Source organism: Janthinobacterium sp. GW823-FHT03B06, from assembly GCF_058796955.1.
The window spans coordinates 283,051-339,164 of the sequence record NZ_JBXAJE010000003.1 but is presented as its reverse complement, the minus strand read 5'-3'; the positions used below and the strand labels follow the sequence as shown (position 1 = coordinate 339,164).

53 protein-coding genes and 1 riboswitch (2 of these 54 only partly in view) are annotated in these 56,114 nt (G+C 62.0%); of the genes, 37 read left to right on the top strand and 16 right to left on the bottom strand.

Annotated elements, in window-relative coordinates:
- Nucleotides 1-531: the 5' portion of a methyl-accepting chemotaxis protein gene (locus AC1RBA_RS12570; RefSeq protein WP_492418457.1), read on the bottom strand. 1,455 nt of this gene lie to the left of the window's left edge; only the first 531 of its 1,986 coding nucleotides appear in the window; its start codon is at nucleotides 529-531; its stop codon lies off the left edge, out of view.
- A 197-nt stretch (nucleotides 532-728) separates the two neighbouring features.
- On the bottom strand, nucleotides 729-1,226 hold the full coding sequence (locus tag AC1RBA_RS12565; protein WP_070223410.1) for an Lrp/AsnC family transcriptional regulator: 498 nt from the start codon (nucleotides 1,224-1,226) through the stop codon (nucleotides 729-731).
- 167 nt (nucleotides 1,227-1,393) lie between these two features.
- Here AC1RBA_RS12565 and AC1RBA_RS12560 point away from each other — a divergent pair, with 167 nt between their 5' ends.
- On the top strand, nucleotides 1,394-3,421 hold the full coding sequence (locus AC1RBA_RS12560; RefSeq protein WP_492405461.1) for an aminotransferase class V-fold PLP-dependent enzyme: 2,028 nt from the start codon (nucleotides 1,394-1,396) through the stop codon (nucleotides 3,419-3,421).
- Nucleotides 3,422-3,828: 407 nt separating this feature from the next.
- Nucleotides 3,829-12,456, top strand: coding sequence for a glycoside hydrolase family 94 protein (locus AC1RBA_RS12555; RefSeq protein ID WP_492418793.1), 8,628 nt, complete (start codon nucleotides 3,829-3,831; stop codon nucleotides 12,454-12,456).
- Here AC1RBA_RS12555 and AC1RBA_RS12550 read toward each other — a convergent pair.
- Both AC1RBA_RS12550 and AC1RBA_RS12545 read right to left on the bottom strand, forming a co-directional pair.
- Nucleotides 12,453-12,659 (bottom strand): hypothetical protein, encoded by a 207-nt coding sequence (locus tag AC1RBA_RS12550; protein WP_070223414.1) that lies wholly within the window; start codon nucleotides 12,657-12,659, stop codon nucleotides 12,453-12,455. The two genes, AC1RBA_RS12555 and AC1RBA_RS12550, sit on opposite strands and share 4 nt — an antisense overlap.
- Nucleotides 12,660-12,772: 113 nt before the next feature.
- Nucleotides 12,773-13,348 carry a TMEM165/GDT1 family protein gene (locus AC1RBA_RS12545; RefSeq protein WP_070223416.1) on the bottom strand — a complete coding sequence of 192 codons (576 nt, stop codon included), beginning with the start codon at nucleotides 13,346-13,348 and terminating at the stop codon, nucleotides 12,773-12,775.
- A gap of 21 nt (nucleotides 13,349-13,369) precedes the next feature.
- Nucleotides 13,370-13,539: riboswitch (yybP-ykoY riboswitch) on the bottom strand.
- A 145-nt stretch (nucleotides 13,540-13,684) separates the two neighbouring features.
- Here AC1RBA_RS12545 and AC1RBA_RS12540 point away from each other — a divergent pair.
- The 4 genes from AC1RBA_RS12540 to AC1RBA_RS12525 all read left to right on the top strand — a co-directional run bounded on the left by AC1RBA_RS12540 (nucleotide 13,685) and on the right by AC1RBA_RS12525 (nucleotide 20,178).
- Nucleotides 13,685-16,078: a M1 family metallopeptidase gene (locus AC1RBA_RS12540; RefSeq protein ID WP_492418454.1), complete on the top strand. Its 2,394-nt coding sequence runs from the start codon at nucleotides 13,685-13,687 to the stop codon at nucleotides 16,076-16,078.
- A 118-nt stretch (nucleotides 16,079-16,196) separates the two neighbouring features.
- Nucleotides 16,197-18,056 (top strand): M1 family metallopeptidase, encoded by a 1,860-nt coding sequence (locus tag AC1RBA_RS12535; RefSeq protein WP_492418452.1) that lies wholly within the window; start codon nucleotides 16,197-16,199, stop codon nucleotides 18,054-18,056.
- 22 nt (nucleotides 18,057-18,078) lie between these two features.
- On the top strand, nucleotides 18,079-19,716 hold the full coding sequence (locus AC1RBA_RS12530) for a serine hydrolase (protein WP_492418451.1): 1,638 nt from the start codon (nucleotides 18,079-18,081) through the stop codon (nucleotides 19,714-19,716).
- Nucleotides 19,717-19,983: 267 nt separating this feature from the next.
- Nucleotides 19,984-20,178, top strand: coding sequence for a hypothetical protein (locus AC1RBA_RS12525; protein ID WP_099409316.1), 195 nt, complete (start codon nucleotides 19,984-19,986; stop codon nucleotides 20,176-20,178).
- A 59-nt stretch (nucleotides 20,179-20,237) separates the two neighbouring features.
- Here AC1RBA_RS12525 and AC1RBA_RS12520 read toward each other — a convergent pair whose 3' ends face one another.
- Nucleotides 20,238-21,065: a class I SAM-dependent methyltransferase gene (locus AC1RBA_RS12520; RefSeq protein ID WP_492418449.1), complete on the bottom strand. Its 828-nt coding sequence runs from the start codon at nucleotides 21,063-21,065 to the stop codon at nucleotides 20,238-20,240.
- Nucleotides 21,066-21,153: 88 nt separating this feature from the next.
- A complete protein-coding gene (locus AC1RBA_RS12515; protein ID WP_492418447.1) occupies nucleotides 21,154-21,810 on the bottom strand; it encodes a pyridoxamine 5'-phosphate oxidase family protein in 657 nt (218 codons plus the stop codon).
- Between the two features lie 108 nt (nucleotides 21,811-21,918).
- On the opposite strand from AC1RBA_RS12515, the gene pdxR reads away from it, so the two are divergent.
- On the top strand, nucleotides 21,919-23,391 hold the full coding sequence (pdxR, locus tag AC1RBA_RS12510; RefSeq protein WP_492418445.1) for a MocR-like pyridoxine biosynthesis transcription factor PdxR: 1,473 nt from the start codon (nucleotides 21,919-21,921) through the stop codon (nucleotides 23,389-23,391).
- A gap of 15 nt (nucleotides 23,392-23,406) precedes the next feature.
- On the opposite strand, the gene AC1RBA_RS12505 is transcribed toward pdxR, so the two are convergent.
- From AC1RBA_RS12505 to AC1RBA_RS12470, 8 genes are all read right to left on the bottom strand, one after another.
- Nucleotides 23,407-24,186 carry a spermine/spermidine synthase domain-containing protein gene (locus tag AC1RBA_RS12505; protein WP_070223429.1) on the bottom strand — a complete coding sequence of 260 codons (780 nt, stop codon included), beginning with the start codon at nucleotides 24,184-24,186 and terminating at the stop codon, nucleotides 23,407-23,409.
- Nucleotides 24,187-24,245: 59 nt separating this feature from the next.
- Nucleotides 24,246-24,770: an FxDxF family PEP-CTERM protein gene (locus AC1RBA_RS12500; protein ID WP_070291741.1), complete on the bottom strand. Its 525-nt coding sequence runs from the start codon at nucleotides 24,768-24,770 to the stop codon at nucleotides 24,246-24,248.
- A gap of 238 nt (nucleotides 24,771-25,008) precedes the next feature.
- Nucleotides 25,009-26,325: a sensor histidine kinase gene (locus AC1RBA_RS12495; RefSeq protein ID WP_492418443.1), complete on the bottom strand. Its 1,317-nt coding sequence runs from the start codon at nucleotides 26,323-26,325 to the stop codon at nucleotides 25,009-25,011.
- Nucleotides 26,326-26,339: 14 nt separating this feature from the next.
- Entirely contained in the window at nucleotides 26,340-27,692 is a 1,353-nt protein-coding gene (locus tag AC1RBA_RS12490; RefSeq protein ID WP_492418441.1) for a sigma-54-dependent transcriptional regulator, read from the bottom strand.
- A 28-nt stretch (nucleotides 27,693-27,720) separates the two neighbouring features.
- Entirely contained in the window at nucleotides 27,721-28,959 is a 1,239-nt protein-coding gene (locus AC1RBA_RS12485) for an ABC transporter permease (protein WP_121670905.1), read from the bottom strand.
- 28 nt (nucleotides 28,960-28,987) lie between these two features.
- Nucleotides 28,988-30,310, bottom strand: a complete 1,323-nt coding sequence (locus AC1RBA_RS12480; protein WP_492418439.1) for an ABC transporter permease — start codon at nucleotides 30,308-30,310, stop codon at nucleotides 28,988-28,990.
- A 9-nt stretch (nucleotides 30,311-30,319) separates the two neighbouring features.
- A complete protein-coding gene (locus AC1RBA_RS12475; protein ID WP_070223441.1) occupies nucleotides 30,320-31,036 on the bottom strand; it encodes an ABC transporter ATP-binding protein in 717 nt (238 codons plus the stop codon).
- A 35-nt stretch (nucleotides 31,037-31,071) separates the two neighbouring features.
- Nucleotides 31,072-32,337, bottom strand: coding sequence for an efflux RND transporter periplasmic adaptor subunit (locus AC1RBA_RS12470; RefSeq protein WP_492418437.1), 1,266 nt, complete (start codon nucleotides 32,335-32,337; stop codon nucleotides 31,072-31,074).
- A 207-nt stretch (nucleotides 32,338-32,544) separates the two neighbouring features.
- Between AC1RBA_RS12470 and AC1RBA_RS12465 the strand changes: the two genes are divergently transcribed.
- A complete protein-coding gene (locus tag AC1RBA_RS12465; protein ID WP_492418435.1) occupies nucleotides 32,545-34,110 on the top strand; it encodes a MutS-related protein in 1,566 nt (521 codons plus the stop codon).
- A gap of 9 nt (nucleotides 34,111-34,119) precedes the next feature.
- On the opposite strand, the gene AC1RBA_RS12460 is transcribed toward AC1RBA_RS12465, so the two are convergent.
- A complete protein-coding gene (locus AC1RBA_RS12460; RefSeq protein WP_492418432.1) occupies nucleotides 34,120-36,045 on the bottom strand; it encodes a phosphoethanolamine transferase in 1,926 nt (641 codons plus the stop codon).
- Nucleotides 36,046-36,478: 433 nt separating this feature from the next.
- Here AC1RBA_RS12460 and rpsL point away from each other — a divergent pair, with 433 nt between their 5' ends.
- The 6 genes from rpsL to AC1RBA_RS12430 all read left to right on the top strand — a co-directional run bounded on the left by rpsL (nucleotide 36,479) and on the right by AC1RBA_RS12430 (nucleotide 42,448).
- Nucleotides 36,479-36,862, top strand: coding sequence for a 30S ribosomal protein S12 (gene rpsL / locus AC1RBA_RS12455; protein ID WP_010394376.1), 384 nt, complete (start codon nucleotides 36,479-36,481; stop codon nucleotides 36,860-36,862).
- 152 nt (nucleotides 36,863-37,014) lie between these two features.
- Entirely contained in the window at nucleotides 37,015-37,485 is a 471-nt protein-coding gene (gene rpsG, locus AC1RBA_RS12450; protein ID WP_010394377.1) for a 30S ribosomal protein S7, read from the top strand.
- 108 nt (nucleotides 37,486-37,593) lie between these two features.
- Nucleotides 37,594-39,699, top strand: coding sequence for an elongation factor G (gene fusA, locus AC1RBA_RS12445; RefSeq protein WP_070223447.1), 2,106 nt, complete (start codon nucleotides 37,594-37,596; stop codon nucleotides 39,697-39,699).
- Between the two features lie 72 nt (nucleotides 39,700-39,771).
- Entirely contained in the window at nucleotides 39,772-40,962 is a 1,191-nt protein-coding gene (gene tuf / locus AC1RBA_RS12440) for an elongation factor Tu (protein WP_077398776.1), read from the top strand.
- 179 nt (nucleotides 40,963-41,141) lie between these two features.
- Nucleotides 41,142-41,459 (top strand): 30S ribosomal protein S10, encoded by a 318-nt coding sequence (gene rpsJ, locus AC1RBA_RS12435; RefSeq protein ID WP_010394389.1) that lies wholly within the window; start codon nucleotides 41,142-41,144, stop codon nucleotides 41,457-41,459.
- 143 nt (nucleotides 41,460-41,602) lie between these two features.
- On the top strand, nucleotides 41,603-42,448 hold the full coding sequence (locus AC1RBA_RS12430; RefSeq protein WP_121668323.1) for a DUF817 domain-containing protein: 846 nt from the start codon (nucleotides 41,603-41,605) through the stop codon (nucleotides 42,446-42,448).
- A 17-nt stretch (nucleotides 42,449-42,465) separates the two neighbouring features.
- On the opposite strand, the gene AC1RBA_RS12425 is transcribed toward AC1RBA_RS12430, so the two are convergent.
- A complete protein-coding gene (locus tag AC1RBA_RS12425) occupies nucleotides 42,466-43,011 on the bottom strand; it encodes a tetratricopeptide repeat protein (protein ID WP_070221708.1) in 546 nt (181 codons plus the stop codon).
- Nucleotides 43,012-43,175: 164 nt separating this feature from the next.
- On the opposite strand from AC1RBA_RS12425, the gene creB reads away from it, so the two are divergent.
- From creB to rpmD, 23 genes are all read left to right on the top strand, one after another.
- Nucleotides 43,176-43,907 (top strand): two-component system response regulator CreB, encoded by a 732-nt coding sequence (gene creB / locus AC1RBA_RS12420; RefSeq protein WP_492418430.1) that lies wholly within the window; start codon nucleotides 43,176-43,178, stop codon nucleotides 43,905-43,907.
- Nucleotides 43,904-45,325 (top strand): two-component system sensor histidine kinase CreC, encoded by a 1,422-nt coding sequence (gene creC, locus AC1RBA_RS12415; protein ID WP_492418428.1) that lies wholly within the window; start codon nucleotides 43,904-43,906, stop codon nucleotides 45,323-45,325. Before creB ends, creC begins: the two co-directional genes overlap by 4 nt.
- A gap of 97 nt (nucleotides 45,326-45,422) precedes the next feature.
- Nucleotides 45,423-46,808: a cell envelope integrity protein CreD gene (creD, locus tag AC1RBA_RS12410; RefSeq protein ID WP_492418426.1), complete on the top strand. Its 1,386-nt coding sequence runs from the start codon at nucleotides 45,423-45,425 to the stop codon at nucleotides 46,806-46,808.
- Between the two features lie 237 nt (nucleotides 46,809-47,045).
- Nucleotides 47,046-47,234, top strand: coding sequence for a hypothetical protein (locus AC1RBA_RS12405; RefSeq protein WP_070221705.1), 189 nt, complete (start codon nucleotides 47,046-47,048; stop codon nucleotides 47,232-47,234).
- 325 nt (nucleotides 47,235-47,559) lie between these two features.
- The gene (gene rplC / locus AC1RBA_RS12400) at nucleotides 47,560-48,216 is read left to right on the top strand and encodes a 50S ribosomal protein L3 (protein ID WP_010394393.1); all 657 of its coding nucleotides are present in this window, start codon (nucleotides 47,560-47,562) and stop codon (nucleotides 48,214-48,216) included.
- Nucleotides 48,217-48,219: 3 nt separating this feature from the next.
- Nucleotides 48,220-48,840 (top strand): 50S ribosomal protein L4, encoded by a 621-nt coding sequence (gene rplD, locus AC1RBA_RS12395; RefSeq protein ID WP_034753197.1) that lies wholly within the window; start codon nucleotides 48,220-48,222, stop codon nucleotides 48,838-48,840.
- Nucleotides 48,837-49,154 carry a 50S ribosomal protein L23 gene (gene rplW, locus AC1RBA_RS12390; RefSeq protein WP_010394398.1) on the top strand — a complete coding sequence of 106 codons (318 nt, stop codon included), beginning with the start codon at nucleotides 48,837-48,839 and terminating at the stop codon, nucleotides 49,152-49,154. The genes rplD and rplW overlap by 4 nt, the downstream gene beginning before the upstream one ends.
- Nucleotides 49,154-49,981, top strand: a complete 828-nt coding sequence (gene rplB, locus AC1RBA_RS12385; protein ID WP_034753198.1) for a 50S ribosomal protein L2 — start codon at nucleotides 49,154-49,156, stop codon at nucleotides 49,979-49,981. The genes rplW and rplB overlap by 1 nt, the downstream gene beginning before the upstream one ends.
- Nucleotides 49,982-49,991: 10 nt before the next feature.
- Nucleotides 49,992-50,267 (top strand): 30S ribosomal protein S19, encoded by a 276-nt coding sequence (gene rpsS, locus AC1RBA_RS12380; RefSeq protein ID WP_008444295.1) that lies wholly within the window; start codon nucleotides 49,992-49,994, stop codon nucleotides 50,265-50,267.
- Complete coding sequence (gene rplV, locus AC1RBA_RS12375) at nucleotides 50,264-50,596, top strand: 50S ribosomal protein L22 (protein WP_170840583.1); 333 nt, start codon at nucleotides 50,264-50,266, stop codon at nucleotides 50,594-50,596. The genes rpsS and rplV overlap by 4 nt, the downstream gene beginning before the upstream one ends.
- Nucleotides 50,597-50,605: 9 nt before the next feature.
- Nucleotides 50,606-51,430, top strand: coding sequence for a 30S ribosomal protein S3 (gene rpsC, locus AC1RBA_RS12370; protein ID WP_034753199.1), 825 nt, complete (start codon nucleotides 50,606-50,608; stop codon nucleotides 51,428-51,430).
- Nucleotides 51,431-51,432: 2 nt separating this feature from the next.
- Nucleotides 51,433-51,852: a 50S ribosomal protein L16 gene (gene rplP, locus AC1RBA_RS12365; RefSeq protein WP_034753201.1), complete on the top strand. Its 420-nt coding sequence runs from the start codon at nucleotides 51,433-51,435 to the stop codon at nucleotides 51,850-51,852.
- 12 nt (nucleotides 51,853-51,864) lie between these two features.
- A complete protein-coding gene (rpmC, locus tag AC1RBA_RS12360) occupies nucleotides 51,865-52,056 on the top strand; it encodes a 50S ribosomal protein L29 (protein ID WP_010394412.1) in 192 nt (63 codons plus the stop codon).
- A complete protein-coding gene (rpsQ, locus tag AC1RBA_RS12355; protein WP_010394415.1) occupies nucleotides 52,053-52,325 on the top strand; it encodes a 30S ribosomal protein S17 in 273 nt (90 codons plus the stop codon). The genes rpmC and rpsQ overlap by 4 nt, the downstream gene beginning before the upstream one ends.
- Nucleotides 52,326-52,578: 253 nt before the next feature.
- Nucleotides 52,579-52,947 (top strand): 50S ribosomal protein L14, encoded by a 369-nt coding sequence (rplN, locus tag AC1RBA_RS12350; RefSeq protein WP_008444317.1) that lies wholly within the window; start codon nucleotides 52,579-52,581, stop codon nucleotides 52,945-52,947.
- Between the two features lie 9 nt (nucleotides 52,948-52,956).
- A complete protein-coding gene (gene rplX / locus AC1RBA_RS12345) occupies nucleotides 52,957-53,271 on the top strand; it encodes a 50S ribosomal protein L24 (RefSeq protein WP_034753204.1) in 315 nt (104 codons plus the stop codon).
- A 6-nt stretch (nucleotides 53,272-53,277) separates the two neighbouring features.
- Nucleotides 53,278-53,817, top strand: coding sequence for a 50S ribosomal protein L5 (rplE, locus tag AC1RBA_RS12340; RefSeq protein ID WP_010394421.1), 540 nt, complete (start codon nucleotides 53,278-53,280; stop codon nucleotides 53,815-53,817).
- Between the two features lie 2 nt (nucleotides 53,818-53,819).
- The gene (gene rpsN, locus AC1RBA_RS12335) at nucleotides 53,820-54,125 is read left to right on the top strand and encodes a 30S ribosomal protein S14 (RefSeq protein WP_010394423.1); all 306 of its coding nucleotides are present in this window, start codon (nucleotides 53,820-53,822) and stop codon (nucleotides 54,123-54,125) included.
- Nucleotides 54,126-54,139: 14 nt separating this feature from the next.
- The gene (gene rpsH / locus AC1RBA_RS12330; RefSeq protein WP_034753208.1) at nucleotides 54,140-54,535 is read left to right on the top strand and encodes a 30S ribosomal protein S8; all 396 of its coding nucleotides are present in this window, start codon (nucleotides 54,140-54,142) and stop codon (nucleotides 54,533-54,535) included.
- 10 nt (nucleotides 54,536-54,545) lie between these two features.
- Complete coding sequence (gene rplF / locus AC1RBA_RS12325; RefSeq protein ID WP_065310145.1) at nucleotides 54,546-55,079, top strand: 50S ribosomal protein L6; 534 nt, start codon at nucleotides 54,546-54,548, stop codon at nucleotides 55,077-55,079.
- A 13-nt stretch (nucleotides 55,080-55,092) separates the two neighbouring features.
- Nucleotides 55,093-55,455 carry a 50S ribosomal protein L18 gene (gene rplR, locus AC1RBA_RS12320; protein WP_010394431.1) on the top strand — a complete coding sequence of 121 codons (363 nt, stop codon included), beginning with the start codon at nucleotides 55,093-55,095 and terminating at the stop codon, nucleotides 55,453-55,455.
- A 9-nt stretch (nucleotides 55,456-55,464) separates the two neighbouring features.
- Nucleotides 55,465-55,983: a 30S ribosomal protein S5 gene (gene rpsE, locus AC1RBA_RS12315; protein WP_010394433.1), complete on the top strand. Its 519-nt coding sequence runs from the start codon at nucleotides 55,465-55,467 to the stop codon at nucleotides 55,981-55,983.
- A gap of 10 nt (nucleotides 55,984-55,993) precedes the next feature.
- Nucleotides 55,994-56,114, top strand: the 5' portion of a protein-coding gene (gene rpmD, locus AC1RBA_RS12310) for a 50S ribosomal protein L30 (RefSeq protein WP_010394435.1). The gene runs 59 nt beyond the window's last position; 121 of the gene's 180 nt are visible here — the first part of the coding sequence; it begins with the start codon at nucleotides 55,994-55,996; the stop codon falls past the right edge of the window.

Here is a 56,114-nt window from a genome sequence, read left to right as displayed (position 1 = left end):
GCCAGCCGTCTGGCCCCGCGCGTTCAGGAACAGCATGAAGCTGCCCGAGGCCGGATCGCGGTCCAGATTCACCGTGTGCAGTTTGTTTTCGTCGAGCATGCTGAAGAACCAATGATCGGCTGGCTGTTGCTTGTCCAGCGTGCGGATCAGGCCCGCATCGGTCATGTACCGGGACGCAGTTTGCGAACTCCAACTGACGACGGCCGCCTTGTTTTTTTCCTTGATCATCTTCGCGTAGCGCTGAAAAGTGGGCAAGCCGCTGTCGGCCAGGTCCGCGTCTTCCCAGTCCTGCAGAAAGACATCATTGGCCATCGTTTGCACCACCGACAGCGGTTGATTGATCTGGCGCAGCACGTCGTTGCGGATCTCGCCCACCTGGGCCGGCAATTCTTGGCTGACGACGCGCTCGCGCACGTAATCGCTGCTCATGCGCACGCTGAGGAACGATGAGATGCCCATGAAAAGCAGCAGGCACAAACCCATGCTGAACATCAGTTTTTTCTGGATGGAAAGATGGCGAAGCAGATGCATGGACGACCCTGGGAATGGGCCCGCGCGACCGGCAGAGGTTGCTAGAAAGGCACGGGCAAGTGCGCAGTATAGCGACGGATAAAGGCGATATAGTGGAGGTATGCCGTATTTAATGGGGTTGTGTTGCTGTACGGCAACGATTATAAGGTGTTAACATGCGTGCTTTTCATGTACACCGGCACGGGGTGGAAAATCGTTCAGGCAGGCAAGCCGTGGGCGATCAATTCCAGCGGCAATTCCGTGCTGCACTTAATTTGCTCCATGGAAAAGGCGGACGACACGCCCGTCAGTTGCGCGGCCTTGATGAGTTTTTTATAAAACGTGTCGTAGCCCTTGATGTCGGTGGTGACGACTTTCAGCAGGTAGTCGATGTCGCCGCTCATGCGGTGAAATTCCTGTACCTCGGGCAAGACGATGACGGCGGCGGCGAAGCGGCGCAGCCATTTTTCATCGTGCTGTCCCGTGCGCACGCTGACGAAGACGGTCACGGGTAAACCCACTTTTTGCCGGTTGACGATGGCCACGCGGCTCTCGATATAGCCGTCTTCCTCGAGGCGCTTGACCCGCTTCCAGCACGGCGTGCTGGACAGGCCGATCTTTTCGCTGAGGGCGGCGATCGACAAGGTGCCGTCCTGCTGCAGGGCGGCGAGGATGGCGCAGTCGAATTTGTCGAGCGAGGCGTTTGGTGAATTCATTTTAATATTCCGGTTTTTATAGCATGAACATGCTGCATAGTAGCGTAGTTGCAGTGTCTTTTGGCATATCTTCACGGGGACCGGCCGGTAGACTATCGAGATAGCCCAGCCGCCTGCGCTGCGCCTTTTTAACTGCGCCCTTTTTATAGAATATTCGGACTGCCATCATGAAAGACATCTACCTCGACAGCAATGCCACCACTTGCGTGCTGCCCGCCGCCGTTGCCGCCGCCCGGCAAGCGATGGAGCAGGGCTATGGCAACCCCAGCAGCACACATGCGACGGGTTTGCAGGCCAAGGCCATGATGGATGGCGTGCGCCAGCGTGCCAGCGGCTTGCTGGGCGTGGGCGACGGCCGATTGATGTTCAACAGCGGCGCCACCGAGGGCATCCAGACGGCCGTGCTGTCGGCCCTGTGCGCGCTGCGCGAACGGCGCGACGCGGGCAAGCGCATCGGCAGCCTGCTGCTGTATGGCGCGACCGAGCACAAGGCCGTGCCGGAGAGCCTGGCGCACTGGAACCGTTTACTGGGCCTGAACCTGGAAGTGCGCAAGCTGCCCGTCGATGCGCAGGGGCGCCACGATCTGCAGGCGCTCGATGCGCTGATCGGCGAGGCGGCCATGCTGTGCACGATGGCGGCGAATAATGAAACGGGTGTCGTCAGCGATTTGTCCGCCATCGCCCAGCTGCTGCAGGAACGCGGTGCCGACGCCTACTGGATGGTCGATTGCGTGCAGGCGCTGGGCAAGCTGAAACTGAACCTGGCCGCCACGCGTATCGATTACGCACCGTTTTCCGGCCACAAGCTGTATGCGCCCAAGGGCATCGGCATGCTGTATGTGCGCGCCGGCGCGCCGTTTACGCCTTTGATGATGGGCGGCGGCCAGGAAGCGGGCCTGCGTTCTGGCACGGAAAACATGGCCGGCATCGCCGCGCTGGGCGCCGTGCTCGCCGCGCTGGACGATGGCAAGACCTTCCGCAGCCACGCCGACCTGGCCGCGTTCCGCGAGCAGCTGGTGGCCAGCCTGGAACACGCTTTCCCTGGTATCGTGTTCAATATGCCGTTCGATTTGTCCTTGCCGACGACGCTCAATTTTTCCGTGCCGGGCCTGTCCTCGAAAGAGCTGCTGGACCTGTTCGACGCGGCGCGCGTGCGCGTCAGCTCTGGCAGCGCCTGTTCCGCCGCCAAGGCGCTGCCCAGTTATGTGCTGGAAGCGATGCACGTGCCGCAATGGCGCGCCAGTTCCGCCATCCGGCTGTCGTTCGGTCCCCTGATCGATGCGGCGACGGTCGCTTCCGCCTGCGCGCGCATCGAGCGCTGCGGCGAAGCGCTGCGCAGCAGCTGTCTGCTGCCGTCGGCGCTGGCGCCATCGCCGCAGGACGGCATAATCCAGCTGAGCGTCGACGGCCAGTGCACCTGGCTGCTCAGCGACGCCGCCAGCGCCAGTTGCGTCGTCATCGATCCCGCCGCCGCGCTCGTGCCGCGTCTGGCCGCTTTCATCCGCTGCCAGCACCTGGCCTTGCGCGCTATCGTGCATACGACGGCGCCAGCGGACCATGGCGCCGCGCGTCTGGCGCTGCTGCAGGAACTCGCTATCGAGCAGGTGGGCCGCGTCGATATCGATGGCGAGCTGGCGCTGGGCCGGCAGCGGCTGCGCCGCATCGAGTGTGGCGAAACCCATGTGTACCTGCTGGAGCAGCGCTTCGCCTTCATCGGCTCCCTGGCGCCCGAGGCGCTGACCCCCTTGCTGGATGCGGCGCTGCTGACGCAGGACACCGTGCTGTGCGCGTCCGGCGACGACGGCAGCATCTGCGGCACCGTGCGCACGGTGCAGAACGGTAGCGTGCCAGCCGCCGAACTGCAGCTCGACGCGGCCGCCTTGCCCGCCTTCCTGCGCCAGCATCCCGACGCCATCCTGATCGACGTGCGCGAAGCGTATGAACATGCGGCGTGCGCCGGCACCGTGTTCGAGGGCTGCGAAGTGCGCAGCGTACCGCTGAGCCGCTTGGCGGGGCAGGTGGCGGCCTGGCTGCAGCAGCCGCAGCGCCCGCTGGTGTTTTTCTGCCGCAGCGGCAACCGCAGCGCACGGGCCGCCGCCTGCCTGCGCCGCCTCGGTCACGGCGCGGCATGGCAACTCAACGGCGGCATGGCAATGGCGGAGGCGACGCGCCATCCGCTGGCGATTGCGGCCTGAACTGCTTGAACTTTCTTTCATGAAATATTGCACCGTGCCATCATCGGCACGGTGCGCGTCGCGCCTTTTTTCCCGTTCATTTCCCACCGGCATTTTTCTGCCATTCAACACGCTGATTTCTTTGCTGAAACGTCCCTAAAACACGGAGTATGTACGCTAGCGCACGGTCTTGCCTGCGTCGCCCTCCTACGATGAAGTTCAGAAAATCTCCCTATACCCTGAGATTCGTCGCAACGCTCCGGCGCTTCGCTTTCCGTCTTCGCCAGTGTCCGATCGTGTTCTTCCAGACTGGGCCCGCATGACGGTGGCCGCTGGCTGCCTGCGCGCACCTAGCGAGGCTAAAGTTGAAAGAGTACACAGCAGTTGTCACGCAGCAGATCAAGGAACAGGTTTCCAAAGTCAAAGAAATCTTCCGCGACCATTCCCTTGCACCGGACACCTTCGACGCCGCGCGCGACGATGCCTTGCCCCTGCGTTCCGAGTTATTCAGCGCCATGCAGATGGCGGCCCACGGCAAGCATGTGGCCGCCGGCCATGCGGTGGGCAGGCATCATGGCCGCGACCGCCTGTTGGCGCGCCTGGCCGACAATGCGGCCCTCATCACGGCCACCGTCAATGAGCTGACGGCGACTGTCAAAAGCGGGCGCCAGGTCACGCCCGCCTCGGAGTGGCTGCTCGATAATTTTTACCTGATCGAAGAGCAGATCCGCACCACGCGGCGCCACTTGCCGAAGAATTACAGCAAGGAGTTGCCACGGCTGAGTTCCGGCGTGGATGCGGGCTGCCCGCGCGTGTATAAAATCGCGCTGGAAATCATCTCGCACGGCGATGGCAGGGTCGACCTGGAAAACCTCTGCCACTTCGTCGAGGCTTACCAGGACGTGGCTACCTTGACCCTGGGCGAACTGTGGGCCGTGCCCATCATGCTGCGCCTGGCGCTGATCGAAAACCTGCGCCGCGTTGCCGCGCGCGTGGCCGACGACCGCATGCAGCGCGACCTGGCCAACACCTGGGCCGACCAGATGACGGAGATCGCCGAGCGCAATCCCAGCGGCTTGATCCTGCTCGTGGCGGACATGGCCCGTTCGAATCCGCCGATGACCAGCGCCTTCGTGGCCGAATTGTCGCGCCGCCTGCAGGGACAGAGTTCCTCGCTGACCCTGGCGCTGTCGTGGCTGACGCACAAGCTGGCCGAGTCGGGCCTCACCATCGAGCAGCAGATCCAGTCCGAGATCGGGCAGCAGGCGGCCGACCAGGTATCGATCGCCAACAGCATCGGCAGCCTGCGTTTTCTCGGCACCATGGATTGGCAGGAGTTCGTCGAGACCATGAGCGTGGTCGAGCAAACCCTGCGCCTGGACCCGGCCGGCACATATGGCTTGATGGATTTCGCCACGCGCGACAGCTACCGCCACGCCATCGAACGCATCGCCAAGCGCAGCGCGCGCAGCGAAGTGGAAGTGGCCGAGATGGCGGTGCAGCTGGCGCACACGCACGGCAATGGCAATGACGCGCGCCGCGGCCACATCGGCTTTTACTTGGTGGGGCGCGGCGTGCTGGTACTGGAAAAGCAGGCTGGCGCCAGACTGCCGTTCATCGAGGCGCTGCAGCATACGGCGCGCGCCGCGCCGCTGGCCAGCTATCTGGGCGCCATTGCGTTCCTGACCCTGGCGACGAGCGCCTTGCTGCTCGAGCGCGCCGTGCGCCATGGCGTGCAGGGCTGGCCCCTGGCGGCGCTGGGCGCGCTGGCGCTGCTGGGCAGCAGCCAGCTGGCCGTGGCCGTGGTGAACTGGCTGGCAACCCTGATGACGTCGCCGCATCCGCTGCCGCGCATGGATTACCGGTCCGGCATTCCGTCCGATGCGCGCGGCATCGTCGTGGTGCCGACCCTGATCTACAGCGCGGAAAACGTGGCGGCCCTGTGCGAGGCGCTGGAAGTGCGTTATCTCGCCAACCGCGACCCGAACCTGCGTTTCTGCCTGCTGACGGATTTTGTCGACGCGCAGGCGCAAACCCTGCCCGGCGACGAAGCCCTGCTGAACCAGGCGCAGGAGACCATCCGTGGCCTGAACGAGAAATACCGCGTGGAGGGAGCCGAGTTCAAGGACAATGGCGACCCGGCCGATCCGGAAGAGCTGGGCCATGCGGGGCCGTTCCTGCTGCTGCATCGTCCGCGCCTGTGGAATTCGCAGCAAAACGCGTGGATGGGGCAAGAGCGCAAGCGCGGCAAATTGTCCGACCTGCACGCGTTTTTGCGCGGCGGCGCGCGCGACAAATTCTCGCTGGTGGAAGGCGAGTTGCGCGGCCTGCGTACGATCAAGTACGTGATCACGCTCGACACCGATACGCAGCTGCCGCGCGACGCGGCGCGCGAATTCATCGCCACCATGATGCACCCGCTGAACCGTCCCGTGCTCGACGCGGCCGGCACGCGCGTGGTGGCCGGCTACGGCATCCTGCAGCCGCGCGTGGCCGTGGCCCTGCCCAGCGCGAACGCGTCGCGCTACGAGCTGCTGTGCGGCGGCGAACCGGGCATCGACCCGTACACGCGCACCGTGTCCGACCTGTACCAGGACGTGTTTTATGAAGGCTCGTTCATCGGCAAGGGCATCTATGACCTCGACATGTTCGAGCGCGTGCTGGGCCAGCGCCTGCCCGACAATAAAATCCTCAGCCACGATTTGCTGGAAGGCTGTTATTTGCGCGCCGGCCTGCTCAGCGACTCGCAGCTGTATGAAGAATATCCGGCCCGCTACGACGCCGACGTCAGCCGCCGCCAGCGCTGGATCCGCGGCGACTGGCAGCTGATCGGCTGGCTGCTGGGCCGGGTGCCGGGCCGCGCCGGCAAGCGCGAACGCAATCCTTTGTCGATGCTGTCGCGGTGGAAGCTGTTCGACAACCTGCGCCGCAGCGTCGTGGCGCCGGCCACCACCGTGTCCCTGTTGCTGGTGTGGGGTTTCCTGCCGCACGTGGCCTTCTGGAGCGCGGCCGTGCTGGCCATCATCTTCCTGCCGCCCGTGTTTTCGGCCCTGTACGATCTGCTGCGCAAACCGCGCGACACCCTGTGGCGTCAGCATCTGGCCGCGTTCGAACGGCGCTGCGGCGTGCAGTTTTCGCACGCCATGCTGACCCTCGTCTTCCTGCCGTATGAAGCGTGGATCAGCCTGGACGCCATCGCGCGCACGCTGTGGCGCCTCGGTGTGTCGCACAAGCATTTGCTCGACTGGCGCGCCTCGAACCTGCACAGCTCTTCCGGCAGTCAAGCCGACAGCTGGCGCGCCATGTGGTGCTCGCCCGCGCTGGCGCTGGCCACCTTCGGCGCCTTGCTCTACTGGCGCCCGGCCGCCTTGCCGGCCGCCGCCGTGGTACTGCTGCTGTGGCTGGCCGCGCCCGCCATCGCCTGGTGGATCAGCCGCCCCATCGAGCGGGCCGTGGCGCGCCTGTCGGCCGAGCAGGGGCGTTTCCTGCATGGCGTGGCGCGCAAGACCTGGGCGTATTTCGATACCTTCGTCGGGCCGGACGACCACTGGCTGCCGCCCGATAACATGCAGGAACACCCGAACCTCGTGGTAGCGCACCGCACCTCGCCGACGAATATCGGCCTGGCGCTGCTGGCCAACCTGACGGCCTACGATTTCGGCTATGTGACCCTGGGCCAGTTGATCGAGCGCAGCCGCGCCACCCTGCACAGCATGGGCGAGCTGGAACGCTTCCAGGGCCACTTCTATAACTGGTACGACACGCAAACGCTCAAGGCGTTGCAGCCGATGTACATCTCGACGGTCGACAGCGGCAACCTGGCCGGCCATCTGCTGACCTTGCAGCCGGGACTGGTGGAACTGTACGACGCTCCCATCATCGGCGCGCAGGTGGTGCAGGGCATCCGCACGACGGCGCAGGTGCTGCAGGAATTCATCGCCGCCGAAGGCGAGGGCAAGGCCATGCGCGAGAGCATGAGCCTGCTGCAGGCACCCGCCGCGCCCGCCACCCTGGCCGAATGGCATGCTTATCTCGCCGCCGCGAATGGCGCGGCCGATGCGCTGCTGTCGCTGACCCTGCAAAGCGAGGATGGCGAGCTGTCCATGTGGACGGGCGCGCTGGCGCGCCAGTGCCGCGCGGCGCTGGCCGAGTTGCTGCAACTGGCGCCGTGGGCGGCGCAGGCGGGTGTTGATCCTGCTTGGCTGCGCATGCCGACCCTGCGCGAACTGGCCAACCTGGAGGTGCCCGAAGACACGCCATCCGAGCTGGCCGCTTTGCTGGCGCAGGGCCGCGAACAGGCGGGCCGCCACATGCGCGACATCGCCCACGCGGCGGGCCAGGCGCGCGACTTCGCGCAGATCGAATACGGCTTCCTGTACAACCCGTCGACCAAGCTGCTGGCCATCGGCTACAACGTCAGCGAACGGCGCCTGGACCCCAGCTACTACGATTTATTGGCTTCCGAAGTGCGCCTGGCCAGCTTCATCGCCATCGCCCAGGGGCAGCTGCCGCAGGAGCACTGGTTCGCCCTGGGCCGCCAGCTGTGCATGGTGGCCGGCCAGCCCGTGCTGCTGTCGTGGAGCGGTTCGATGTTCGAGTACCTGATGCCGCTCCTGGTGATGCCGAACTACCCGAATACCCTGCTCGACCAGACCTACCACTCCGTCATCGAAGCGCAGATCGACTATGGCCGCCAGCGCGACGTGCCGTGGGGGATTTCCGAGTCCGGCTATAACACGGTCGACGCCAGCCTGAATTACCAGTACCGCGCCTTTGGCGTGCCGGGCCTGGGCCTGAAGAGGGGCCTGGCCGACGATCTGGTGGTGGCGCCGTATGCCAGCATGATGGGCTTGATGGTGCAGCCGGAAGCGTCGTGCCAGAACCTGCAGCGCATGCAGGCGGCCGGCTACATGGGCCGCTACGGCTTTTTTGAAGCGATCGATTTCACCACCGCGCGCCTGCCGCGCGGGCAGGGCAGCGCCATCATCCGCTCCTTCATGGTGCACCACCAGGGCATGGGCTTTTTGGCCCTCAGCTACCTGCTGCACGACCGCCCGATGCAGCGCCGTTTCGAATCCGATCCGCTGCTGCAATCGGCCTTGCTGGTGCTGCAGGAACGCACGCCGCAGGCCGGCGCGTTTTACTCGAACACGGCCGAACTGGCGGTGCTGCGCAGCGGCGCGCCCGAGCAGGCCATGCCGATGCGCATCCTTACGCAGGCCAACAGCGCCGTGCCCGAAACGCAGCTGCTGTCGAATGGCCGCTACCACGTCATGGTGAGCAATGCGGGCGGCAGCTACAGCCGCTGGAAAGACCTGTCCGTGACGCGCTGGCGCGAAGACAGCACGCGCGACAACTGGGGCAATTTCTGCTACCTGCGCGACCTCGACGACGGTGAGGTCTGGTCCACCATGTACCAGCCGACCCTGGCCGAACCGAAGAAATACGAAGTGATTTTTTCGGAAGGGCGGGCCGAGTTCCGTCGGGCCGACCATGGCCTCGACCTGTACACGGAAATCGTCGTCTCGCCCGAGGACGACATCGAAATCCGCCGCACGCGCATCAGCAATAATTCGAACCGCCAGCGGCGCATCGAGATCACCAGCTTTGCCGAAGTGGTGATGGCGCCGGCGGCGGCCGACGCGGCCCATCCCGCGTTCAGCAAGCTGTTCGTGCAGACGGAAATCCTCGCGCATGAAAAGGCGATCCTGTGCACGCGCCGGCCCCGCTCGAAAGACGAGCAGATGCCGTGGCTGCTGCATGTGATGACCGTGCACGATATCGAGCGCTACGAAGTGTCGTTCGAGACGGACCGCGCGCGCTTCATCGGCCGCGGCAACACGGCGCAACTGCCGCAGGCGCTGCAGGACGACGGGCCGCTCAGCGGCGGCCACGGCTCCGTGCTCGACCCCATCGTGGCCATCCGCTACGTCATCACGCTCGAACCCGACCAGGCCGTCACCGTCGACAGCGTCACCGGCATGGTGGAGCAGCGCGAGGCGGCGCTGCACCTGATCGACAAATACCAGGACCGCCATCTGGCCGACCGCGTCTTCGAACTGGCCTGGACGCACAGCCAGGTGGTGCTGCGCCAGTTGAACGCCAGCGAAGCGGACGCGCAGCTGTATGCGCGCCTGGCCAACGCCGTGATCTACCCGAATGCGGCCCTGCGCGCCGAAGCGAGCATCCTGATCAAGAACCAGCGCGGCCAGTCCGGCCTGTGGGCGTATGCGATATCCGGCGACCTGCCCATCGTGCTGCTGCAGATACGCGACGCGGCCAATATCGAACTGGCGCGCCAGATGGTGCAGGCGCATGCCTATTGGCGCCTGAAAGGATTGATCGTCGACCTGGTGATCTGGTACGAAGAGCAGTCGGGCTACCGCCAGCTGCTGCACGACCAGATCATGGGCTTGATCGCCTCGGGCATCGATGCGCAGGCGATCGACCGCCCGGGCGGCATCTTCGTGCGCCTGGCCGAGCAGATCGCCAATGAAGACCGCATCTTGCTGCAATCGGTGGCGCGCGCCATCATCAGCGATTTGCGCGGCACCCTGGCCGAACAGGTCAAGCGCCCGCCGAGCCCCGTGCTGCGCATGCCGCCGCTGCTGCAGGACCCTGCGCGCGACCATGTCGGCGTGCCGCACCGGGCGCCGCAGCGCGAGCTGATCCTGGAAAATGGCCTGGGCGGTTTCACGCCCGATGGGCGCGAATACGTGATCACCACGGCAGAAGGCAAGCAGACGCCGGCGCCGTGGTCGAACGTGCTGGCCAATGCGCAATTCGGCACGGTGGTGTCGGAGGCCGGGCAGGCATATACGTGGAGCGAGAATGCGCATGAATTCCGCCTCACGCCATGGCAGAACGACCCCGTGTCCGACCTGTCGGGCGAGGCGTTTTATGTGCGCGACGAGCAGAGCGGCCAGTTCTGGTCGCCCTCGTCCCTGCCCGCGCGCGGCAGCGGCGACTACGTGACGCGCCACGGTTTCGGCTACAGCATTTTTGAGCACAGCGAGGGCGGCATCGCCACCGAGTTGTGCACCTATGTGGCGCTCGATGCGGCCGTCAAATACTCGGTCATCAAGGTGCGCAACGACAGCGGCGTGCCGCGCCGCCTGTCCGTCACCGGTTACGTGGAATGGGTGATGGCCGACCTGCGCGCCAAGTCCGGCATGCATGTGGCTACCGAGGTCGATACGATCAGCGGCGCGCTGTTTGCGCGCAATAACTACAACACGGAGTTTTCGGGCCGCGTCGGCTTTTTCAATACGGACGCCAGCATCCGCTCGATTACCTGCGACCGCAATGAATTCATCGGCCGCAACGGCAGCTTGGCGCAGCCGGCGGCGCTGCGCCGCGTGCGCCTGTCCGGCAAGGCGGGCACGGGGCTGGACCAGTGTGCCGCCATCCAGGTGCCGTTCGAACTGCAGCCGGGACAGGAGCGCGAAATCGTCTTCCTGCTCGGCGTGGGCGGGCGCCGCAATGCCGACGCCAGCACCATGGTGCAGCGCCATGCGGGCAAGGAAGCGGCCCGCATGGCGCTCGACGCGGTACGCGCGCACTGGGAAAGCACCCTGGGCGCCGTGCGCATCGAGACGCCCGACCCGTCGCTCGACGTGATCGCCAATGGCTGGCTGATGTACCAGACCATCGCCTGCCGTCTGTGGGCGCGCAGCGGCTATTACCAGTCGGGCGGCGCCTACGGTTTCCGCGACCAGTTGCAAGACGCGATGGCGATGATCCACACGGCACCGCAATTGCTGCGCAAGCACTTGCTGCTGTGCGCGGCGCACCAGTTTGTCGAAGGCGACGTGCAGCACTGGTGGCATCCGCCGTCGGACCGGGGCGTGCGCACGCACTGCTCCGACGATTACCTGTGGCTGCCGCTGGCCGCCTGCCGCTATGTGATCGCCACGGGCGACGTCAACGTGCTGTCGGAAGTGGCGCCCTTCATCGAGGGACGGGCCGTCAAGCCGGAAGAGGATTCCTACTATGACTTGCCCGTGCGCTCGGGCGAGTCGGCCGACCTGTACGAGCATTGCGTGCGGGCCATCCGCCATGGCTTGCGCATGGGCGTGCACGGCTTGCCGCTGATCGGTTCCTGCGACTGGAACGACGGCATGGACAAGGTGGGCGAACACGGCAAGGGCGAGAGCGTCTGGCTGGCCTTCTTCCTGTACGAAGTGCTGCAGCGTTTCGCCGAGGTGGCCATGCTGCGCGGCGACGCCGCGTTCGCCCAGTTCTGCCGCGACGAAGCCGTGAAACTGGCGGCCAACGTCGAGGAACATGCTTGGGATGGCGAGTGGTACCGGCGCGCGTATTTCGACGACGGCACGCCATTGGGTTCGCACACGAACGAGGAATGCCAGATCGATTCGATTTCGCAAAGCTGGGGCGTGCTGTCGGGCGCCGCCAACAAGGAGCGGGTCGCCGGCGCCATGCGCCAGGTCGACGCGCGCCTCGTGCGCCGCGATTCCGGCGTGATCCAGCTGCTCGACCCGCCGTTCGACAAGGCCGACCTCAATCCCGGCTACATCCGCGGCTATGTGCCGGGCGTGCGCGAAAACGGCGGCCAGTACACGCATGCTGCCATCTGGACGGCGATGGCGTTTGCCCGCATGGGCGATGGCGAAAAGGCGTGGGAGCTGCTGCGCATGATCAATCCCGTGCGCCATGGCGTCGACGCGCAGGCGGTGGCGCGCTACAAGGTGGAACCGTACGTGGTGACGGCCGACGTGTATGCCGTGGCGCCGCACGTGGGACGCGGCGGCTGGAGCTGGTACACGGGATCGTCGGGCTGGCTGTACCGCCTGATCGTCGAATCCCTGCTCGGCTTGACGCGCGAAGCGAACGTGCTGCGTCTGGCGCCGTCCATGCCGGCCGAATGGGACAGCTTCAAGCTGCACTACCGTTTCGGCGCCAGCAACTATGCCATCACGGTGGAGCAGGCGCAGGGGCGGCCCGCGGGGCTGTCGCTCGATGGCGTGGCGCAGGGTGGCAACAGCATCGCCCTGCGCGACGAGGGCCGCGAGTATGCGGTGCTACTGCTGCTCTAGTTTTGCCACTTCTCGTGTTCGGGGCGGCGCCGGCCAGCCAGCAGGATCAGGCCGGCGCCAAATAGCAGCAAATCGCGCGTGCGCACTTCGGGCGCGGATGGTGTCGCCGTCTGGTGGTGACGCAAGGGGGCCGCCATGGCGGCGGCAGGCTGGCTGGCGCAAGCGGCCAGGCACAGCGCCGCCACGTTTCTATTCAACTGCATATATTCCTCAAGAAAGCGCGCTGACCGTTCCGGATCGGCGCGCCGGTATTCATGCCGCCGATATTGTAATTATGAGCATGAATATTGTAAATGGGAAATTATACAGGGTTGTCTCAAAATCCCAGGGCGGCGCCCGCGCCCAGCAGGGTGGCCACGCCCAGCACGGCAAAGACCAGGGCCGCGATACCATGCACGAGGCGCAGCGGGACGCGGTTGGCGATCCTGTCGCCCAGGTAGACGGCCGGCACGTTGGCCAGCATCATGCCGAAGGTGGTGCCCAGCACGACGGAAACGATATCGTGGTAGCGCGCCGCCAGCGCCACCGTCGCCACCTGCGTCTTGTCTCCCATTTCCGCCATGAAGAAGGCGATCAGGGTGGTCAGGAAGACGCCGTATTTGGCCAGCTTGGTCTCGTCTTCATCGAGCTTGTCGGGGATCAGGGTCCAGGCGGCCATGGCCAAAAAGGAGACGCCCAGCACCCAGCGCAGCACGTCCGGGCCCAGCATGCTGGTGATCCAGGCGCCGACGGCGGCGGCGAACGCGTGGTTGGCGACGGTGGCGACGAAAATGGCCAGCACGATGGGCAAAGGCTTGCGGAATTTGGCGGCCAGCAGAAAGGCCAGCAGTTGGGTTTTGTCGCCGATTTCAGCGAGACCGACGATGCCGGTGGAGATGAGGAATGCTTCCATGAGATTGCAAGAGGTACGCGGGCCGGACGAATTAACCAATGATCCACGGGCGACTCCGGCCCATGCGGCCGCCCTGGATCAATGGTCTCGTCAAGTTTTGCAACCACCTGCACCATGGCCTGCGGGCCAATCATGTTGATACAGGTTCCCGCGGCAGGACCGCGGGACGACTACTCCCCAATGTTCGAGGCGCATCATACGCCTATGCCTGTTTCTGCGCCAGTGCCGCCGGCCCCGGGCGCCGTGCTGCGTGTGGAACTTCCACAACAATGATCGATTGCAAACAGACTCGACTTAGAATGCAGTTCTGTCCACGACTCCCAGATGGAATGCGCCATGCCGGTTCTTGTCCGCTTGCTTGCCCTGTGTTTGACCTTGTTTGCTCCCTTGACCGGCCTGTGCGCCGCCGCGCCCTTCGACGACAAGTTCCGCCAGCTGGAAGAACTGCTGCCCACGCCGAACAGCTACCGCACGGCGTCCGGCGCGCCGGGCCACGCCTACTGGCAGCAGCGCGCCGATTACGTGATCCGCGCCACGCTTGATGAAGTGCGCCGCGCCATCACGGCCAGCGAACAGATCACCTATCACAACCGTTCGCCCGACAGCCTCGCGTATCTGTGGCTGCAGCTGGACCAGAATGGCTTGCGCCAGGATGCCGACCAGCGCCGCGTATTGAGCGCGCCGTCGCGCCAGGCCTGGCTGAGCGGTAACGAAGACGAAGCGCTGAAATTCGAGGACTTGCGCGCCATCCATGCGGGGCGCGAATTTGACGGCGGCTTCAAGCTGACCGCCGTGAAAGCGGCCAGCGGCAAGCCGCTGCCGTATGTGGTCAACCAGACCATGCTGCGCATCGATCTGCCGGTGGCGCTGGCGCCCGGCCAGAGCGTCACGTTCAACATCGACTGGTCGTACCGGATCAATGACCAGAAGGTGCTCGTCGAGCGCTCCGGCTACGAGTATTTTGAAGACGACAAGAACACGATTTTCCAGATCGCGCAGTGGTTTCCCCGCATGGCCGCGTATTACGACGCCGTCGGCTGGCAGCACAAGCAATTTCTCGGCTCCGGGGAATTCACGCTCGAGTTTGGCGACTACGAGCTGTACCTGACCGTGCCGGCCGACCATGTGGTGGCCGCCACGGGCGAGCTGCAAAACCCTGGCGCCGTATTGAGCGCGGCGCAGCGCGAGCGCCTGGCGCGGGCGAAAAACAGCGCTACGCCGCTGCTGGTGATCACGCCCGCCGAGGCGCTGGCGGCGGAAAAGGGCAAGCCGGCGGGCATGAAAACCTGGCACTTCAAGGCGGCCAACGTGCGCGACGTGGCGTGGGCCTCGAGCCGCAAGTTCATCTGGGATGCGCAGGGGCTCGACAGCGGCGGCAAGCGCGTGATGGCCATGTCCTACTATCCGAACGAGGGCAATCCGCTGTGGCAGCAGTACAGCACGCGCGCCGTCGTGCATGCGATCGAGCAGTACAACAAATACAGTTTCGACTATCCGTATCCGAACGCGATTTCCGTCAATGGCGCCGTGGGCGGCATGGAGTATCCGATGATTGCGTTCAATGGCGGGCGCCCCGTGAAGGACAAGAAGACGGGGGAACTCACGTATTCGAAGACGGCCAAATATGACCTGATCGGCGTGATCATCCATGAAGTGGGGCACAATTATTTCCCCATGATCGTCAATTCGGACGAGCGCCAGTGGACGTGGATGGACGAGGGCCTCAACTCCTTCCTGCAGTACCTGGCCGAGCAGGCGTGGGAAGAGCATTTCCCCTCCTGGAATGGCGAGCCGCGCAAGATCGTCGACTACATGCGCAGCCAGAACCAGGTGCCCATCATGACCAATTCCGAGTCCTTGCTGCAGTTCACGGCGAACGCCTACGACAAGCCGGCCACGGCGCTCAACATCCTGCGCGAAACCATCCTCGGGCGCGAGCTGTTCGACTTCGCCTTCAAGCAGTACGCCTTGCGCTGGAAGTTCAAGCGCCCGACGCCGGCCGACTTTTTCCGCACCATGGAAGACGCTTCCGGCACGGACCTGGACTGGTTCTGGCGCGGCTGGTTCTATACCACCGATGCGGTCGACATCAGCATCGACGGCATCAGCGAATACGGCGTGAGCTCGAAGAATCCGGAAGTCGAGAAAGCGTGGAAGAAGGCGCAGAAGGACGCGCAGCCCATCTCGATCTCGGACCAGCGCAACAAGGCGCTGCCGAAGAAGGTGGATGCCGATCCCGCGTTGAAGGATTTCTATAACCGGCACGATGAATTCACGGTCACCAACAAGGACCGCAACAGCTATGCGGAAGAGCAGGAAACGCTGGAGCCGTGGGAGAAAAAGCTGCTGGAACAGCGCAACATGGGCAAGCATCTGTACCTGGTCGACTTTTCGAATCTCGGCGGCCTGGTGATGCCGCTGATCCTGGAAATCGAACTGAAAAGCGGCAAGAAAATCATCGAGCGGGTACCGGCCGAAGTGTGGCGCTACGCGCCGCACAAGATCAGCAAGGTGATCATCACGGACGAGCCGATGGTGGGCCTGGTGCAGGACCCGTACTGGGAGACGGCCGACATCGACACGAGCAACAATAGCTGGCCGCGAAAAATCACGCCGTCGCGCCTGGAGCTGTTCAAGCAGGACCGCGACAAGCATAACCTGATGAAGGATTTGAATACACCGCTAAAGGCGCCCGAGGCCAAGCCGCAAGCCAGGGCAGAAGCAAAATAGGAAAACAGCGCCGGCCGGTCCGGCGCTTTTTTCTGCCGGCCCGCGCCGGAAGTGCTATTCTGCGCGACGCCCCGGCGCACACGGACCGGGGCTTTCGCAAATCATTCAAAAGACGACCATGCAAACTTTGACCTTCCTGCGCGCGCTGGGCTGTGCGCTATTTTGCCAGCTAACGCTGGCTGCGCACGCCGATCCCCTCAGCTATGCGCGCTACGACCAGGTGCGCACGCGCGACCTGCAGCTGGACCTGAAAGCCGACTTCAAGCAAAAGACGCTCTCCGGCTATGCCGAGCTGTCCTTGAACTGGATCGATCCGGCGGCGCGCACCCTGGTGCTCGATACGCGCGATCTGTCGATCGCCAAGGTGCAGGTACAGGACAAGCGCGGCGCCTGGCAGATGGCGCCGTACCAGCTGGACAAGGCCGACCCGGAAAAGGGCCAGGCGCTGCGCATCACGACCAGGGGCCAGCCGGGCAAGGTGCGCGTCTACTATCACACGGCGCCGAACGCCATCGCGCTGCAGTGGCTCACGCCGCAGCAGACGATGTCGGGCAAGCTGCCGTTCATGTTCAGCCAGTCGCAAAGCATCAACGCCCGCTCGTGGGTGCCGTCGCAGGATACGCCGGCCGTGCGCTTTACGTATAGCGCGCGCATCGAGGCACCAAGCGGCATGCGCGTCGTGATGAGCGCCGAGAACGACGAAAAGGCGACCGGCAAGGGCGGCTGGAAATTCAGGATGCCGCAGCCGATTCCCTCGTACCTGCTGGCCATCGCCATCGGCGAACTGGAAGTGCGTAAACTCGGTCCCCGTTCCGCCGTGTATGCGGAACCGCCGCGCATCAAGGCGGCCGAGTACGAGCTGGCCGATACGGAAAAGATGATCCAGGCAGCCGAGGCGCTGTACGGCCCGTATGGCTGGGGGCGCTACGACATGATCGTGCTGCCGCCGTCGTTTCCCTACGGCGGCATGGAAAACCCGCGCCTGACCTTCCTCACGCCGACCATGATTGCGGGCGACCGCAGCCTGGTCGACCTGATCGCGCATGAACTGGCCCACTCGTGGTCGGGCAACCTGGTCACCAACGCCTCGTGGAAGCACATGTGGCTCAACGAAGGCTTCACCACCTACGTCACGACGCGCATCGTCGAGCAGCTGTATGGCAGCGACGTGGCGCAGATGGGCGTGCAGGTCGACCAGGAAGAACTGGCCGCGTCGATCAAGGAGTTGCCGGCGGCGAAAACGGCGCTGATCACGCGCGACGCCGATGCCAACCCGGCGGAAACGTACACGGACGACGGCATCATCTACCCGAAAGGCGCCTGGTTCCTGGCCACCATGGAGCGCCGCGCCGGCCGCGCCGTGTTCGACCCCTTCCTGCGCGGCTGGTTCGACCAGCATGCGTTCCAGAGCGTGACGACGGAGCAGTTCATCGCCTACTTGCGCAAGAACCTGCTGGCACAGCATCCGGACGTGATGCCGCAAGCGGAACTCGAGGAATGGCTGTATGGCACGGGCGTGCCGGCCAGCGCGCAGCGCGTCGTCTCGCCGCGCCTGGCGCTGCTCGACCAGCACCGCGACGCCTGGCTCAAGGGTGAGCTGTCCACCAGGGATCTGGGCATGGACAAGTGGATCGCCATCGAATCGATGCACTTCCTGAACGACAACAACAACAAGGCCAGCGCGGCGCAATTGCGAGAGCTGGACCAGGTCTACGGCGTGGGCAAGAGCGGCAACAATGAAGTGGCCTACCGCTTCTACCTGGCCTCCGTGAACGCCGGCTACGACGTGCGCCAGCCCTTGCAGGCATTCCTGCTGAGCGTGGGCCGCCAGAAGTTCGTCGTGCCCCTGTACAGCGCCTTGATGAAGACGCCGCAAGGCCATGCCTGGGCCAAGGACGTGTATGCGCAGGCGCGCGAACGCTACCACCCGGTGACGCAGGAAAGCGTCGATAAATTGATGGCCGCGCAAGCGCATTGAATCTTCTTTGGATAACCTGACCATGCATACCATGAACCGCCTCGCCGCCGCCATCGTGCTGGCGTTTTCCGGCATCGCCGTGCCGGCGCTGGCATTTGACGCCGCCCCCGTCGTTGCCGCTGCGCCCGCGCCCGCGCCGGCCTTTGATCTTGAGCGCGACGTCGCCACCGCCCTGAAAGTGTTCGACGTGCCCGGCATGGCGATCGCCATCGTCAAGGATGGCAAAGTCGTCACCGCCAGGGGTTTTGGCGTGCGCAAGCTGGGCGAACCGGCCGCCGTCGATGCGCAGACCGTGTTCGAGGTGGCATCGAACTCGAAGGGTTTTACGGCAGCCGCGCTGGCCATGCTGGTCGACGAGGGCAAGCTGGCCTGGGACGATCCCGTCACCAAGCATCTGCCCGGCTTCCAGATGCACGATTCCTACGTCACGGGCGCCATGACCATCCGCGATTTGCTGACGCACCGCAGCGGCCTGGGGCTGGGTGCCGGCGACTTGCTGTGGTGGCCCACCACCACGTTCAGCACCGACGAGATCATCGAGAAGCTGCGCTACATCCGTCCGGCCACGAGTTTTCGCAACAGCTATGCCTACGATAACCTGCTGTACATCGTGGCCGGCAAGATCATCGCCGACAAGGCGGGAAAAAGCTGGGGCGAGGCCATGCATGAGCGCATCCTGGCGCCGCTGGGCATGACGGGCACCACCACCAGCCTGGCCGAGAATGCGGGCAATCCCGATGTCGCCAGTGCGCACAGCAAGATCGACGGCAAGATCGCCGCCGTCAAGTCGATGCCCGTGCCGAACGCCGTGGGCGCCGTCGGCATCAACACGAATGCGGAAGATATCGCCAAGTGGATGATGGTGCTGCTCGACGGCGGCAAGATCGCCGGCGTGCAGGGCAAGGACGGCAAGGAAGCGCGCCTGTTCAGTGAAAAGCAGGGCCGCGAAATGTGGACGGCGCAAACGCCGATCAAGATCCCCGAGCCGAAACCGGCATTGGCCGCGACGAAACCGAACTTCAGCGCGTATGGCCTGGGCTTCCAGCTGCGCGACTACAAGGGCATGAAGGTCGCCATGCACGGCGGCGCGCTGCAGGGATTCTATTCGCGCGTGGTGATGGTGCCGGAAGCGAAATTGGGCGTGGCCATCCTCACCAATGCGGAAAATGGCGGTTCGATGACGGCGCTGCAATGGCGCATCCTCGACCATTACCTGCAGGCGGCGCCGTCGGACTGGCTGGCGCTGGTGGCCAAGGTGGAGCAGGACCAGCATGCGGAAGAAGTGAAAAAGCAGGGCAAGGCGTCGAGCGCGCGCGCGGCGAAATCGCAGCCATCGCTGCCGCTGGCGGCGTATGACGGCGAGTATGAAGACGCCTGGTACGGCAAGGTCGTGATCAAGCCGGAAGGGAAAAAACATATCCTCAGTTTTACGCGCACGCCGGACCTGACTGGCGAGCTGGAACACTGGCAGCACGACACCTTCATCGTGCGCTGGAAAGAGCGCAATTTCAACGCCGACGCCTACGTGACGTTTTCGCTCAATCCCGACGGCAGCATCGACCGGGTGAAGATGGCGCCCGTGTCGGCCGAGACGGATTTCAGCTACGACTTCCAGGACCTGAGCCTGGTGCCGGTGAAGCCGAAGGAAGCGAAGAAATAAAGGGTCGATACCAAAACCGCAGCCTGTGCCGCGGTTTTTTTTCGCCCGTTGCCATGCAAATGCGCGGCGCAAGGGCGGCGGGCCGGTTTTTATTCCATGAAATGGGGCGAAAAATAAACGTTATCTTGATTTGTGGTTTGCGTATTTACCAACTTTTCAAGGTGCTACTATTTCCATGCGCCCTATGCTTGGAGACCGATGCGTGCGGGCGGCTGGCGCTTGTGCCATGTTTTTTATAACGACTCAACTCTTGGGAATGGGATAAAAATGATCAATGTGAAAAAAGCCGTATTTGTCTTTTGCGCCGCCGTCGGTTTTGCCGGCGCCGTCAGTTCTTCGGCGTATGCCCTGCCGTCGCGCGAAACCTGCGAGGAAGCCTACACCGCGTGCGTGGTGGACGGCGATGCCGGCTCCTGCACCCTGGTCAAGCGCCTGTGCGGCGTGTACGGCATCCACCTGTAGGCGGCAGGTAAATCCGCGCTCGGGCGGCGCGCCGGATTGGCACGCCGCCGTTGGATTGACTATGGCTTGACGAACTTCAAGGTCATGCGGTCGCTCTCGCCGATGGCCGTGTACCTGGCCCGGTCCGCATCCTTGTTGGCGTAGGTGGGCGGCAGCGCCCAGACGCCGCCCTGGTGGTCCGCCGTGTCTTTCGGATTGGCGTTGATGTCCGACTTGGCCGCCAGCTTGAAGCCCGCGCTCTCGGCCAGCTTGATCACATACGCTTCGTGCATGTAGCCGCTGCTGGCCGTGGCGTCCTGCGCCTTGTTCGCGGGCAGGCGATGCTCGACGACGCCGAAGACGCCGCCCGGTTTCAGGCTGTCATACACTTCCTTGAACAGGGTCTGCATGCCCGCTTCGCCGATCGGTATCCAGTTGTGGATATTGCGGAAGGTGAGCACCATGTCGGCCGTGCCCTTGGGCGCGATGCGGTAGGTGGTGGGCGGTGCGAAGGCGCCGATTTCCACCTTGCCGAAGGCGGCCGGATTGGCGTCGAGTTTTTGCTGGAAGCGCGCCGCGCCGCGGCGGGCGCCTTCGCTGGCCGATTGCGGGTCGTTGCCGGCGGCGATCAGCTTGCCATTGTCGCGCAGGTAGGGCGCCAGGATCTCCGTGTACCAGCCGCCGCCGGGCGCCAGTTCCACCACCGTCATGGTCGGCTTGATGCCGAAGAACGTCAGCGTTTCATACGGGTGGCGGGCGCTGTCGCGCAGCGCATTGGCCGGCGTGCGCGCACTGCCGGCGATGGCCGCCTTCAGGGCCGCGTCGCCCGTGTCGGCGGCCAGCGCCGCGCCGCTGCCGCCACAGGCCAGCATGACCGTCAGGGCCGCGGCCAGGGATACTCGCTTCATCATCATATGCTCCATGCGTGATTGGATCGGTTGGTGAATTGGTGGCGATCGCCATCAACGCCGATCATCGGTCAAGCACGCTGGCCGGTCAAGCGGATTCCGTACCCCATGCGGCGGCATACGCGGGCATGTCGCTGGTGTTGAGCGCATCGGCAATGGCCGCGCCACGGCCGTGCATAAACGGCAGTTCGCCTGTCCAGACGGCATGCGCCATGTCGTCCGCGTCGTCGAGCGGGCCGCCCTGGCGCTGCTTGACGGCATATTCGTCGAGCGCGATGCGCAGCACGGTGGTGGCCGCGTATTCCTTGGCGCTGCCGCCGCGCACGTGCGCCAGGCGTCCCGGCACCAGCTTTTCCATCAGCGCATCCATCGCCGCATGCTGCCGGCCGATATCGCTTACTTTTTCAAACTGCCCGTACACCATCGCCGAACGGTAGTTCATCGTGTGGTTGAAGGCGGAGCGCGCCAGCACCAGGCCGTCGAGATGGGTGATGGTCACGCAGACGTCGCTCTCTTGCAGGCGCTTGAGCATGCGGCTGCCGTTCGAGCCATGGATGTACAGGTGACCCTCGATGCGCCAGCAGGCGGTCGGGATGCAATGGCTGCCCTTGTCGTCTTGGAAGGCGATATGGCACAGGTAGGCGGCATCGACGATGGCGTACAGGGCGGCTTGCTCGTAGCTGGCAAGTTCGGCGACGCGGCGCACGCGGGTACGGGGGCTGGGAGGCAGGGCGGTAGCGGTCATGGCGGGAATCCGGTTGGTTGAAGAAGCAGGCCGCACTATAATCGGCATCTGGCCCTGAAAAAAGATCCAGAGCCGATAAATAATATAGAGCCACGATGAAAGGGGCGCATGGATTTCGCTTTGCTGCTGGGCGCGTTCGAGCGCACGCACCGCGAGCAGGGCTGGCCGCGCCAGCGCCTGCTGCATGAATGCCTGCGCGCCGCCATCCGCAGCGGCCAGCTGGCGCCGGGCACGCGCCTGGCCGCCACGCGCGTGCTGGCGGCCGAACTGGGCGTGGCGCGCAATACCGTGCTGTATGCCTACGAGCAGCTGGCCAGCGAAGGGTTTGTCTTGCCGGACCGGCGCGGTACCGTCGTCGCCGGCGGCACCGGCATGCCGGTGACGTCGCCAGTGAGCGGCGGCCAGGATGGCTTGTCGCGCCGCGCCCGGCATTTGCGCGGCGTGTCAGGACAGGATGCCAGCGCGGCGCTGGTGTTTCCCGCCGACGCCATGGGCGCGTTCGCGCCTGGGGTACCGGCGCTCGACGAATTTCCGCTGGCGCAGTGGCGGCGCATGCTGGACCGCGCGTGGCGCGCGCTGACGCCGCGCCAACTCAATTATGGCGACCCCGCCGGCGAGCCGCAGCTGCGCATGGCCATCGCCGACCATTTGCGCGCCGCGCGCGGCGTCGTCTGCGCTGCGGGCCAGGTGTTCATCACGGATGGCACGCAGAGCAGCCTCGATGTCTGCCTGCGCGCCTTTGCCGACCAGGGCGATAACTTGTGGATCGAGCATCCCGGCTATGGCGGCGCGCTGGCGGCGGGCCGTGGCGCCGGCTTGCAGGTGAGGGGCATCGCCGTCGACATCGATGGCATCGCGCCGACGGATGCGGACTGGCGCGATACGCCGCCGCGCCTGATCTACACGACGCCATCGCACCAGTATCCGACGGGCAGCGTGCTCAGTCCCGCGCGCCGCATGGCGCTGCTCGAACGCGCGCGCGCGGCCGGAGCGCTGATCATCGAAGACGATTACGACAGCGAGTTTCGCCATGGCGGACCGCCCCTGGCGGCCATGCAGGGACTGGTGACCGACGCGCCCGTCGTGTATCTGGGCACCTTCAGCAAGACCATGTTTCCCGCCTTGCGCATCGCCTTTATCGTCGTGCCGGCAGCGCTGGCCGGCGCTTTCGCGCAGATGCAGGCGCAGGGCGCCGCGCGCGGCCGCGTGGCCGAACAGCTGGCGCTGGCCGAATTCCTGCGCAGCGGCCTGTTTGCGCGCCACGTGCGCCGCATGCGCAGGCTGTACCGCCAGCGCCGCGACGCCTTGAGCGAGGCCTTGCAGCGCCATGCGTGTGCGGGCGCAGCCATCCATGGCGGCACGGCCGGCATGCACCTGGCGCTGCGTTTTCACGATAGCGCATGGGATGACCTGGCGCTGAGCCGCCGCGCCGCGCAGGACAGCATCGTGGCGCTGGCGCTGTCCGCGCATGGCACCGGCGAGGGACCAGGCTGGAACGGTTTCCTGCTCGGTTATGCGCAGGTGCCGGCCGAGAACATGGATGGCCTGGCGCGCCGCTTGGGCGCGCTGCTGCCGGCGTGATGCGGCGCTACCGCCTTACTGCTGATCCTGCATCCACTGCTTCAAGCCGTTGACCCAGTTCTTGGCGGGCAGGTTGAACTGTTTCTTGATGGTGGCGGCGCGTTCATATAGCTCGCTGAAGTCGAGCGATGGCGATTTTTTGAAGGCCAACACGACGATGTTTTCATCTTCCATTTCCGGCACCCAGACGACGGCGTCGAAGACCAGTTCCATCGCCTGCAAGTTCTTGTCGTAGTTGGGGAAGTCGCCGAAGACATTCGTGCACATGATGCCGTCGTCCGTCAGGCAGTCAAAGCAGGCCTGGTAGAACTCGGGCGTGTCGAGCACGGGGCCGCGAGCGTCTTCGTCGTACAGGTCCACTTGCAACGCGTCGACCGTGCCGTGGTTGGCCGGGTCGAGCACGAAGTCGAGCGCATTCATTTCGCGCACGTCGAGGCGAGCATCGTTCGGCGGCAGCGCGAACTGGGCGCCGCAGATGGCGATCACGTTCGGATTGAGTTCGATGGCCGTGACCGTGGCGTCGGGAAAGCGGCGGTAGCTGAACTTGGTCAGCGCGGCGCTGCCCAGACCCAGCTGCACGATGCGTTTGGGCTGCGTCTTGAACAGCATCCACATCATCATCATCTGCACGTACTCGAGCTCGATGGCGTCCGGTTTGTCCAGGCGCATGGCGCCCTGCACCCACTTGGTGCCCAGGTGCAGGTAGCGGATGCCGCGGTGTTCGGTGGTGGTGGCGGGCGGGTGGCCCGGGTGGCTGAAAGCGGTGTTGCTGGTGGAGATAAAGTCGGTCGTCATGGCGCCAGTTTAGCAGCCGCCAAAGAAAAAGACGCCGTGGCGTCTTTTGGTTAGAGCGCTCAAGATTGCTTGCGGCGTCGCGCCAGGAAGCCGAGTATGCCCAGGCCGGCCAGCAGCATGCCATAGGTTTCCGGTTCGGGAACGGGCGCCAGGTTCAGGTTGAAGACGCCGCCATAGCTGCCGCCCTTGGTATTGCCGATGACGGTGAGGACCAGCGGGCCGTTGAACAGGAGGCTTGTAGGCGCCAGGACTTCGCCCTGGGCATAGCCAAAGGGGGTGGGGCTGCCAAACCCCGTCAGGCCGATGCCATTCAGGTTGGCGCTGGTGAAGCTGATGGAAGAGCTGTCCGAACCCGTGACGGACAGGTTGGCCAGGAAGGCTTGCGCGGTTGAACCGAAGGTCGCGTTGGGCGTGAACGTGAACGTATCGGTGAAGTCGCCGAGCGGGCTGGGAACGGCGCTGAAGCCGCTGGTCCACAGATTGCCCGTGGTATTGACGAGGTTGACTGTGTAGGCGGTGGCGCTGGCGCTGCCAATGGAAGCAGCGCTCAGGACTGCCGCTGCGATGAGTGATTTTAATTTCATATTGATCCCCGCGAAAAAACGATTAATGTTTCAAAAAAACCGTACCGCGTTGATAAATTATCGCCGAGACTAGTCATTGTCAATTAGTTATTTTGATATCATTATGCAAACTCAAATAGCTTATTTCTAACACACGGGCATGGCGCCCGTGTGGTTGCAATATTTGACATGATAATTATCAATATTGCACTGAAAAATAATTGCGGGTGATGTGATTTAAAGATCGTTACACAAGGAACTAATTTCTGTCGAGTAAGGGAAGAATCAAGGTCACCGCCAGGCCGCCGTCCTCGCGGTTGGCCAGGGTGATGCGCCCGCCATGGGCTTCGGCGATTTCGCGCGCCAGGGCCAGGCCCAGTCCCGTGCCGCTGCGCTTGGTGGAATAAAACGGCACCAGCGCGTTTTCCAGCACGGCGCCGCTCATGCCCGGCCCGCGGTCGCTCACTTCGATGCGCAGCTGCCCTTGCGCCTGGCTGACGTGCAGGCCGATATGCTGGAGCTTGGAGCCGGACTCCAGCGCATTCTTGAGCAGGTTCAGCAGCGCCTGCTGCATTTGCGCCGCATCGAACACGGCAGCCTGCGCGGGAGGCGGACCGTCCAGCGTGAAGGCCGCTTGCGAGGCCAGGCTGTCGAGAAAGGGTTGCCATTCGCATGGCGCCAGGCGCGGCGCGGGCAGCTTGGCAAAACGCGCATAGCCGAGGATGAAGGTTTCCAGGTGGCGCGTGCGCTCTTCGATGGTGGCGAGGATTTGCGGCAGGCGTTCCGTCTGGCCGCGGCGCACCAGCTCGGCGCCGGAATGGGCCAGCGAGGCCAGCGGCGCCAGCGAGTTGTTGAGCTCATGGCTGATGACGCGGATGACCTTTTTCCAGGTTTGCACTTCCTGGCGCCGCAGCTCCAGCGTCAGCTGGCGCAGCAGCAGCAGTTCGTGCTTGCGCCCGTTCAGGCTGAAACTGCGCCGCGCCAGGTGGTACACCTCTTCCTGTTCCCCTTCGCCGCTGGTAAACAAGCCGTCGTTGCGGCGCGCCAGCGCTTCGGCCAGGGCCGGCGCCGCCTGCCGCACGATGTCAGCCAGATGATGCCCTTCGAGCCGGCGTCCGTGGTGCAGCAGCTGGCGCGCGGCCAGGTTGGCGTAGACGATGGCGCTATCCTCGGCCACCAGCAGCATGGCCACCGGCGTGTTTTGCACCATGGTGTCGAGCAGCAGTTCGCGCTGCACCAGGTCCAGGCGCTGCTTGCGCAGCACGTCGCCCAGCGCATTGTGGGCCGCCACCAGGTCGGCCAGTTCATCGTTCTGCGGCCAGCGCAGGCTGAAGCCGAAGTCGCCGTCCTGGTAGCTGGCGACCGTGCCGCTCAAGGCGCGAAACAGCGACAGCATCGCCTGCAGCTGCGCGCGGATGGTAATGACGGCGACCGGCAGCACGCACAGCAGGGTCCCGGCCAGCACCAGCAGCGGCTGGCCTGGCAAAAAATGCGCGAGCAGCAGGGCGATGACGATGCCCAGTACCAGCAAGGTGACGATCAGCGCCGTCCAGCGCGTGAGCAGGGAAAGACGCATGGGGCGGTCTGCCATCAGCCGCGCGCGATGCCCAGGCGCTCCATGCGCCGGTACAGGGCCTGGCGCGACAGTCCCAGTTCCTGCGCCGCCTGCGCCACCACGCCGTGCGCGCGCGCGAGCGCCGCGGTGACGCTGTCGCGGTCCGGTTCCACCGCGGCGGCATCCTGCGGCGCGCGCGGCGATGCCGCACCGGCCAGCGGCAAGCCCGTTTCCAGCGCGCCGATCACCGGGCCGGCCGTCAGCAGGCTGGCGCGCTGCATGACGTTTTTCAGTTCGCGCACATTGCCCGGCCAGCCGTGGGCCAGCAAGCTAGCCTGCGCCTGCGCGTCCAGCGTTTTTTCGCTGCCCAGGAAATGCCGCGCCAGCACGAGGATGTCCAGCGGACGCTGGGCCAGCGGCGGCAGCCGCAGTTCGATCACGTTCAGGCGGTAGAACAGGTCTTCGCGAAACGTGCCGGCCTTGATCATCGCGGGCAGGTCGGCATTGCTGGCGCTGATGACACGCACTTTCACTTGCCGCTCGCGGTTCGAGCCGAGGCGTTCGAAGCGCCCCGTTTCGAGCACGCGCAGCAGTTTCATTTGTCCGGCCAGCGGCAGGTTGCCGATCTCGTCGAGGAACAAGGTGCCGCCGTCGGCCGCGTCGAACTTGCCGTCGCGCGCCCGTGTGATGCCGGTATAGGCGCCGGCCTCGGCGCCGAACAGTTCCGCCTCGATCAGCTCCACGGGAACGGCGCCGCAATTGAGCACGACGAAGGGGCCGCCGGCGACCTGGGAATTGGCTTGCACGATGGCGGCGATGCGTTCCTTGCCGCTGCCGTTCGGCCCCGAAATGAGCACGGGCACGTCGGCGCGCGCCACCTGGCACGCCAGGTGCACGACTCTTTCAGTGGCCGGGTCTTGCCATACCATGCCGCGCAAGTCGAAGTCGTGTTCCAGAGCGTGGCGCTGGCGCTGCTCGGTCAGCACGCGCTGGCGCAGCGCGCGGTTGGCCTGTCCCAGTTCCAGCAGGTTCTGCACGCTGGCGATCAGGCGCCGGTCATCCCAGGGCTTGGCCAGGTAGTCGGCCGCGCCGGACTTGATCAGGTCGACGGCCGCGTCGAGCTGGGTCCATGCCGTCAGCAGGATCACGGGCAGGTCGGGGTAGCGCGCGCGGATGGCGTGGAACAGCGCGCTGCCTTCCTCGCCCGACGTGGTGTCGGCCGTGAAGTTCATGTCCTGCACCACCAGGTCGATGGCGTGGCGCTCGAGCAGGCGCAAGCCTTCCTCGGGCGAGGCGGCGCGCACGGCGTCGATCTCGTGCAGGGAAAACAGCACGTCGAGCGCGATGGCCACGGCGGCATTGTCGTCAATAATCAGTACGGTAGGCATGCGCGCAGCATATCACTCAGGTGCCGGCTCAGGTACTGCGGGTGGCAGTGGCCGGCGAAATGCTGGCCGCGCGCCATGCCGGGCCGTACACGGCGCCCAGGCCCAGCAGCCAGAACACGAGCGCGCCGGCCAGCAGGTAGCCGGGCGGCAGGCGCGCCATTTCCAGCTGGCTTACCAGCAGCTGGTTCAAGCCCAGGGCCAGCAGCACGCCGCACGCCACGCCGGCGCTGGTGATCATGAAATTCTCCGTCAGGAAGTAGCGCAGGATGTCGACGCGGCGGGCGCCCAATGCGCGCCGCACGCCGATCTGCTTTCTGCGCTGCGTCACCCACAGGCTGGCGATGCCGACGATGCCGCTGGCCGTCACCAGCAGCAGCAGGGTCGACACGGCGATCAGCATCCAGGACAGGCCCTGGTCGGCCCGGTAGCGTGACGTGCGGTGCTTTTCCAAGGTATCTGTGCGTACCAGCAGGCGCTCGCTGGTGGCGCTGCGGATGGCTTGCTCGGCCTCCTTCATCAGGCGGTCGCGCTGGCCCGGTTCGGCCCGCACGGCGTACAGCAGCGAGTCGCGCGAACCCGTCAGGCGCGCCGGCAGGATCAGCGAATGCTCGCCATGCGCGCTGACCTGGCCGACCTGTGTCTGCAACCGCTCCACCACGCCGATCACGCGCATTTCGTCGTCATCGTCGCCGGTGCCGTTGAACAGGGTCTTGCCGACAAAGCTGCTTTCGCCAGGCCAGATCTTTTGCGCTGCGGCGAGCGTCACGATGACCACCTTGGGAAAGGTCTCATCGACCTTTTCATCGATTTCCAGCACCTCGTCGGGATGGAAATCACGGCCTTCCACCAGCTTGAGGCCGTATGTCTTGACCAGCGAGTCAGGCGTGAAATACATCGACGTGGTGGCGCTGGCCGTGGGCTGTCCACGCTTGATGGAGACATTGGTGCTGCTGCCGGAACGCGACAGCACGGCCTGCGAGGTCTGCGCCACGGAGAGCACGCCGGGCAGGCTGCGCAGCAAGGCGGCCTGGCGTTTCTGGTCGGCCAGCTGGCGCTGGTGGCTGCCTTTGTCCATGCTTTGGATGTTGACATAAAAGATGTCGTTTTCAGCGGCCACGCCGGTGGGGCGGGCGGCGATCGCCTGGCGCAGGTTAACGATATGCAGGGCGTTGGCCAGGATGGCCAGGCTGATGGCGACCTGCACGGCGACGAGTACGGCACCGGTTTTGCTGCGCATCAGTGCCGACAGGATGGGGCGGATTTCCATGTTGAACCTCATTGCGGTACGGTGAATGTCATTGGGATTTGAGCTGTATCGCCGGCGTCACCTGGCAAGCGCGCCAGGTGGGCAGCAACCCCGCCAGCAGGGCGGCCAGCACGGAGACGGCAAACGTCAGCAGCAGCATCGGGATATCCATGTGCGCCACGGTGCTCAGTTCCTTCGATTGCGAACGTACGACGGCCAGCGCTGCATACGCCAACAGCAGGCCCAGCACGCCGCCGGCCAGGCCGATGACGCCCGTCTCGATCAGGAACTGGCGAAAGATGTCGCGCCGCGTGGCGCCCAGCGCACGGCGGATCCCCACTTCACTGGCGCGTACGGAAAACTTCGCCAGCAGCAGGCCGATGGTATTGACCAGGCATAGCAGCAGGAAGCCGAAGGCCAGCCAGGCCGCCAGCTTGTTGTCGTTGTCGACCACGTTCAGGAACACCATCCATTCCTTGACGTTGTACAGCGCGTTGGGCGCGTGGCGCGGCATGCGGCCCAGCTTGCGCTGCTCGGCAGCATAGCTGTCGAGATATGCCTGCAGCTCGCCACGCTGGCCCGCGTTTTCCATCTCGAACCAGAACTGCAGCCAGGTACAGTCCGACGCCAGGGTGCCCTGGAAGCCGGGGCCGCGTTCGACGCCGCTGCAGGCCATGCCGCCGTCATGCCGCGTTTCATGGCGGATGGCGCTGGCAAACGGAATGAAGAATTCATCTTCCGTGCCAAAGGCGCCCTTGCTGCCGATGATGCGGTGTATGCGCGGCACGGGATCCCAGTGATCGAGCACGCCGCTGACCAGATAGGACTGTCCCAGTACCGTCACGCGCCGGCCCACGGGATTGACCGTACCCAGCAGTCTTTCCGCCAGCGAACGGCTCAGCACGATGACGTCGGCGCCGCTGGCGTCATCGGCTTCGCTCCATGGCTGGCCATACAGGAAGGGGACTTCGAACATGGCGAAGAAATCGCGCGTGGGCGCCAGGCCCTGGGCCTGGAAGGCGCCGATATCCGTGCGTGCCGGCTCGACCGGGCCGGCCACGCCGTACATGACGGTGCGGCGCACGCCCATGTTGCTGGCCATGAAATTCTTCGCGTCGGTGTAAGCCAGCTGCGACTGGCCGAAGCTGGGCTTGGCGCCCGGCACATAACTTTTCAAGGGGACGACGTCGATCATCGGCACGAACAGGCGGTCGCTCTTGTGCGGCAGCGGGTCGCCCGACATGGCATGCAGGATGGTGACGGTCGACACGCTGGCGGCCACGCCGACGGCCAGGGTCAGCACCATCAGCGCGGTCAGGGCGCGGTTGCGGCGCAGGCTGCGCAGGCCCAGCGTGAAATAGTAGCGGAACATGGTCTCTCCTTACGCGGTCGCGGCGTGCTGCGGCCTGGCCGACAGCGAGGCGCCGTGCTGCACCAGGTCCGACACCTGGCCGTCGATGATGTGCACATTGCGCTGGCTGCGCAGCGCCAGTTCCGGATCGTGCGTGACCATCAGGATGGTGGTGCCTTGCGCGTTGATGTCTTCCAGCAGTTCCATCACGCCGCGCGCCATCTGCGTGTCCAGGTTGCCCGTCGGTTCATCGGCCAGCAGCAGCTTGGGCGACCCGGCCAGCGCGCGCGCGATTGCCACGCGCTGCTGCTGGCCGCCCGACAATTCGGCTGGATAGTGTTTCATGCGCGACGCCAGGCCCACCTTGGCCAGCGCGTCCTCGATGCGCTCCTTGCGCTCGGCGCGGTTGAAGCCCCGATAGCGCAGCGGCACGTCGACATTGTCGAACAGCGACAGGTCGGGAATCAGATTAAAACCCTGGAAGATAAAGCCCAGCTTTTCATTGCGCAGGCGCGAACGGGCATTGTCGTCCATGCCCCTGACGTTGACGCCGTCAAGGATGTATTCGCCGTCGGTGAATTCCTCGAGCAGGCCGGCGATGTTCAGAAAGCTCGTCTTGCCCGAGCCGGACGGCCCCGTGACGGTGACGAATTCACCTTGTTGCACATGGATGTCGAAGCCGCGCAGGGCGTGGGTTTCGATCATGTGGGTGCGGTAGACTTTGCTCAGGTTGTGCATGCGCAGCATGGCGGGGCCTCTTGTGGGAGTGAGATGAGTGAGATTCAGTTGAGCGAGACGCGTGCCGCGTTCTCGAAGTTTTCCGTGCCGGCGACGACCACCTTGTCGCCCAGCTTCAAGCCGTCGAGGATTTCCACGACCGCTACGCTGGTTGCGCCCAGTTTGATCGGCGTGCGCATCGCCACGCCATCGCGCACGACGTAGGCGAAACGGCCGCCTTCGGCTTCGACGAAGGAGCCGCGCGCCAGCATCAGTACACCCGGTTTTTCATCGATCAGCAGGCGCGCCGCCACGCGCTGGTTCTGGCGCAGGCCGGCCGGCTGCGCGCCGTCGAAACGCACGCGGGCCAGCACCTGGTTCTTCACCACTTCGGGCGACAGCGCCGACAGCTTGCCGGTTGCCTTGACTGCGCCCGTTTCGATCTCGGCGCGCATGCCCAGGCCCATGTCGGCCACATAGGTTTCCGGCACTTCGAGTTCGACTTCCAGCTGCGACAGGTCGACCAGCGTCATCAGCGCGGTATTGGCTTGCACCACGCTGCGGTTGGCCACCGACAGGGTGCCGATGAAGCCGTTGACGGGCGCGCGCACGGTCAGCTCGTCGACCCTGCGCTGGGCGTTGTCGCGGACGAGGCGCTGGCGTTCCAGTTCGTTGACCTTGGTCTTCAGCGCCAGGGTCACGTCTTCGCTTTCCAGGCCCGCCGCCTGCGACGCGTGCTTGCTGCGGATATCGGCGGAATTCAAGGCATCCTTCGCCTTCTGGTAATCGATCTTGGCGATGATGCCCACCTGCGCCACGCTCTCATAGCGTTCGAGCGTGCGCTGCGCGGACAGGCGCTCGATCTCGGCCGTGTCGGCTTCACGGCGCGCCAGCAGTTTCTGCTTCTTGGCCAGGATCTGCTGGCGCGCCACTTCCGCCTCCAGCTGCTGCACGCTTGACTGCTCGCGCTTGAGGGCGTCGGACAGATCAGGCGACTCCAGCACGGCCAGGATGTCGCCCTTTTTCACCGTGTCGCCCGCCTTCGCTTTCAGCGTGACGGTGGCCACCGTGGTCGAATACAGGGTGGGGCTGATCGAGGCGACCACGCGGCCCGTGACGGCCGCGTCGCGGATCAGGGTGCCGCGCGTGACGTCGGCGATGCGCAGGCGGCTGCTGTTGACGGAATGCTCGCTGTTGCGCCAGCCGGCAACGACCGCGACGGCGGCGCCGATGACGATGACGGCGCCGGCCAGCAGCAGGGCGCGTTGCCTGCGGCGCTGGCCCGGCGGGGCGGACAGTACGGCGTCTTGAGAGGAGGTATCGCGGATCATGGTCATGTCTCGTGAAGGATGACTTTTCCAATGCACGATCCATGCCAATGATTAAGTCGTTGATTTGAAAGGGAAAAAATTCGGGCGTCCGGTTGTCCGTTGTGTCCGTGCCGTCCGGCATGTCCGCGGGCGCAGGCGGCACTTGATAAATTGGCAATCGCCTGCATCTGCTGTGGCATTCCCTTCATCGACTCCTCCGCAGGCGCCATGCATCCGTTCCTCCAGCAACTTTTCCCTGCCAGCGCCTTCGAGCCGGCGCTCGATTATCCTTTCGCGCGCAGCGACGTGGCGATGCTGCAGCGGCTGACGGGCGAGGCGCCATCGCTCGATGGCCAGACCTGGGACGAGCTGCTGCTTGACCAGTATGCGGCGCAGCTGGCGCGCGAGACCAGCATCTTCGGCCAGCAGGAGCTGCACCGGCGTCTGAGCGGCGGCCAGGCCGATCCCGCCTCTGTCGCGCGCGTCCGGCGATTGCTGGACGACCCGGCACAAGTGGCCAGCCTGGAGCGCGCCTGCCTGCCCTTGCGCCAGGCCGATACAGAGGTGAGCGAGACCCTGTTCGGCGCGGCGCTGGCACCGGCGCCATGGTGGAGCGCCTGGCTATGGCTGGTGCCGCTGGCCCTGTTGCTGGCCATCGCCGCCGCCTGGCTGGTGGGCTGGCCGGCGCTGTTTGGCGTGCTGGCCGCCTGTGTCGCGCTGATGGCCGTCCAGGTGCGTTTTTACGAAAGCGCCAAGCAATGGGAGCGCACGCTCGATACCTTGCGCCTCCTGCTGAAAACCCGTGCCGCGCTGGCGCGGCTTGATGGACCGGCAGCCTTGCCATGGGCTGCCGGCGGCGCGCAGGCGGCCAGGCTGACGCGCGCCATCGAGCGCTCGCTGCTGCACTACGTGCCCTTCATCGATACGGTACTGGTCGAATATGGCGACTGGCTCCTGCTGAAAAACATCAAGCGCTATTTCCGCACGCGCCAGTTGGTGGCGCAGCAGCTGCCCTTTCTGCGCGACAGCTTCACCCAGGTGGCGCAGCTGGAAGCGGACCTGGCGCTGGCGCGGCACCTGCGCGCGCTTCCCGTGTTTTGCTGGGCGGGCACCGCGGCGCCGCGCTCCCTGGCCTTGCAGGGCATGCGGCATCCACTGCTGGCGAACGCCGCGCCGCTGTCGTTCGGCGTGCAGGGCAAGGGGGGCTTCATCTCCGGACAGAACGGTATCGGCAAGAGCACCTTGCTGCGTTGCATAGGCTTGAACCTGGTCTGCGCGCGGGCCTTTGGCTTTTGTCATGCCCACAGCGCCGATGTGCCGCGCCTGGCCGTGTATGCGAGCATGCAGAACGAGGACTCGCTCGATGGCGGCGAAAGTCTGTACATCGCCGAATTGCGCCGCGCGCGCGAATTGCTGGCGTTGGCCGAGGAGGGGACGCCGGCGCTGTTCCTGATCGACGAGATTTTTCGCGGCACGAACCACCTCGAATCGGTGGCGGCGGCCGCCGCCGTGCTGCATACGCTGGCCGCGCGCCACCTGGTGATCGTCTCGTCGCACAACCTGGTGCTGGGGCCCTTGCTGGAAGACTGCCTGGCGCCGTGGTGCGTGCGCCGCGACGATGCGGGCGCGCTGCTGCTGGCGCCCGGCGTGCTGCAGGCCACGAACGGCATCGCCCTGCTGGCACAGCGGGGCTTTGACAGCGCCATCGAAGACAAGGCGGAACGCGTCTTCGACTGGCTCAGCACGCACATGGCGCAACCGGCCGATTGCGGCGGCGTGCTGGAACGGGCCTGATGACCGCCCTTACTTGTCCTGCTTTTCCGGCGTGCTCTTGTCGATCACTTCGCGGCAATCGCCGCGGATGATGGCGTTGTCGTAGTTGGTCCAGCCGTAGCTGTCGACGTAGCGCTTGTGCTGCTTGAAGCGGGGGCTGGCGATGCTCCATTCGGGCTGTTCGCCGGCAAAGCGGATGTCGCCCAGGTCGAGCAGGGTGTGGAACATGTTTTCCGTCGACAGGCGCGCCTTCTGATGGCGCCGCAGCTGCGTCACCTTGTCCGGATAGTGCTGCTGGAATTGCGGCGAATACCAGACGAAGGCGGGCACGTGGAATTCGAACTGCGTGTTGTGCCCATGGAAGGCCAGGCGGCAGGTGCCGTCGTACAGGGTCTGGCCGTGATCGGCCACGTAGACGAGCGAGCTGCGCAGGGCAGTGCGCTGGCCGTCGTCCTTCAGCATGCCGATCACGTTCGACAGGAACCAGTCCGTGTACAGGATGGAGCTGTCGTAGCTGTTGTTCAGCTGCGGCTTGATGGCCGTGTCCGTGTAGACGGGCTTGTCGACGCCGAACAGCGACGGCTGCCACTTGTCGAACGATTTCGGATAGCGCTGGCTGTAGTTCCAGTGGCTGCCCAGGGTGTGCAGCACGATGAGTTTTTTCGGCGCCGGGTCGGCCAGCGCATTTTTGAAAGGGTCGAACAGGATCTGGTCGAAATTCGAACTGTTGGTAAAGCCGCCCAGGTTCAGGAATTGCACTACGTCCGCTTCCTTGGCGAACACGGAGACGGGCGTGTCGAACTGGCCGAACGAGATCTGGTTCGACAGCCAGTAGGTCTTGAAGCCCGCTTCCTTGTAGGCGGTGAGGAAGGATTTTTCCGAGAAGCCATCCTTGAGGCTTTGCGTGGCCGGCTTGCGCGAAATGATGACGGGCACGGACAGGCGCGTGGCGGAAACGGCCGTGATGACGTCGGCCAGCGGCACCAGGTTATTTTCCTGCTTCAGCAGGGGATTGGTGTCGCGTTCGTAGCCGTTCAGGCTCCAGCGGTCGTAGCGCGACGATTCGCCGATCACCATGACCACCACTTCCGGATGGGGATCGGGCTGTTGCTGGTGCGCGCCGAAACGGAAGCTGCTGCTCTTCTGTCCCAGCTCGGCCAGGTACCGACGCTCCTTGTAGAAATCGAAGCCGCGCGCGGCCAGGCCGAAGGGCCAGGAATTGCTGACGGTGTCGAAGGCGTAGGGCAGGCGCGCCCAGTGGGGCAGGCTGGGCCAGCCCAGGCCCGTCTCGTCGGCGCCGGCGATGCTGGCGTTCTCCGGTTTGCTGCTCTCTTCGTCTTCCTCGGCCGTTTCGTCGTCGGCCGAACTGGCGTCGCCGAAACCGGAGGCGCCCGCCTTGCCGCTGGCCGCCGGATGGCTGGCCTTGGCGGATGCGGCGGCGCTGTGCACGGCCTTGGCCTCGAAACCGAATTCGTAGCCATACCACCAGAAGCCGCCCAGCAGGATCAGCAGCACGAAGGCGGCCGGGCGCGTCTTGCCGCGCCAGTCCAGGTCGCGCGTGCGCGTGGCCGCATACCAACTCAGGGCGCACCAGGCGATCACGCCCAGCATGACGGCGCCCATCAGCCATACTTTTTGCCCGAGAAATTCCATCGCTTCCTTGGGACTGGTTTCGAAGATGATCCCCAGGTGGTGCGTGGAAATGCCCTGGCCATAGAAGATGAACAGGTAGATTTCCGTCGGCAGGGCCAGGAAGGCGGGCACCAGCAGCCAGTGGAAGTAGGCGGGGCGCTGGAACACGCTCCAGACGGCCAGCCAGGCCAGCAGCTCGAACGTGAGCATCTGCCACGGATGCTCGAGCGCGCGCCCCAGCAGCGTGGGGATGAAGGGCACGGCCGTCAGCAAGGCATACGTCAGGAGCAGGAACAGATTGGCGGGGCGAAGCAAGGAGCGCATAAAGGAGGGCGGGAGGGCAGCGAAAAATGTCCGCTATTATCAATCCTTTTGTTGTCTTGCGGTCATACAAGAATGTGCGTGCCAGATGCTTGGTCGCAGGGAAAGAGTGCCAAATCATCAAGCGTTTACGCGTGGCGGCGTCCGCGCCTCGCTGCCGAAAATTAGTCAAAACACCACAAATGCCCGCGATTTTTGCCTTTTTTTATAGCAAAAAGCGGTAAACTGATTGACCCCCTGTAACACAAGGTCTAAACTAGCGAGTTCTCGATTTTATTCTGCTCATCGTTTACGCATTACTTGGCATTTCATGGCCGCTCCTTATCGAGTGGCTGCGGGCGCCTCCGGTGCGCAGTAGATGAAAGCGGGACGAGGTTTTAGTCGCCGGGCATCTTGCCCGGGTTATTAATCGTAGTTTTTTGTTGGATTTATAACGATGCCAACCATCAATCAATTGATTCGCAATCCACGCGTCGCTTTGACCGTGAAGAGCAAATCGCCGGCGCTGGAAAACAGCCCGCAAAAACGTGGCGTCTGCACACGTGTTTACACCACGACTCCAAAGAAGCCTAACTCGGCTCTGCGTAAAGTCGCTAAAGTTCGCCTGACCAATGGTTTCGAAGTCATTTCGTACATTGGCGGTGAAGGCCATAACCTGCAAGAGCATAGTGTTGTGCTGTTGCGCGGCGGCCGCGTCAAGGATTTGCCGGGTGTGCGTTACCACATGGTTCGCGGTGCCCTCGATACCCAAGGCGTCAAAGACCGTAAGCAATCGCGTTCGAAGTACGGTACCAAGCGCGCTAAAGCTGGCAAGAAGTAATAAGTTGTACGCAGCAAACCCAAGTTTCGCTCAGTGGCAACTAGCTAAGTGAATGTAGTCGACCGCATCTGGTCGAGTAAGTGGAAGACTATGATGGTCGTCCGCGAGTGTGCGAAGAACGCGCGCTCAACTGAAGATTGAAAGGAATTGATATGCCACGTCGTCGTGAAGTACCCAAGCGCGAAATTTTGCCAGATCCAAAATTCGGCAACACTGATGTCGCTAAATTTGTAAACGTGCTGATGCTGTCCGGTAAGAAATCGGTTGCAGAAAACATCATCTACGGTGCTTTCGAGCACATCGCAGCAAAATCGGGCAAAGATCCGCTCGAAGTTTTTGCTACCGCAATCAACAACGCCAAGCCGCTGGTTGAGGTGAAATCCCGTCGCGTCGGTGGTGCAAACTACCAGGTGCCGGTCGAAGTTCGCCCAGTCCGTCGTATGGCTCTGTCCATGCGTTGGTTGCGTGAAGCTGCTAACAAGCGCAGCGAAAAATCGATGCCACAACGCCTCGGCGGTGAGCTGATGGAAGCGGCTGAAAGCCGCGGCGGCGCGATGAAAAAACGCGACGAAGTCCATCGTATGGCTGAAGCGAACAAAGCGTTCTCGCATTTCCGCTTCTAATATAAAGCCAGCTACCGCAAGGCGGCTGTCAAGCATCTGTTGTTCGAGGCCGGGCTCATTTTTGCAAAAAAATGCTGCTCGGTTTTGTCCATTCATTTAGGATTAATTATGGCCCGCAAGACCCCCATTGAGCGCTACCGCAATATCGGTATTTCCGCTCACATCGATGCAGGTAAGACGACCACGACCGAGCGCGTCCTGTTCTACACAGGCGTGAACCACAAGCTGGGCGAAGTCCATGATGGCGCAGCCACCACCGACTGGATGGCACAAGAGCAAGAGCGCGGTATCACGATTACCTCGGCTGCTGTTACGTGCTTCTGGAAAGGCATGGCAAACAACTTCCCAGCGCACCACATCAACATCATCGACACCCCAGGCCACGTTGACTTCACCATTGAAGTGGAACGTTCGATGCGCGTGTTGGATGGCGCCTGCATGGTTTACTGTGCAGTCGGCGGCGTGCAGCCACAATCGGAAACGGTATGGCGTCAGGCTAACAAGTACAAAGTGCCACGTCTGGCCTTCGTGAACAAGATGGACCGTACCGGCGCCAACTTCTTCAAGGTCTACGATCAGATGCGTTCGCGTCTGAAAGCGAACCCAGTACCTATTCAGATGCCTATCGGCGCTGAAGACGTCTTCACCGGTGTGATCGATCTGGTCAAGATGAAAGCGGTTATCTGGGACGACGCTTCGCAAGGCATGAAGTTTGAATATGGCGACATTCCTGCACACCTGGCCGCTGATGCTGCCAAGTGGCGCGAGAACATGGTTGAAGCCGCTGCTGAAGCGTCCGAAGACCTGATGAACAAGTACCTGGAAGAAGGCGACCTGTCGGAAGCCGAGATCAAGGCTGCTCTGCGTCAGCGTACCATCGCCAGCGAAATCGTTCCAATGTTGTGCGGTACCGCCTTTAAAAACAAGGGCGTGCAAGCCATGTTGGACGCGGTCATCGAGTACCTGCCATCGCCAATCGACATTCCACCTGTCCCAGGTCTGGATGACGACGAGCAGCCAGTCGAGCGCGCAGCTGACGACAATGAGAAATTCTCGGCATTGGCGTTCAAGATCGCAACCGATCCGTTCGTCGGTCAGTTGTGCTTCATCCGTTGCTACTCGGGTACCCTGAATTCGGGCGACTCGGTGTTGAACTCCGTGAAGCAGAAGAAAGAGCGTATCGGCCGTATCGTGCAGATGCAAGCGAACGAACGCGAAGAAATCAAGGAAATGCGCGCTGGCGACATCGCCGCCGTTGTGGGTCTGAAAGACACCACCACGGGCGATACGCTTTGCGACGAAAAAGCCAGCGTGGTTCTGGAGCGCATGGTCTTCCCTGAGCCGGTGATTTCGCAGGCAGTCGAGCCAAAAACCAAGGCCGATCAGGAAAAAATGGGCCTGGCGCTGAACCGCCTGGCTGCAGAAGATCCATCGTTCCGCGTGCGTACCGATGAAGAATCGGGCCAGACCATCATCGCCGGTATGGGCGAGTTGCACCTGGACATCATCGTTGACCGCATGAAGCGCGAATTCAACGTTGAAGCGACCGTCGGCAAGCCACAAGTGGCTTACCGCGAAACGATCCGTAAAGTGTGCGAAGAGTCGGAAGGCAAATTCGTCAAGCAATCGGGTGGTCGTGGTCAATACGGTCACGTGGTTCTGAAGATCGAACCGCAAGAACCGGGCAAGGGCTTCGAATTCGTTGACGCGATCAAGGGCGGTACCGTTCCTCGCGAATACATCCCTGCAGTTGAAAAAGGTGTGCGCGACACGCTGACTTCGGGCGTGATGGCTGGCTACCCAGTCGTTGACGTGAAAGTCACGCTGTTCTTCGGTTCGTACCATGATGTTGACTCGAACGAAAATGCATTCCGCATGGCCGCTTCGATGGCATTCAAAGATGGCTGCCGCAAAGCATCGCCAGTCATCCTGGAGCCGATGATGGCCGTGGAAGTGGAAACGCCGGAAGACTACGCCGGTACCGTGATGGGCGATCTGTCGTCGCGTCGCGGCATGGTGCAAGGTATGGATGAAATTGCTGGCGGTGGCGGCAAGATCATCAAGGCCGAAGTACCTCTGTCGGAAATGTTCGGTTACGCTACATCGTTGCGTTCGTCGACCCAAGGTCGTGCGACTTACACGATGGAATTCAAGCACTATGCTGAAGCACCTAAGCATGTGACTGAAGCAATCGTAAGCTCGAAAGCTAAGTAATAGAAGTTCCGGGCCGGCTTTCACGAGAATGCCGGTCCCTACATTTAAATCATTGTTCTAAGGAAGAATAAAATGGCAAAAGGTAAATTCGAACGGACCAAGCCGCACGTCAACGTCGGCACCATCGGCCACGTCGACCACGGTAAAACCACGCTGACCGCTGCAATCGCAACGGTTCTGTCGAAGAAATTCGGCGGCGAAGCTAAAGCATACGACCAGATCGATGCAGCACCAGAAGAAAAAGCGCGCGGTATCACGATCAACACCGCCCACGTCGAGTACGAAACGGAAACGCGTCACTACGCGCACGTTGACTGCCCAGGCCACGCCGATTACATCAAAAACATGATTACCGGTGCAGCCCAGATGGACGGCGCGATCCTGGTGTGCTCCGCAGCTGACGGCCCAATGCCACAGACCCGCGAACACATCCTGCTGGCCCGCCAAGTTGGCGTTCCATACATCATCGTGTTCCTGAACAAGTGCGACCTGGTCGACGACGCAGAGCTGCTGGAACTGGTTGAAATGGAAGTGCGCGAGCTGTTGTCGAAGTACGAATTCCCAGGCGACGACCTGCCAATCATCAAAGGTTCGGCACGTATGGCGCTGGAAGGCAAAGAAGGCGAAATGGGCGTGGACGCAGTGCTGCGTCTGGCCGATGCGCTGGATGCTTACATCCCAACGCCAGAGCGCGCTGTTGACGGTGCGTTCCTGATGCCAGTGGAAGACGTGTTCTCGATCTCGGGTCGCGGTACCGTTGTGACCGGTCGTATCGAGCGCGGCATTGTCAAAGTCGGCGAAGAGATCGAAATCGTCGGTATCACCGATACCGTCAAAACGACTTGCACCGGCGTGGAAATGTTCCGCAAGCTGCTGGACCAAGGTCAAGCTGGCGACAACGTTGGTCTGCTGCTGCGCGGCACCAAGCGTGAAGACGTGCAACGTGGTCAAGTTCTGGCCAAGCCAGGCTCGATCAAGCCGCATGCGCACTTCACCGGCGAGATCTATGTTCTGTCGAAAGACGAAGGCGGCCGTCATACGCCATTCTTCAACAACTATCGTCCACAGTTCTACTTCCGCACGACGGACGTAACCGGTTCGATCGAGTTGCCAGCAGACAAAGAAATGGTCATGCCAGGCGATAACGTGTCGATCACCGTCAAGCTGATCAACCCGATCGCGATGGAAGAAGGCCTGCGCTTCGCTATCCGTGAAGGCGGCCGTACCGTCGGCGCTGGTGTTGTTGCAAAAATCATCGCTTAATTATTGAGCGAATATAAAAGAAGACGCGTCGTCGCCCGGCGCCCTTCTTTTTATTCAACTGCCGGGGTTGGCAAGCATTTTGGTGCTATCATGTCGACCCTGACGGTTGTTGCGTCAGAAATTCCCGTATGACCTCATTGCCGTGCAAATCGCGCGGTTCGTTCTTTTAAGGAAATATCATGTCGGCACCAAACCAAAAAATCCGTATCCGCCTGAAGGCTTTCGATTACAAGCTGATCGACCAGTCCGCTCTGGAAATCGTTGAGACCGCGAAGCGCACCGGCGCTGTCGTCAAAGGCCCAGTACCACTGCCTACCCGTATTCAGCGTTTCGATGTGCTGCGTTCCCCGCACGTCAACAAAACTTCGCGCGATCAGTTCGAGATCCGTACGCACCAACGCCTGATGGACATCGTTGACCCAACGGACAAAACCGTTGACGCGCTGATGAAGCTGGACCTGCCAGCTGGTGTTGATGTCGAAATCAAACTGCAATAATCGTTTTTAAGAAGGCTGGCGGGGTATCCCGCCGCCTGAGATGGGGCCGGGCCTGCTCACGATCGTGAGTGCGCCCGGCCCCATTGCTTTTGTGCCGTGCAAAACCACTTTACAGTGCCGCCCCCGCCCGATAAAGTTGCCGCATGCTCAACGCCCTCGATACCCACCTGCTCAATGCAACTCCCCGTCAGCGCCTGCGCGGCTGGCCGCGCTTCCTGACCGAATTTTTGTATTTCGGCATCAAGGAGGCGAGGTCATGCCTGTTTGTGGGGCTGTTTTTTGCTGCCGTGTTCCTGGTGCCGCGCGCCGGCCTGTTCGGCCTGCCGCGCTATGACGTGCTGCTGCTGGTAGCGCTGGCGATCCAGGGCGCGATGGTCTGGAGGGGGCTGGAAACGTGGGATGAATTGAAAGCCATCTGCCTGTTTCATGCGGTCGGCTTCGCGCTGGAGGTGTTCAAGGTGTCGGGGACGATACAGTCGTGGAGCTATCCCGACTTTGCCTACACCAAGGTGTTTGGCGTTCCCCTGTTTTCCGGCTTCATGTATGCGGCCGTGGGCAGCTACATCATCCAGACCTGGCGCCTGCTCGACATGCGGATCCGCCACCATCCGCCGTACTGGATGGCGGTGCTGATCGCGCTGCTGATCTACGCTAACTTCTTTACCCACCACTACATCGGCGACTATCGCTGGTACCTGGCCGCCTGTGCGCTGGGCTTGTATGCGCGCACCACCGTGGTGTTCCGCCCGCTCGACCGCGACCGCAGCATGCCCCTGCTGCTCGGTTTCGTGCTGGTCGGCTTCTTCATCTGGCTGGCCGAAAACATCAGCACCTTCTGGGGCGTGTGGCGCTATCCGAACCAGCTTGGCGCGTGGTCGGTGGTGCACGTCAGCAAATGGAGCTCATGGTCGCTGCTGGTGGTGATGACGTTCACCATCGTGGCCCACCTCAAGCACATCAAGGCCAGCATCCACGTGGCCCAGCCTTAGGCGCAGGCAGTCGCTTATTACAGGCTGGCCGCCACCGCCTCGAAGCGCGCGCCCAGCGCTGCTTGCGGGCCGCCTTGCAGCTGTTTGGCGTACTGGCGCAGCACTTCTGCCGAATACGTGCGCGAGCCGGGCGACAGCTTCGGCAGCAGCGGCAGCACGCGTTCCAGATAGCCCGTGCCTTCCTGCCATTTGCCTTGCGCGGCCAGGGCCGACGCCAGTTCCACCATGCGGCGGCCGACGCGCGCATCGCTGCGCGGCTGCGCCGTCTCCTCCGTGTCCAGGGCTTGCCGGTACAGTTGCTCCGCTTCGGCATTCTTGCCCTGCAAGCGCTTGATGCGGCCCAGGTTGGACTGGCGCTGCGAGACGATGTCCGCGCCGGCCCCGGCCTGCTCGGCGCTGCGCAGCGCCTGTACGCAAGCCAGTTCCGCTTCGCCAAACTGGCCTTTGCGTTCGGCCGCGTTACAGGCATCTTGTTGTGCGTTGGAGGTGGCGAGTGTCGCTGGCGCCGTGCAGGCGGCCAGCAGGCTGACAGCGCATAGCAGGCTGATGGTATGGGTCTTCATAGTCTCCTCGGACGGGTGTCAAACACGGTGTATCGGCGGAGTCATGCCGTAATAAATATACTCCAAGTTTTTTGGGGCGGGTGGCTTTTCGCCGGCCGCGCGATTGACGCAGCTTGCATGCTTCAGTGATACTCCGGGATTGTCCACTAATGCGTGCCGCCGCCATGTCCAAGACTGTCCTGATCGTGGAAGATGAACAGGCGATTGCCGACAGCATCGCCTATGCCCTGCGCACGGACGGCTTTACGCCGCGCCATGTGATGTTGGGCGAGCACGCCCTGGCCGCGCTGCGCCCCATGTCCGGCGAAGACGCTCAGACGCCTGTTCTCGTGGTGCTCGACGTGGGCTTGCCTGACATGAGCGGGCTGGAAGTATGCCGCCGGCTGCGCCAGTTTTCCGAGGTGCCGGTGATCTTCCTGACGGCCCGCAGCGACGAGATCGACCGTATCGTCGGCCTGGAAATCGGCGCCGACGATTACGTCACCAAACCGTTTTCGCCGCGCGAGCTGGTGGCGCGCATCCGCGTCATCCTGCGCCGCACAGGCGTCGCCCAGGCGCCGCGCAAGGCGGGCATGACGATAGCTGCGCCTGCCGTCGCGACCGCGCCGGCGCGCTTCGAGTTGCGCGCGCTCGAGGCGAGGGTCCTGTTTCACGGCCAGCCGCTGGACCTGACCCGCTATGAATACCTGTTGCTGAAAACCCTGCTCGAGCATCCGGGCCACGTGCTGTCGCGCGCGCAGCTGATGGAGCGCGTGTGGAGCGGGGCGCCCGACACGCTCGAGCGCACGGTCGATGCGCATGTCAAATCGCTGCGCGCCAAGCTGCGTGCCGTCAATGCGCAGGCCGACCCCATCCACACCCACCGTGGCCTCGGCTACAGCCTGGCCGGCGCATGAAGATCGGCCTGCGCATTCTGCTCGGCTACTTCCTGATCGTCGGACTGGCCGCGTGGTTCCTGCTGAATGTCTTCATGGAGCAGGTCAAGCCGGGCGTGCGCTCGACCCTGGAAGACACCCTGGTCGACACCTCGCAGCTGCTGGCCAGCCTGGTGGCGCCCGACGTGAAGGCGGGCACGCTGGCGCAATCGCCCGTGGCCGCGCGCATGCAGGATTACGCGCGCCATGGCGTGGACGTCAATATCAATGGCGTGCGCAAGCGCACGCTCGATTACCGCATCACCATCACGGACCGGCACGGCATCGTGCTGTTCGACTCCAGCGGGCGCGACGTGGGGCGCGACTATTCGCGCTGGAATGACGTGTATCTGACCTTGCAGGGCAAGTATGGCGCGCGCAGCACGCGCAGCCGGCCCGACGACGAGATGTCGACCGTGATGCACGTGGCCGCGCCGATTCGCGACGGCAATGAGGTCATCGGCGTGCTGACGGTGGCCAAGCCGAACGCCAGCGTACAAGCGTTTGTCGAGCGCAGCCAGCGCAAGATCCTGCAGCGCGGCGCCGTGCTGTTGCTGCTGTCGCTGCTGATCGGCCTGGCGTTCGCGTGGTGGCTGCACCATGCGCTGGGCAAGCTGATGACCTATATCGGCGATGTGGAAGCGGGGCGCAAGGTGGCGCTGCCGGCGCTGGGTACGAACGAGATCGGCACCCTGGGGCGGGCGCTGGAGGCGATGCGCACGCGTCTGGAAGGCAAGGAATACGTGGAGCAGCTGATGCATACGCTGACGCATGAATTGAAAAGCCCGATCGCCGCCATCCAGGCCTCGGCCGAGTTGCTGCAGGAAGACATGCCGCCGGCCGAGCGGCGCCAGTTCCTTGCCAGTATCCTCGAGCAGAACGCGCGCCAGCGGCAATTGATCGACAAGCTGCTGGCCCTCGTGCGCGTGGAGAAGCAGCAGCGCCTCGACCACCCCGAGCGCATCGCGCTGGGGCCCCTGCTCGCGCAAGTGGCGCAGGATGCGGCCGCCACGCTGGCGGCGCGCGGCGTGCGCCTGCAGCTGCAGTGCGAAGAGTTGAGTGTGGACGGCGATGCCTTGCTGCTGCGCCAGGCGTTGGGCAATCTGCTCGATAACGCGGCCGGCTTTGCGCCGCCGGGCAGCTGCATCGATGTGACGGCGCATCGCCGGGGCACGCACGTGGAAATCGCCGTGCGCGACCGCGGCGCAGGCATCCCCGCGTATGCGCTGGAGCGCGTCTTCGAGCGTTTTTACTCCCTGCCGCGCCCGAGCGCCGGCAAGAGCACGGGCCTGGGCCTGCCCTTCGTGCGCGAGGTCGCTTCCTTGCATGGCAGCACGGTCGAGGTGCTCAATCATGCGGACGGTGGCGCCTGCGCGCGCCTGTGCCTGCCGCTGGCTTAGCACACTCTTAGCGCGCTTTATTTGCCCGCTTCACACGGACTGCATCGTCAGCGCATACAGTTTTTTTACACTGGCCGCCTTACTTCAAGGATGCGCCATGCAAAAAACTCTGTTAGTCAAAGCGTTGATCGTGTTCGGCCTGATGCTGATAATCGGCCTGCCTTTGCTGATGATTCAGGAAACGATCAAGGAGCGGATGGAATTCCGCCAGGAAGCCGTCAACAGCATCGCCGCCGATTCGGTGCGCGAACAAACCATCATCGGCCCCATCCTGGTGATTCCCTACACGGAGCAGTATGAAGAGCGCGTGGAGGTGGCCAAGGGCGATGACAAGGAAGCGAAATCGGCGGTGCGCACGGAGTTGTTGCGCCGCACGGTGCAGCGCCGTCTGCTTGTCTACCCGAACAATTTACTGCTCAACGGTAACATCGACACGGACCGCCGCTACCGCGGCATCCACCAGGTGCTGGTCTACAGCGGCCAGCACGCGTTCAAGGGCGACTTCACGGTGCCTGCCGGCAGCCAGCTGCCGCGCAAGTCGCCGGATTCGCGCGTGACCCTGGGTGCGCCGTTCGTGGCCCTGTCCATCGAGGACGTGCGCGGTATCCGTAATATTCCGAAAATCGACTGGGGCGGCCAGAAGATCGAGTTCGAGCAGGGCACCGACCTGTTTGCCTTCCGCAGCGGCCTGCATGCGCCGCTGGGCGCCATGCCTTTGACGGCACCGCAGCAGGTGCACTTCAGTTTTGATCTGGGCCTCGACGGCATCGAACGCCAGCACTTCGTGCCAGTGGCGAAAAACAGTCAGATCAGCATCAAGTCGAACTGGCCGCATCCGCAGTTTGGCGGGCGCTTCCTGCCGTCGCCGAAATTCCGCCAGATCAACGCCGATGGCTTTCAGGTCGAGTGGAGCATCTCCTCGCTGGCCACCAATGCGCAAACGCAGCTGAGCACGATCGAGGGCGAGTTCAAGGTGCCCGACAGTGCGCCGCTGGGCCAGATCGACCGCTTCAGCGTGGGCTTCATCGAGCCGGTGAACGTGTATTCGCAATCGGACCGGGCCACCAAATATGGCTTGCTGTTCGTGGCACTGACCTTTGCCGCCTTCTTCATCTTTGAAATCCTGAAAAGCCTGCCGATCCACCCCGTGCAATATCTGCTGGTGGGCCTGTCGCTGGTGATCTTTTTCCTGCTGCTGGTGGGCCTGGCGGAACACATCGCCTTCCTGACCGCCTATCTGATCGCCAGCGCCGCCTGTATCGTGCTGACCAGCTTTTATCTGGTGCACGTGCTGCACAACGCCTGGCGCGGGATCGGCTTCGGCGTGGGGCTGACCATGCTGTATGGCGCCCTGTATGGCTTGCTGAGCTCGGAAAACAATGCGCTGGTGATGGGCAGCATCCTGCTGTTTGCCGTGCTGGCCGCCATCATGGTGGCGACGCGCAAGGTGGACTGGTATCAGATTGGCAAAGGAGCGCCGTAAGAGTAAGACTTACCTGGGCGCCATGCGCCACCTTGCAGCCAGCCCGGACAGTGATATGCCCGGGCTGGCTTTTGCATTTTGCGCGGGGAAAGAACTGCAGCATTAATTGGTAGTTGGTTGGTATGCTATTGGCATTGCTTTTTAGGTAATGGCGGGCGCCGTGGCGTCTGCCCGGGGCGGTGCGAGGATGGCGTGGCGTCCTGGTTGTTTGTCCATCCGATAAAACGGAGATGCAATATGATCAAGAAGACGATGGTTTTTCTGTTTGCGTTGGGCCTGAGCGCCTCGTACGCGTTTGCCGCCGGCGACGTCACGCAGTGCTATAGCGAGTGCGGGCAAAAAGTGGCGAATTGCCGGGCGCACCTCGGCGGCAGCCCGATCTGCGAGGACCTGTATGAACATTGCCTGATCAACTGCCAGCAATAAGCTTTTCCGGGTGCCACGCCCAGGATGAGTGGAGCAGGGCGCACATGCCATGGCGCGCCCTGTGTCTTTCTGCCATCGCCCGCAAGGGCGCATGCCGCCGTGCTTTGCGCCTGTTAAATTGCCTTGCGGCAGCGTTTTTCAGGGGCGCCGACAACTCCCGCAGGGGCGTCGCGCAACACTTTGACATACCTCGTGTTAACTTGTTGCGTCAAGGGTTTTTGTGCTATATACTAGCCGGCTTCGGTATGGATTCGTCTTTTTTGAGTCCTACGTTACTTTGTAGTTAAACAAGCCCCGCCCAATCGCAGGTGGGAATGGAGAAAAAATGAGCCTAGGCCTTCTCGGTCGCAAGGTTGGTATGATGCGCATTTTCACGGATGAAGGGGATTCGATCCCGGTCACCGTGTTGGACGTATCGAACAACCGTGTTGCGCAAATCAAAACCCCTGAAACAGATGGCTACTCCGCTGTTCAGGTCGCATTCGGTCAACGTCGCGCTTCCCGCGTGACCAAAGCTGTTGCTGGTCATCACGCTAAAGCTGGCGTTGAAGCCGGTACTCTGTTGAAAGAGTTCCGTGTCGACGCTGCCAAAGCCGCTGAACTGAAAGCTGGCGATGTTGTCGCTGCTTCCCTGTTCGAAGTCGGTCAAAAGATCGACGTGCAAGGCGTTACCATCGGTAAAGGCTATGCAGGCGTTATCAAACGTTACCACTTCGCTTCTGGCCGTGCAACGCACGGTAACTCGCGTTCGCACAACGTTCCAGGTTCCATCGGTATGGCACAAGATCCAGGTCGCGTTTTCCCTGGTAAGCGCATGACCGGTCATCTGGGTGACGTTAACCGTACGATCCAGAACCTCGTGATCGCCCGTATCGATGCCGACCGTCAGCTGCTGCTGGTCAAAGGCGCGATTCCAGGTGCGAAAAATGGCCAGGTAGTTGTCTCGCCAGCCATCAAAACCAAAGCCAAGAAGGGAGCTTAAACGATGGAACTCAAGCTTCTGAATGCGCAAGGTCAAGCCGCCTCGAACGTTGCTGCAGCCGATACGATTTTCGGCCGTGACTACAATGAAGCGCTGATCCACCAAGTCGTCATCGCTTATCAAGCGAATGCACGTAGTGGTAACCGCAAGCAAAAAGACCGTGAAGAAGTTCACCACACGACGAAAAAGCCATGGCGCCAAAAAGGTACCGGCCGCGCTCGTGCTGGTATGTCGTCGTCGCCACTGTGGCGCGGCGGTGGTCGGATTTTCCCGAACTCGCCTGACGAAAACTTCACCCACAAAGTGAACAAAAAGATGTATCGCGCAGGTATCTGCTCGATCCTGTCGCAGCTGGCTCGCGAAGAGCGCCTGATCGTCATCGACGATCTGACGATCGACGCGCCAAAAACCAAGCTGCTGTCGCAAAAATTGAACGGCCTGGGCTTTGATTCGGTTCTGATCATCACCGACGTTCTGAACGAAAACCTGGAACTGGCATCGCGCAACCTGCCTAACGTACTCGTCGTTGAGCCACGTCACGCAGACCCGATGTCCCTGGTGTTCTACAAGAAGATCCTGGTCACCAAAGCTGCATTGGCCAAGATTGAGGAGATGCTGGCATGAGCGCGATTTTGAAACATAGCGAAGAACGCTTGATGAAGGTGCTGTTGGCGCCCGTGATTTCCGAAAAGGCCACCATGGTCGCGGAAAAGAACGAGCAAATTGTATTCCGCGTACTGCCGGATGCAACCAAGCCTGAAATCAAGGCAGCGGTCGAACTGCTGTTCAAGGTTGAAGTTCTGTCCGTGCAAACTGCAAACCGCGAAGGTAAGCAAAAGCGCACCGGCAAGTTCAACGGTCGTCGTAACCATACCAAGCGTGCTTTCGTGTGCCTGAAGCCTGGCCAGGAAATCAACTTCTCCGAGGAGGCTGCATAATGGCACTCGTTAAGATGAAACCAACCTCGCCAGGCCGTCGCGGCATGGTGAAGGTGGTGAATGCCGACCTGTACAAAGGTCGTCCGTTCGCTGCCCTGGTTGAAAAGAAATCCAAGACCGCTGGTCGTAACAACAACGGTCACATCACCACCCGTCATATCGGTGGTGGTCATAAGCAACACTACCGCTTGATCGACTTCAAGCGCACCAAAGATGGTATTCCGGCGAAAGTGGAACGTATCGAATACGATCCAAACCGCACCGCGAATATCGCTCTGTTGTGCTACGCCGACGGCGAACGTCACTACATCATCGCAACCAAAGGCATGGCCGTTGGCGACAGCGTGATGAACGGTTCGGAAGCACCGATCAAATCGGGTAACTGCTTGCCAATCCGTAACATCCCAGTCGGTACCGTGATGCATTGCGTCGAAATGCTGCCAGGTAAAGGTGCCCAAATGGCACGTACCGCCGGCGCTGGCGTTGTGCTGATGGCACGTGAAGGTACCTACGCTCAAGTGCGTCTGCGCTCGGGTGAAGTACGTCGCGTGCACATCGAGTGCCGTGCAACGGTTGGTGAAGTCGGCAATGCCGAGCATAGCCTGCGTAAAATCGGTAAAGCTGGTGCGATGCGCTGGCGCGGTGTTCGTCCTACCGTTCGCGGTGTGGTCATGAACCCGGTCGATCACCCGCACGGTGGTGGTGAAGGTAAAACAGCAGCTGGTCGTCATCCAGTTTCGCCATGGGGCCAACAGACCAAGGGTAAGAAGACACGCAGCAACAAGCGTACTACTTCCATGATCGTCTCGCGCCGCGGCAAGAAATAAGGGGTAGCACATGACACGTTCATTGAAAAAAGGGCCGTTCTGTGACGCCCACCTGGTGAAAAAAGTTGAAGCCGCACAAGCAGCCAAAGACAAAAAGCCAATCAAAACCTGGTCGCGTCGTTCGACAATCATGCCTGACTTCATCGGCCTGACGATCGCGGTGCATAACGGCAAGCTGCACGTGCCGGTTTATGTTTCCGAAAACATGGTTGGTCACAAGCTCGGCGAATTCGCACTGACCCGTACGTTCAAGGGCCATGCAGCTGACAAAAAGGCTAAGAAATAATGGAAACTAAAGCTATCCTCAAAGGTGTGCGCCTGTCGGACCAAAAGGGCCGCCTGGTTGCTGACCTGATCCGTGGCAAGAAAGTTGACGCTGCACTCAACATCTTGCAATTCAGCCCGAAAAAAGGTGCTGCGATCATCAAACGCGTTCTGGAATCCGCTATTGCGAATGCCGAGCACAATGATGGCGCGGACATCGACGAATTGTTCGTGAAAACGATCTACGTCGAAAAGGGCCCGGTCCTGAAGCGCTTCACCGCGCGTGCAAAAGGCCGTGGCGACCGTATTTCGAAACAATCCTGTCACGTTTACGTGACTGTCGGTAACTAAGGAGCCACGATGGGTCAGAAAATTCATCCAACCGGTTTCCGTCTGGCGGTCACCCGTAACTGGGCTTCGCGCTGGTATGCAGGCAACGGTAATTTCGCTGCCATGCTGAACGAAGACTTGAAAGCACGTGCTTACCTGAAAAAGAAACTGAAGAACGCTTCCGTTGGCCGCATCGTTATCGAGCGCCCAGCCAAGAACGCGCGCTTCACGATCTACAGCTCGCGTCCAGGCGTGGTCATTGGTAAAAAAGGCGAAGACATCGAAGTACTGAAGTCCGCGCTGACCAAGATCATGGGCGTGCCTGTTCACGTGAACATCGAAGAAATTCGCAAGCCAGAAATCGACTCGCAACTGATCGCCGATTCGATCGCTCAGCAGCTGGAAAAACGGATCATGTTCCGCCGCGCCATGAAGCGTGCAATGCAAAATGCAATGCGCCTGGGTGCTCTCGGTATCAAGATCATGTCGTCCGGCCGTCTGAACGGTATCGAAATCGCGCGTAAAGAGTGGTACCGCGAAGGCCGCGTGCCTCTGCATACCCTGCGCGCCGATATCGACTACGGTACCAGCGAAGCGTCGACCACCTACGGCATCATCGGTGTCAAGGTGTGGGTATACAAAGGTGACCGCGCGCCTAACGGCGATGCACCAGTCATCGATACCCCAGCTGACGAGAAGAAAAGCCGCGGCCCACGCCGTGACGATGGCAAGCCAGCTGGCCGTCCACGTCCAGCCGGTGCCGGTGCGAAACCATCCACAGCACCAGGTGCACGTGTGCGTACCGCCGCTAAACCGGCCGCCGCAGCAGCACCAGCTGAGAAAGCAGGAGAATAATCATGCTGCAACCAGCACGCAGAAAGTATCGTAAAGAGCAGAAAGGCCGTAACACCGGTATTTCGCACAGCCGCGGCACCGCCGTGTCGTTTGGCGAATTCGGTCTGAAGGCAGTTGCGCGCGGTCGTATCACTGCGCGTCAAATTGAAGCGGCGCGTCGTGCAATGACGCGTCACATCAAGCGCGGTGGCCGTATCTGGATCCGTATTTTCCCGGACAAACCGATTTCGAACAAACCGGCTGAAGTCCGTATGGGTAACGGTAAAGGTAATCCTGAGTACTACGTCGCTGAAATTCAGCCAGGCAAAGTACTGTACGAAATGGATGGCGTTGATGAGGCGCTGGCACGGGAAGCATTCCGTCTTGCCGCCGCTAAACTGCCACTGGCGACGACGTTTGTCATCCGCCAAGTCGGCCAATAATTGGAGTTGTATATGAAAGCATCTGAACTCCGCGGCAAGGACCAGCCAGCTCTGCAAAAAGAGCTGAATGACCTGTTGAAGGCACAGTTCGGCCTGCGCATGCAAATCGCTACGCAGCAGCTGAGCAACACTTCGCAGCTCAAGAAGGTACGCCGCGATATCGCGCGTGTGAAGACGGTAATGAATCTGAAGGAAGCCAAATGAACGAACCAGTGAAACAGTCGCTCAAGCGCACGCTGATCGGTAAAGTGGTTTCGGACAAGATGGACAAGACCGTTACCGTTCTGATCGAGCGCCACGTAAAACATCCTTTGTATGGCAAGATCATCATGCGCTCGAACAAGTATCACGCGCATGACGAGACCAACCAAGTCAAGGCCGGTGACACGGTCGAGATCCAGGAAGGTCGCCCGATCTCCAAAACGAAGGCATGGACGGTGACACGTGTGGTTCAAGCCGCACCAACCGTTTAAATAAAAACCACCGTTTCGGCGGTGGCTTTTAATTAGTACTTGCAGGCCCGCAAATTGTATGTAATACTTGCGGGCTTCGTTCATGTAACGCCGCAAAGTGTCTGGCCACAGACAGTAGCATTCGCGGTCAGTTGATGTATGAAGGTCATGCACCCAAACAGTGAAGCCCAGCAGGGCGGCTCTGGCGGGACCAAGACTGACCGTGGGTCTACATTGTGTGGATTCTTCGGCTTAAGTTGGGAAAGAGAATACTATGATTCAAACTGAAAGCCGGCTCGAAGTGGCTGACAATACCGGTGCCAAAGAAGTAATGTGCATCAAGGTATTGGGCGGCTCCAAGCGCCGTTATGCTGGCATTGGCGATGTGATCAAGGTAACCGTTAAGGTTGCTGCGCCACGTGGCCGTGTCAAAAAAGGTGAAATTTATAACGCCGTGGTTGTGCGCACCGCTAAAGGTGTTCGCCGCCAAGACGGTTCCCTGGTGAAGTTCGACGGCAACGCCGCCGTTCTGTTGAACGCCAAGCTGGAACCGATCGGTACCCGTATTTTTGGACCTGTCACGCGCGAACTGCGCACTGAGAAGTTCATGAAAATCGTGTCCCTGGCACCGGAAGTCCTGTAAGGAGTCGTAATGGATAAGATTCGTAAAAACGACGAAGTCATCGTTCTGACCGGGAAAGACAAGGGCAAACGTGGTGTGGTACAGCAGCGTATCGATGCTGAACATATCGTGGTTGACGGCATTAACATCGCTAAAAAAGCGACTAAGCCAAACCCGATGACTGGCGTAACTGGTGGTATCGTCGATAAGACCATGCCAATTCACGTGTCCAACGTTGCATTGTTTAATGCAGCGACTGGCAAGGCAGATCGCGTGGGTTTCAAAGAAGTGGACGGCAAGAAAGTTCGCATCTTTAAATCCTCCGGCGAAGTAGTGAAGGCTTAAGAAATCATGGCACGTCTCCAAGAATTCTATAAAGAAAAAGTCGTTGCCGACCTGACCAGCAAGTTTGGTTACAAGTCGGTAATGGAAGTTCCACGCCTGACCAAGATCACCCTGAACATGGGTGTTGGTGAGGCTATCGCGGATAAAAAAGTTCTCGAGCACGCAGTTGCTGACTTGACCAAGATCGCCGGCCAGAAGCCAGTGACCACCAAGTCCCGCAAAGCGATCGCAGGCTTCAAAATCCGTGAAGGTTACCCGATCGGTACGATGGTCACCCTGCGCGGCGCTCGCATGTACGAGTTCCTGGATCGCTTCATTACCGTGGCTCTGCCGCGCGTACGCGATTTCCGTGGTGTGAACGGCCGTGCATTTGATGGTCGTGGCAACTACAACATCGGTGTCAAGGAACAGATCATTTTCCCTGAAATCGAATACGACAAGATTGACGCGTTGCGCGGTATGAATATCAGCATCACGACAACCGCTAAGACCGATGACGAAGCCAAAGCTTTGCTCGCCGCCTTTAAATTCCCTTTCAGGAACTGATCATGGCCAAACTGTCACTGATTAATCGTGAGATCAAGCGTGCTGACCTGGTGGCGAAATTCGCCCCTAAGCGCGAAGCTCTCAAGGCCATCGTCGATGACCAATCGAAATCGGAAGAAGAGCGCTACGAAGCTCGCCTGAAATTGCAGGCGCTGCCACGTAACTCGAACCCGACGCGTCAACGTAACCGTTGCGCCATCACTGGTCGTCCGCGCGGCACATTCCGTAAATTCGGTCTGGGTCGTATCAAGCTCCGTGAATTCGCCATGCGTGGTGAAATTCCGGGTATGACAAAAGCAAGCTGGTAATAGGAGAATATGCAATGAGTATGAGCGATCCTATCGCCGATATGCTGACCCGCATTCGCAATGCACAAGGCGTGCAAAAGACGACCGTGGCCATGCCATCGTCGAAAGTCAAAATTGCGATTGCCAGCGTCCTGAAGGACGAGGGTTACATTGAAGATTTCGCTGTTGCCGAAGCTGGTGGCAAAGCGGAACTGAAAATCGGTTTGAAGTATTATGTTGGCCGTCCCGTCATTGAGCGCTTGGAGCGCGTGTCCCGTCCGGGTCTGCGCGTCTACAAGGGTAAAGACGAGATCCCTGTTGTGATGAATGGCTTGGGTGTGGCGATCGTGTCGACTCCGCAAGGCGTCATGACTGACCGCAAAGCACGCGCTACCGGTGTCGGCGGCGAAGTTATTTGCTACGTGGCTTAAGGAGTTACACATGTCTCGAGTAGCTAAAATGCCTATCGTAGTGCCAGCTGGCGCCGAAGTCGCCATCTCCGCACAAGCGATCACCGTAAAAGGCCCGCTGGGCGTACTTTCCCAGGCCCTCACCGGCCAGGTCAAAGTGGAAAACAATGCAGGAACCCTGAGTTTCGACGTGGCGAACGACAGCCGCGAAGCCAATGCCATGTCCGGCACGCTGCGCGCACTGGTCAACAACATGGTTGTTGGCGTCACCAAGGGTTTCGAGAAAAAGCTGAACCTGGTAGGCGTGGGTTACAAGGCGCAAGCTCAAGGCGACAAGTTGAATCTGTCCCTGGGTTTCTCGCACCCTGTAGTGCATGACATGCCAGCTGGCGTTACCTGCGCAACACCAACCCCGACCGAGATCCTGATTAAAGGTATCGACCGTCAACAGGTTGGCCAGGTAGCCGCTGAAGTTCGTGCTTACCGCTCCCCTGAGCCTTACAAGGGCAAGGGCGTTCGCTATGCGGACGAAGTGGTTAAGCTTAAAGAAACCAAGAAGAAGTAATTAGGGGCTGACGATGGATAAGAAAGAATCACGGCTTCGCCGCGGACGCCAAACCCGCATCAAGATTGCGGAATTGAAAGTAAATCGCTTGTCGGTGCACCGCACCAACCTGCACATTTACGCCAACCTGATCAGCCCGGACGCTAAAGTCCTGGTTTCGGCCTCGACGGCTGAAGCGGAAGTTCGCGCTGAACTGGCAGGCCAATCCGGCAAAGGCGGCAATGCCGCTGCTGCAGCCTTGATCGGCAAGCGCGTCGCTGAAAAAGCGTTGAAAGCAGGGATTACCGAAGTTGCGTTTGACCGCTCCGGTTTCCGTTACCACGGCCGTGTGAAAGCGTTGGCAGAAGCCGCACGCGAAGCCGGTCTGAAGTTCTAAGGATCAATCATGGCAAAAATGCAAGCAAAAATGCAAAGCGACAAGCCGGATGATGGCATGCGCGAAAAAATGATCGCGATCAACCGCGTGACCAAAGTGGTCAAGGGTGGTCGTATCATGGGTTTCGCCGCGCTGACCGTAGTTGGTGATGGCGATGGCCGCGTCGGCATGGGCAAGGGCAAATCGAAAGAAGTGCCAGTTGGCGTGCAGAAGGCGATGGAAGAAGCCCGTCGCAACCTGATCAAAGTACCGCTCAAAAACGGCACCTTGCATCACACGGTTGTTGGTCGTCACGGCGCCTCCAAGGTCCTGATGAACCCGGCTAAGCCTGGTACTGGCGTTATCGCTGGTGGCGCAATGCGCGCTATCTTCGAAGTGATGGGCGTGACGGACGTGGTGGCGAAATCCACCGGTTCGAACAACCCATACAACCTGGTACGCGCTACGCTGGACGGCCTGTCGAAAATGAGCACTGCTTCCGATATCGCTGCCAAACGCGGCAAGTCGGTCGAAGACATTCTGGCTTAAGGTGGACAAAATGACAAACACAGTCAAAGTGCAATTGGTCAAGGGCTTGATCGGTACGCGCGAATCGCATCGCGCTACCGTGCGCGGTCTGGGTCTGCGTCGTGTAAATTCGGTTTCCGAATTGCAAGACA

What these genes read in the sequence shown, in the direction of transcription:
- AC1RBA_RS12500 (WP_070291741.1), bottom strand. Translation starts at nt 24,770, where the DNA reads ATGAAATTAAAATCACTCATCGCAGCGGCAGTCCTGAGCGCTGCTTCC.
- rpmC (WP_010394412.1), top strand. Translation starts at nt 51,865, where the DNA reads ATGAAAGCATCTGAACTCCGCGGCAAGGACCAGCCAGCTCTGCAAAAA.
- AC1RBA_RS12565 (WP_070223410.1), bottom strand. Translation starts at nt 1,226, where the DNA reads ATGAATTCACCAAACGCCTCGCTCGACAAATTCGACTGCGCCATCCTC.
- rpsC (WP_034753199.1), top strand. Translation starts at nt 50,606, where the DNA reads ATGGGTCAGAAAATTCATCCAACCGGTTTCCGTCTGGCGGTCACCCGT.
- rpsL (WP_010394376.1), top strand. Translation starts at nt 36,479, where the DNA reads ATGCCAACCATCAATCAATTGATTCGCAATCCACGCGTCGCTTTGACC.
- AC1RBA_RS12505 (WP_070223429.1), bottom strand. Translation starts at nt 24,186, where the DNA reads ATGACGACCGACTTTATCTCCACCAGCAACACCGCTTTCAGCCACCCG.
- rplF (WP_065310145.1), top strand. Translation starts at nt 54,546, where the DNA reads ATGTCTCGAGTAGCTAAAATGCCTATCGTAGTGCCAGCTGGCGCCGAA.
- rplC (WP_010394393.1), top strand. Translation starts at nt 47,560, where the DNA reads ATGAGCCTAGGCCTTCTCGGTCGCAAGGTTGGTATGATGCGCATTTTC.
- AC1RBA_RS12530 (WP_492418451.1), top strand. Translation starts at nt 18,079, where the DNA reads ATGCATACCATGAACCGCCTCGCCGCCGCCATCGTGCTGGCGTTTTCC.
- rpsQ (WP_010394415.1), top strand. Translation starts at nt 52,053, where the DNA reads ATGAACGAACCAGTGAAACAGTCGCTCAAGCGCACGCTGATCGGTAAA.
- AC1RBA_RS12525 (WP_099409316.1), top strand. Translation starts at nt 19,984, where the DNA reads ATGATCAATGTGAAAAAAGCCGTATTTGTCTTTTGCGCCGCCGTCGGT.
- AC1RBA_RS12495 (WP_492418443.1), bottom strand. Translation starts at nt 26,325, where the DNA reads ATGCGTCTTTCCCTGCTCACGCGCTGGACGGCGCTGATCGTCACCTTG.
- AC1RBA_RS12430 (WP_121668323.1), top strand. Translation starts at nt 41,603, where the DNA reads ATGCTCAACGCCCTCGATACCCACCTGCTCAATGCAACTCCCCGTCAG.
- AC1RBA_RS12480 (WP_492418439.1), bottom strand. Translation starts at nt 30,310, where the DNA reads ATGTTCCGCTACTATTTCACGCTGGGCCTGCGCAGCCTGCGCCGCAAC.
- AC1RBA_RS12560 (WP_492405461.1), top strand. Translation starts at nt 1,394, where the DNA reads ATGAAAGACATCTACCTCGACAGCAATGCCACCACTTGCGTGCTGCCC.
- AC1RBA_RS12535 (WP_492418452.1), top strand. Translation starts at nt 16,197, where the DNA reads ATGCAAACTTTGACCTTCCTGCGCGCGCTGGGCTGTGCGCTATTTTGC.
- rpsJ (WP_010394389.1), top strand. Translation starts at nt 41,142, where the DNA reads ATGTCGGCACCAAACCAAAAAATCCGTATCCGCCTGAAGGCTTTCGAT.
- rplR (WP_010394431.1), top strand. Translation starts at nt 55,093, where the DNA reads ATGGATAAGAAAGAATCACGGCTTCGCCGCGGACGCCAAACCCGCATC.
- rplN (WP_008444317.1), top strand. Translation starts at nt 52,579, where the DNA reads ATGATTCAAACTGAAAGCCGGCTCGAAGTGGCTGACAATACCGGTGCC.
- creB (WP_492418430.1), top strand. Translation starts at nt 43,176, where the DNA reads ATGTCCAAGACTGTCCTGATCGTGGAAGATGAACAGGCGATTGCCGAC.
- AC1RBA_RS12405 (WP_070221705.1), top strand. Translation starts at nt 47,046, where the DNA reads ATGATCAAGAAGACGATGGTTTTTCTGTTTGCGTTGGGCCTGAGCGCC.
- rplD (WP_034753197.1), top strand. Translation starts at nt 48,220, where the DNA reads ATGGAACTCAAGCTTCTGAATGCGCAAGGTCAAGCCGCCTCGAACGTT.
- rpsG (WP_010394377.1), top strand. Translation starts at nt 37,015, where the DNA reads ATGCCACGTCGTCGTGAAGTACCCAAGCGCGAAATTTTGCCAGATCCA.
- rplX (WP_034753204.1), top strand. Translation starts at nt 52,957, where the DNA reads ATGGATAAGATTCGTAAAAACGACGAAGTCATCGTTCTGACCGGGAAA.
- rplW (WP_010394398.1), top strand. Translation starts at nt 48,837, where the DNA reads ATGAGCGCGATTTTGAAACATAGCGAAGAACGCTTGATGAAGGTGCTG.
- tuf (WP_077398776.1), top strand. Translation starts at nt 39,772, where the DNA reads ATGGCAAAAGGTAAATTCGAACGGACCAAGCCGCACGTCAACGTCGGC.
- rplP (WP_034753201.1), top strand. Translation starts at nt 51,433, where the DNA reads ATGCTGCAACCAGCACGCAGAAAGTATCGTAAAGAGCAGAAAGGCCGT.
- AC1RBA_RS12425 (WP_070221708.1), bottom strand. Translation starts at nt 43,011, where the DNA reads ATGAAGACCCATACCATCAGCCTGCTATGCGCTGTCAGCCTGCTGGCC.
- AC1RBA_RS12545 (WP_070223416.1), bottom strand. Translation starts at nt 13,348, where the DNA reads ATGGAAGCATTCCTCATCTCCACCGGCATCGTCGGTCTCGCTGAAATC.
- AC1RBA_RS12470 (WP_492418437.1), bottom strand. Translation starts at nt 32,337, where the DNA reads ATGATCCGCGATACCTCCTCTCAAGACGCCGTACTGTCCGCCCCGCCG.
- AC1RBA_RS12550 (WP_070223414.1), bottom strand. Translation starts at nt 12,659, where the DNA reads ATGCAGTTGAATAGAAACGTGGCGGCGCTGTGCCTGGCCGCTTGCGCC.
- AC1RBA_RS12520 (WP_492418449.1), bottom strand. Translation starts at nt 21,065, where the DNA reads ATGAAGCGAGTATCCCTGGCCGCGGCCCTGACGGTCATGCTGGCCTGT.
- AC1RBA_RS12490 (WP_492418441.1), bottom strand. Translation starts at nt 27,692, where the DNA reads ATGCCTACCGTACTGATTATTGACGACAATGCCGCCGTGGCCATCGCG.
- pdxR (WP_492418445.1), top strand. Translation starts at nt 21,919, where the DNA reads ATGGATTTCGCTTTGCTGCTGGGCGCGTTCGAGCGCACGCACCGCGAG.
- rpsN (WP_010394423.1), top strand. Translation starts at nt 53,820, where the DNA reads ATGGCCAAACTGTCACTGATTAATCGTGAGATCAAGCGTGCTGACCTG.
- rplE (WP_010394421.1), top strand. Translation starts at nt 53,278, where the DNA reads ATGGCACGTCTCCAAGAATTCTATAAAGAAAAAGTCGTTGCCGACCTG.
- rpsH (WP_034753208.1), top strand. Translation starts at nt 54,140, where the DNA reads ATGAGTATGAGCGATCCTATCGCCGATATGCTGACCCGCATTCGCAAT.
- creD (WP_492418426.1), top strand. Translation starts at nt 45,423, where the DNA reads ATGCAAAAAACTCTGTTAGTCAAAGCGTTGATCGTGTTCGGCCTGATG.
- fusA (WP_070223447.1), top strand. Translation starts at nt 37,594, where the DNA reads ATGGCCCGCAAGACCCCCATTGAGCGCTACCGCAATATCGGTATTTCC.
- AC1RBA_RS12465 (WP_492418435.1), top strand. Translation starts at nt 32,545, where the DNA reads ATGCATCCGTTCCTCCAGCAACTTTTCCCTGCCAGCGCCTTCGAGCCG.
- AC1RBA_RS12460 (WP_492418432.1), bottom strand. Translation starts at nt 36,045, where the DNA reads ATGCGCTCCTTGCTTCGCCCCGCCAATCTGTTCCTGCTCCTGACGTAT.
- rplB (WP_034753198.1), top strand. Translation starts at nt 49,154, where the DNA reads ATGGCACTCGTTAAGATGAAACCAACCTCGCCAGGCCGTCGCGGCATG.
- AC1RBA_RS12475 (WP_070223441.1), bottom strand. Translation starts at nt 31,036, where the DNA reads ATGCTGCGCATGCACAACCTGAGCAAAGTCTACCGCACCCACATGATC.
- AC1RBA_RS12515 (WP_492418447.1), bottom strand. Translation starts at nt 21,810, where the DNA reads ATGACCGCTACCGCCCTGCCTCCCAGCCCCCGTACCCGCGTGCGCCGC.
- AC1RBA_RS12485 (WP_121670905.1), bottom strand. Translation starts at nt 28,959, where the DNA reads ATGGAAATCCGCCCCATCCTGTCGGCACTGATGCGCAGCAAAACCGGT.
- AC1RBA_RS12540 (WP_492418454.1), top strand. Translation starts at nt 13,685, where the DNA reads ATGCCGGTTCTTGTCCGCTTGCTTGCCCTGTGTTTGACCTTGTTTGCT.
- creC (WP_492418428.1), top strand. Translation starts at nt 43,904, where the DNA reads ATGAAGATCGGCCTGCGCATTCTGCTCGGCTACTTCCTGATCGTCGGA.
- rpsS (WP_008444295.1), top strand. Translation starts at nt 49,992, where the DNA reads ATGACACGTTCATTGAAAAAAGGGCCGTTCTGTGACGCCCACCTGGTG.
- rpsE (WP_010394433.1), top strand. Translation starts at nt 55,465, where the DNA reads ATGGCAAAAATGCAAGCAAAAATGCAAAGCGACAAGCCGGATGATGGC.